The sequence below is a fragment of the Stenotrophomonas veracruzanensis genome (genome assembly GCF_032911525.1).
Classification (GTDB): domain Bacteria; phylum Pseudomonadota; class Gammaproteobacteria; order Xanthomonadales; family Xanthomonadaceae; genus Stenotrophomonas; species Stenotrophomonas africana.
The window spans coordinates 1-57,671 of sequence record NZ_JAWJTI010000018.1; the positions used below are offsets into that span (position 1 = coordinate 1).

Annotated in this window: 44 protein-coding genes (1 of these 44 running past the window's edge); 10 read left to right on the forward strand and 34 right to left on the reverse strand. The window is 66.4% G+C overall.

The features are described from left to right. Positions 1 to 158: 158 nt before the first annotated feature. Positions 159 to 1,142 (reverse strand): LysR family transcriptional regulator, encoded by a 984-nt coding sequence (locus tag R1H25_RS12490; RefSeq protein WP_049447748.1) that lies wholly within the window; start codon positions 1,140 to 1,142, stop codon positions 159 to 161. 207 nt (positions 1,143 to 1,349) lie between these two features. Here R1H25_RS12490 and cysK point away from each other — a divergent pair, with 207 nt between their 5' ends. Both cysK and R1H25_RS12500 read left to right on the forward strand, forming a co-directional pair. Further along, a complete protein-coding gene (gene cysK, locus R1H25_RS12495; RefSeq protein WP_317223728.1) occupies positions 1,350 to 2,309 on the forward strand; it encodes a cysteine synthase A in 960 nt (319 codons plus the stop codon). 210 nt (positions 2,310 to 2,519) lie between these two features. Continuing rightward, complete coding sequence (locus tag R1H25_RS12500; protein ID WP_317223729.1) at positions 2,520 to 3,119, forward strand: O-acetyl-ADP-ribose deacetylase; 600 nt, start codon at positions 2,520 to 2,522, stop codon at positions 3,117 to 3,119. A gap of 91 nt (positions 3,120 to 3,210) precedes the next feature. Here R1H25_RS12500 and R1H25_RS12505 read toward each other — a convergent pair whose 3' ends face one another. The 8 genes from R1H25_RS12505 to gap form a co-directional block, all read right to left on the reverse strand. After that, positions 3,211 to 4,353 (reverse strand): hypothetical protein, encoded by a 1,143-nt coding sequence (locus tag R1H25_RS12505; protein WP_057499336.1) that lies wholly within the window; start codon positions 4,351 to 4,353, stop codon positions 3,211 to 3,213. A 129-nt stretch (positions 4,354 to 4,482) separates the two neighbouring features. Continuing rightward, on the reverse strand, positions 4,483 to 5,487 hold the full coding sequence (locus tag R1H25_RS12510; protein WP_049447752.1) for a class I fructose-bisphosphate aldolase: 1,005 nt from the start codon (positions 5,485 to 5,487) through the stop codon (positions 4,483 to 4,485). Between the two features lie 279 nt (positions 5,488 to 5,766). Beyond that, positions 5,767 to 7,233, reverse strand: a complete 1,467-nt coding sequence (pyk, locus tag R1H25_RS12515) for a pyruvate kinase (RefSeq protein ID WP_057499335.1) — start codon at positions 7,231 to 7,233, stop codon at positions 5,767 to 5,769. 210 nt (positions 7,234 to 7,443) lie between these two features. Then, positions 7,444 to 8,097, reverse strand: a complete 654-nt coding sequence (locus tag R1H25_RS12520) for an HAD hydrolase-like protein (RefSeq protein WP_317223730.1) — start codon at positions 8,095 to 8,097, stop codon at positions 7,444 to 7,446. Then, positions 8,094 to 9,269: a phosphoglycerate kinase gene (locus R1H25_RS12525; protein ID WP_317223731.1), complete on the reverse strand. Its 1,176-nt coding sequence runs from the start codon at positions 9,267 to 9,269 to the stop codon at positions 8,094 to 8,096. The genes R1H25_RS12520 and R1H25_RS12525 overlap by 4 nt, the downstream gene beginning before the upstream one ends. A gap of 643 nt (positions 9,270 to 9,912) precedes the next feature. Next, positions 9,913 to 11,289 carry a DUF3999 domain-containing protein gene (locus tag R1H25_RS12530; protein ID WP_049447747.1) on the reverse strand — a complete coding sequence of 459 codons (1,377 nt, stop codon included), beginning with the start codon at positions 11,287 to 11,289 and terminating at the stop codon, positions 9,913 to 9,915. Beyond that, on the reverse strand, positions 11,286 to 13,955 hold the full coding sequence (locus R1H25_RS12535; RefSeq protein WP_317223732.1) for a DUF2339 domain-containing protein: 2,670 nt from the start codon (positions 13,953 to 13,955) through the stop codon (positions 11,286 to 11,288). The genes R1H25_RS12530 and R1H25_RS12535 overlap by 4 nt, the downstream gene beginning before the upstream one ends. Before the next feature lie 125 nt (positions 13,956 to 14,080). Continuing rightward, positions 14,081 to 15,085, reverse strand: coding sequence for a type I glyceraldehyde-3-phosphate dehydrogenase (gene gap, locus R1H25_RS12540; RefSeq protein WP_005414333.1), 1,005 nt, complete (start codon positions 15,083 to 15,085; stop codon positions 14,081 to 14,083). Between the two features lie 192 nt (positions 15,086 to 15,277). Here gap and R1H25_RS12545 point away from each other — a divergent pair, with 192 nt between their 5' ends. From R1H25_RS12545 to R1H25_RS12555, 3 genes are all read left to right on the forward strand, one after another. After that, positions 15,278 to 15,907 carry an OmpW family protein gene (locus R1H25_RS12545; protein ID WP_057499646.1) on the forward strand — a complete coding sequence of 210 codons (630 nt, stop codon included), beginning with the start codon at positions 15,278 to 15,280 and terminating at the stop codon, positions 15,905 to 15,907. Positions 15,908 to 16,462: 555 nt separating this feature from the next. After that, positions 16,463 to 17,281 (forward strand): S1/P1 nuclease, encoded by an 819-nt coding sequence (locus R1H25_RS12550; RefSeq protein ID WP_154349567.1) that lies wholly within the window; start codon positions 16,463 to 16,465, stop codon positions 17,279 to 17,281. An 11-nt stretch (positions 17,282 to 17,292) separates the two neighbouring features. Next, a complete protein-coding gene (locus R1H25_RS12555) occupies positions 17,293 to 18,093 on the forward strand; it encodes an MBL fold metallo-hydrolase (RefSeq protein ID WP_049446327.1) in 801 nt (266 codons plus the stop codon). Between the two features lie 63 nt (positions 18,094 to 18,156). Here R1H25_RS12555 and R1H25_RS12560 read toward each other — a convergent pair whose 3' ends face one another. From R1H25_RS12560 to R1H25_RS12570, 3 genes are read right to left on the reverse strand one after another with little or no spacing between them, the layout of a single operon-like run. Continuing rightward, positions 18,157 to 18,720 (reverse strand): hypothetical protein, encoded by a 564-nt coding sequence (locus R1H25_RS12560; RefSeq protein ID WP_317223733.1) that lies wholly within the window; start codon positions 18,718 to 18,720, stop codon positions 18,157 to 18,159. Further along, a complete protein-coding gene (locus R1H25_RS12565) occupies positions 18,717 to 19,916 on the reverse strand; it encodes a TonB family protein (protein WP_317223734.1) in 1,200 nt (399 codons plus the stop codon). Before R1H25_RS12565 ends, R1H25_RS12560 begins: the two co-directional genes overlap by 4 nt. Continuing rightward, complete coding sequence (locus R1H25_RS12570) at positions 19,909 to 20,274, reverse strand: BlaI/MecI/CopY family transcriptional regulator (RefSeq protein ID WP_317223735.1); 366 nt, start codon at positions 20,272 to 20,274, stop codon at positions 19,909 to 19,911. Before R1H25_RS12570 ends, R1H25_RS12565 begins: the two co-directional genes overlap by 8 nt. Positions 20,275 to 20,392: 118 nt before the next feature. On the opposite strand from R1H25_RS12570, the gene R1H25_RS12575 reads away from it, so the two are divergent. Together R1H25_RS12575 and R1H25_RS12580 are read left to right on the forward strand one after the other, a co-directional pair. After that, a complete protein-coding gene (locus tag R1H25_RS12575; RefSeq protein ID WP_317223736.1) occupies positions 20,393 to 20,950 on the forward strand; it encodes a flavin reductase family protein in 558 nt (185 codons plus the stop codon). 34 nt (positions 20,951 to 20,984) lie between these two features. After that, entirely contained in the window at positions 20,985 to 22,937 is a 1,953-nt protein-coding gene (locus R1H25_RS12580) for an acetyl-CoA hydrolase/transferase C-terminal domain-containing protein (protein ID WP_317223737.1), read from the forward strand. A 125-nt stretch (positions 22,938 to 23,062) separates the two neighbouring features. Here R1H25_RS12580 and tkt read toward each other — a convergent pair whose 3' ends face one another. The 13 genes from tkt to R1H25_RS12645 form a co-directional block, all read right to left on the reverse strand. Then, complete coding sequence (gene tkt, locus R1H25_RS12585; protein ID WP_317223738.1) at positions 23,063 to 25,060, reverse strand: transketolase; 1,998 nt, start codon at positions 25,058 to 25,060, stop codon at positions 23,063 to 23,065. 214 nt (positions 25,061 to 25,274) lie between these two features. Continuing rightward, a complete protein-coding gene (locus R1H25_RS12590) occupies positions 25,275 to 26,594 on the reverse strand; it encodes a dicarboxylate/amino acid:cation symporter (protein ID WP_088480094.1) in 1,320 nt (439 codons plus the stop codon). A 57-nt stretch (positions 26,595 to 26,651) separates the two neighbouring features. Beyond that, positions 26,652 to 28,367: a BatD family protein gene (locus R1H25_RS12595; RefSeq protein ID WP_317223739.1), complete on the reverse strand. Its 1,716-nt coding sequence runs from the start codon at positions 28,365 to 28,367 to the stop codon at positions 26,652 to 26,654. After that, on the reverse strand, positions 28,364 to 30,202 hold the full coding sequence (locus tag R1H25_RS12600) for a tetratricopeptide repeat protein (RefSeq protein ID WP_317223740.1): 1,839 nt from the start codon (positions 30,200 to 30,202) through the stop codon (positions 28,364 to 28,366). Before R1H25_RS12600 ends, R1H25_RS12595 begins: the two co-directional genes overlap by 4 nt. Next, positions 30,199 to 31,203, reverse strand: a complete 1,005-nt coding sequence (locus R1H25_RS12605) for a VWA domain-containing protein (RefSeq protein WP_317223741.1) — start codon at positions 31,201 to 31,203, stop codon at positions 30,199 to 30,201. The genes R1H25_RS12600 and R1H25_RS12605 overlap by 4 nt, the downstream gene beginning before the upstream one ends. Beyond that, a complete protein-coding gene (locus R1H25_RS12610; protein WP_317223742.1) occupies positions 31,200 to 31,649 on the reverse strand; it encodes a DUF4381 family protein in 450 nt (149 codons plus the stop codon). Before R1H25_RS12610 ends, R1H25_RS12605 begins: the two co-directional genes overlap by 4 nt. Beyond that, entirely contained in the window at positions 31,646 to 32,575 is a 930-nt protein-coding gene (locus tag R1H25_RS12615) for a DUF58 domain-containing protein (RefSeq protein ID WP_154349572.1), read from the reverse strand. The genes R1H25_RS12610 and R1H25_RS12615 overlap by 4 nt, the downstream gene beginning before the upstream one ends. An 8-nt stretch (positions 32,576 to 32,583) precedes the next feature. Further along, a complete protein-coding gene (locus tag R1H25_RS12620; RefSeq protein WP_317223743.1) occupies positions 32,584 to 33,609 on the reverse strand; it encodes a MoxR family ATPase in 1,026 nt (341 codons plus the stop codon). 173 nt (positions 33,610 to 33,782) lie between these two features. Next, positions 33,783 to 35,756, reverse strand: a complete 1,974-nt coding sequence (locus tag R1H25_RS12625; RefSeq protein WP_049444603.1) for a type IV pilus secretin PilQ — start codon at positions 35,754 to 35,756, stop codon at positions 33,783 to 33,785. Positions 35,757 to 35,777: 21 nt separating this feature from the next. Then, the gene (locus R1H25_RS12630) at positions 35,778 to 36,284 is read right to left on the reverse strand and encodes a pilus assembly protein PilP (RefSeq protein ID WP_049444620.1); all 507 of its coding nucleotides are present in this window, start codon (positions 36,282 to 36,284) and stop codon (positions 35,778 to 35,780) included. A gap of 26 nt (positions 36,285 to 36,310) precedes the next feature. Then, positions 36,311 to 36,967, reverse strand: coding sequence for a type 4a pilus biogenesis protein PilO (locus R1H25_RS12635; RefSeq protein WP_049444605.1), 657 nt, complete (start codon positions 36,965 to 36,967; stop codon positions 36,311 to 36,313). After that, positions 36,964 to 37,848: a PilN domain-containing protein gene (locus R1H25_RS12640; protein ID WP_317223744.1), complete on the reverse strand. Its 885-nt coding sequence runs from the start codon at positions 37,846 to 37,848 to the stop codon at positions 36,964 to 36,966. The genes R1H25_RS12635 and R1H25_RS12640 overlap by 4 nt, the downstream gene beginning before the upstream one ends. Next, the gene (locus R1H25_RS12645) at positions 37,848 to 38,906 is read right to left on the reverse strand and encodes a pilus assembly protein PilM (RefSeq protein ID WP_010484061.1); all 1,059 of its coding nucleotides are present in this window, start codon (positions 38,904 to 38,906) and stop codon (positions 37,848 to 37,850) included. Before R1H25_RS12645 ends, R1H25_RS12640 begins: the two co-directional genes overlap by 1 nt. Before the next feature lie 219 nt (positions 38,907 to 39,125). On the opposite strand from R1H25_RS12645, the gene R1H25_RS12650 reads away from it, so the two are divergent. Both R1H25_RS12650 and R1H25_RS12655 read left to right on the forward strand, forming a co-directional pair. Further along, positions 39,126 to 41,549 (forward strand): penicillin-binding protein 1A, encoded by a 2,424-nt coding sequence (locus R1H25_RS12650; RefSeq protein ID WP_057501399.1) that lies wholly within the window; start codon positions 39,126 to 39,128, stop codon positions 41,547 to 41,549. Between the two features lie 333 nt (positions 41,550 to 41,882). Then, positions 41,883 to 42,527: a hypothetical protein gene (locus R1H25_RS12655; RefSeq protein WP_075676367.1), complete on the forward strand. Its 645-nt coding sequence runs from the start codon at positions 41,883 to 41,885 to the stop codon at positions 42,525 to 42,527. Between the two features lie 142 nt (positions 42,528 to 42,669). Here R1H25_RS12655 and R1H25_RS12660 read toward each other — a convergent pair whose 3' ends face one another. From R1H25_RS12660 to R1H25_RS12690, 7 genes are all read right to left on the reverse strand, one after another. Further along, on the reverse strand, positions 42,670 to 43,425 hold the full coding sequence (locus R1H25_RS12660) for a hypothetical protein (protein WP_317223745.1): 756 nt from the start codon (positions 43,423 to 43,425) through the stop codon (positions 42,670 to 42,672). Positions 43,426 to 43,488: 63 nt separating this feature from the next. Next, positions 43,489 to 48,660, reverse strand: a complete 5,172-nt coding sequence (locus tag R1H25_RS12665; protein ID WP_317223746.1) for an ESPR-type extended signal peptide-containing protein — start codon at positions 48,658 to 48,660, stop codon at positions 43,489 to 43,491. A 69-nt stretch (positions 48,661 to 48,729) separates the two neighbouring features. Beyond that, positions 48,730 to 49,431, reverse strand: coding sequence for a pilus assembly protein (locus tag R1H25_RS12670; RefSeq protein WP_317223747.1), 702 nt, complete (start codon positions 49,429 to 49,431; stop codon positions 48,730 to 48,732). Between the two features lie 16 nt (positions 49,432 to 49,447). Next, entirely contained in the window at positions 49,448 to 50,587 is a 1,140-nt protein-coding gene (locus tag R1H25_RS12675) for a CfaE/CblD family pilus tip adhesin (protein ID WP_317223748.1), read from the reverse strand. Further along, complete coding sequence (locus tag R1H25_RS12680) at positions 50,584 to 53,313, reverse strand: TcfC E-set like domain-containing protein (protein WP_317223749.1); 2,730 nt, start codon at positions 53,311 to 53,313, stop codon at positions 50,584 to 50,586. The genes R1H25_RS12675 and R1H25_RS12680 overlap by 4 nt, the downstream gene beginning before the upstream one ends. Positions 53,314 to 53,370: 57 nt before the next feature. Beyond that, positions 53,371 to 53,877: a CS1 type fimbrial major subunit gene (locus R1H25_RS12685; protein WP_317223750.1), complete on the reverse strand. Its 507-nt coding sequence runs from the start codon at positions 53,875 to 53,877 to the stop codon at positions 53,371 to 53,373. 309 nt (positions 53,878 to 54,186) lie between these two features. Beyond that, a complete protein-coding gene (locus R1H25_RS12690) occupies positions 54,187 to 54,951 on the reverse strand; it encodes an alpha/beta hydrolase (RefSeq protein ID WP_317223751.1) in 765 nt (254 codons plus the stop codon). 93 nt (positions 54,952 to 55,044) lie between these two features. Between R1H25_RS12690 and R1H25_RS12695 the strand changes: the two genes are divergently transcribed. Next, a complete protein-coding gene (locus R1H25_RS12695; RefSeq protein WP_317223752.1) occupies positions 55,045 to 55,818 on the forward strand; it encodes a helix-turn-helix transcriptional regulator in 774 nt (257 codons plus the stop codon). A 245-nt stretch (positions 55,819 to 56,063) separates the two neighbouring features. Here the strand turns inward: R1H25_RS12695 and R1H25_RS12700 are convergent, their stop codons facing one another. Together R1H25_RS12700 and R1H25_RS12705 are read right to left on the reverse strand one after the other, a co-directional pair. Beyond that, the gene (locus R1H25_RS12700; RefSeq protein ID WP_317223753.1) at positions 56,064 to 57,119 is read right to left on the reverse strand and encodes a hypothetical protein; all 1,056 of its coding nucleotides are present in this window, start codon (positions 57,117 to 57,119) and stop codon (positions 56,064 to 56,066) included. 288 nt (positions 57,120 to 57,407) lie between these two features. Next, positions 57,408 to 57,671, reverse strand: the 3' portion of a protein-coding gene (locus R1H25_RS12705) for a citrate synthase (RefSeq protein WP_317223754.1). 1,014 nt of this gene lie beyond the right edge of the window; 264 of the gene's 1,278 nt are visible here — the last part of the coding sequence; its start codon lies off the right edge, out of view; it ends in the stop codon at positions 57,408 to 57,410.

The following is a 57,671-nucleotide window of genomic DNA, read 5'->3' on the forward strand; positions in this document are numbered from 1 at the left end:
GCGCCATGGATGGCGCCATCGAGCCCCCAGGGATGGGTTTACGGCGTGTCCTGCCTGCCCACACCGCCCCGCCCCCCACGGAAGCCAGCTGTTGCAGTTGCTTCGGCTTTTGCCATTGATTCGGCAGGTGCAGGGCTGCAAGCCCTGCTCGACCCACCTCACACCGTGATGGTCTGGGTCAGTGATTCCCACGTCGGTGGCACCGGCCACGCCGCCGCCTGGTTGCCATCCAGCACCCTGCGCAGGTCGCGCGGATCAATCTGCGGTGCCAGCACATGCACCAGCTCCAGCGCGTAATCACGCAGCACACGGTCGCGCGGCAGCACCGCCCAGGCAATGCACTCAGTGATCGGCTCCGGGGCCGGCCACGAGCGCAGGTCTTCATCGTTGGAACTGACCGCCATCTCCGCCAGCAGGCCTACACCCAGACCGGTACGCACGTAGGTCTTGATCAGATCCGCATCGAGCGCGGTCAGTGCCAGGTCGGGCGCCAGCCCATTGGCGGCGAAGGCGCGCTGCAGCGACGAGTTCGGACGGGTCGAGGATTCGTAGCTGATCAATGGCTGACGGGCCAGCGCGGCCAGGTCCGGGGCGCGGCCGGCGCGGTCCAGCGGGTGGCCCTTCGGCACCACCACCAGCCGCCGCCAGCGGAACAGCGGCACCGCGATGCCATCGGTGGGCTCACCGCCAGCGGTGCTGATGATGGCGATATCGGCATCACCCTGGTTCAGGCGATCCAGCGCATCGGCTTCGCCGGCCTGCTGCAGGTGCACGCTCACCTGCGGGTAGGCCTGCTTGATCGCCGCCACCGCCGGCGGCAGCACGAAGCGCGCCTGGGTGTGGGTGGTGGTCAGGATCAGCTGGCCCTGGCTCTCGCGGCGCTGGTTGGCCGCATAGGTGCGGATGTTGTTGGCCTCGGCCAGTACCGCACGGGCGCGGGCGATGACCTCGGTGCCAGCCGGGGTAACCGACTCCAGGCTGCGGCCCTTGCGTACGAACAACAGGAAGCCAAGCTCGTCCTCCAGCTGCTTGAGCTGCTTGGACAGGCCGGGCTGGGTGGCATGCACGCGCGAGGCAGCCAGCGTGATGTTCAGCTCGGCGTCGGCGATGGCAACCAGATAGCGCAGCTGGGTCAGCGTCATGGGAGGCAGGCGGCGTGGGGCGGAGGTCCACTCTAGGGTCATTTGCCGTCACCAGCTTATAACCAAAGGTTGTTTAAGAAAGGTATCTGGTCATTTCCGGGCGTCATATGCCGGCGCTACGGTCAGCCGGCAGCCGCTGGCCTGAACAGCCAGCCCTCCCCCTTCGCCCGCCGAAGCCCGGCGCGGCCCCGTTTCCGGAGCGCTTCCATGGCCCTGTACGACTCCATCCTCGATACCGTCGGCAACACCCCCATCGTCAAGCTGCAGCGCCTGGCGCCACCGCAGGTCAGCGTCTACGCCAAGGTCGAGTCGTTCAACCCGGGCGGCTCGGTGAAAGACCGCCTGGCGCTGGCGATCATCCTCGACGCAGAAGCGCGCGGGGTGCTCAAGCCGGGCGACACGATCGTGGAGGCCACCTCGGGCAACACCGGCGTGGCACTGGCGATGGTCGCCGCCGCGCGCGGCTACAAGTTCGTGGCCACCATGGTCGAGACCTTCTCGGTGGAGCGCCGCAAGCTGATGCGCGCCTATGGCGCCAAGGTGATCCTGACCCCGGCCGCCGAACGCGGCAGCGGCATGGTGCGCAAGGCTGCTGAACTGGCAGAGCAGCATGGCTGGTTCCTGGCCAGCCAGTTCGCCAACCCGGCCAACCCGGCGTATCACCGCAACACCACCGCCACCGAGATCCTGCGCGACTTCGCCGGCAAGCGGCTGGACTACTTCGTCAGTGGCTGGGGCACCGGCGGTACGCTCACCGGCGTGGGTGAAGTACTGAAGGTCGCGCGCCCGCAGACCCGCATCATCGCCACCGAACCGGCCGGTGCTGCATTGCTGAAGGGCGATGACTGGAAGCCGCACAAGATCCAGGGCTGGACCCCGGACTTCGTGCCGGATGTGCTCAACCGCGATGTGGTGGATGAACTGGTGACGGTGGAAGATGACCGCGCCATCGCCACCGCACGCCGACTGGCTGCGGAGGAAGGCATCTTCGTCGGCATCTCCGCCGGCGCTACCGTGGCCAGCGCACTGGACGTGGCCGCACGTGCCGAACCGGGCTCAGTGATTCTGGCCATGCTGCCGGACACCGGTGAACGCTATTTCTCCACACCGCTGTTCGCCGATGTGAATGAGGGGTCCGACGACGCCTGGCTGGCCGGCCTGCCGTAAGAGCCGGGGTCGGCTCCCTTTTCCGCAGGGGAAGGGAGCCGCCCTCCTCCGCTTCAGCCTGCGTGAAGGCGTCGCCCGCCATCGTGCGTGAAGACCGTCGGATCGCAGCGCGTGAGACGGTCATGACGCAGTATCGATGCCCTGTCCCCTACCGTGGGAACAGCCGGCGCAGATGCTGCGCGGATCACCTCACAGGCAGGAGACGGACGCATGAAGATCGAAGTTTGGCAGGGCGACATCACGACCCTGGCGGTAGATGCGATCGTCAACGCGGCCAACGAAACACTGCTCGGTGGCGGCGGGGTGGACGGCGCGATCCATCGTGCAGCGGGCCCCGCATTGCTGGCCGAATGCGAGCAGCTGCCGGAGCTGCGCCCGGGCGTGCGTTGCCCGATCGGCGAAGTACGCGCCACCAGCGCTTACGCTTTGCCTGCACGCTATGTACTGCACACGGTGGGCCCGGTCTGGCACGACGGCCAACGCGATGAACCGGCGTTGCTCGCCAACTGCTACTGGAAGTCGCTGCAACTGGCCGAATCGCTGGGTGTGCAGTCGATCGCGTTCCCGGCCATCAGCTGCGGCGTATACGGCTATCCGCTGTACCAGGCCGCACAGATTGCAGTGACCGAAACACTGGCCTGGCAGCGCAGCCACGCGCAACCGATGCGCATCGTGCTGGTGGCGTTCAATACCGCTACGGCCAAGGCCTACCAGCAGGCGTTGAGTGCCGCCGGGCAAAGCGCCGACAGCGAACCGCGCGCGTCGATGCTCCCGCCCCTGGGTGACGCGGGCTTCGCCGCTGCGCACTGAACCGCAGCGCGGCAGGTAGAAGAAAAGGCCGGGCATTGCCCGGCCTTTTCCGTTGCAGCCTTGATGTCATCCACGCTGCGCGTGGACCACCTCAACGGCTGGCAGCTTCCACCGCTGCAGCGTCATCGGCCACGGCGGCGGCATCGGCCGCAGCGCGGGCCGCAGAGGCCGCAGCACCGTCAGCACTGGCCCCATCCACCTGCACGCGCACTTCCACCATGCCTGCGCCATTGTTCAGGCTGGAAACGTCGACAGTGTAGTGACCGGCCGGCAGGGTCTCTTCCAGGCGCGAGTTGGTACCGTTGCCACCGTCGTCGTCGGTCAACTCGACATCGCCACCGACCACGCGCAGCACGGTATCGACCTGGCTGGAAATCGCATCCAGGCGCACGTCGGCCGGGCGGTCCAGGGTCAGCAGGAAGCGGCGGCGGCCATCGTTGTCGAGCATCGTGTACACGCTGCCCGACTTCGGCAGTGCAGTGCCATCGCGCTCGACCAGATTGCCGGGCAGCTCGATGCGGTTGGCCGACAGGGTGAACATGCCATTGACGCCGTCGCCCAGGCCACGTGCGGTCAGGGTGTACTTGCCCGGCTTCAGTGACAGGGTCAGGCGCGAGTTGGTGCTGTCCCCGCCATCGTCATTCTCGGCATCCACGCCCTGGCCCGACAGCTTCAGCACCGGATCGAAGACCTCCGACACCAGGCGGATCTCGTACAGGCCGGCCTTGTCGACCTGCAGGGTGTAGTCCTGGGAACCACCGGCCAGCATGTCGACGATCTCGCCACTGCCCGCGAGCGGCTTGCCGTCGTACGGCACCAGCTTCTCGGCGCGCAGGCGGTACGGACCGTAATCGGTCGAGCCGTTGGCGTTGACCGCCACCTGGTAGGTGCCGCCACCGTTGGCACGGAAGGCAAGCGAAACGTCGCCTTCGCGCTCGTAGCCGGTGTTGCTGCTGGCCACCAGGCTGCCGTTGTTGAACACGGCGATCGAGCCGCTCAGCGAACCGGTCAGCTTCAGCCCGACCAGCTGCTTGTCTTCCAGCTTGATCTGGTAGAGCTGGTGGTGGCTGCCGTCGTTGTAGTTGATGCCGCTGCGCGAGGTGATCTCGCCGGACACCGGCTTGTCGAAATCGAGCGACGCGGCCTTGCCTGCGTCACCACCGCCACCGAGACGGTTGCAACCGCCGGCGACCAGGACCGTGGCGACGGCCAGTGTGAGTGCTGCCAAACGCATGTTGTTTCTCCTTGGCCTTCCATGTGGTTCCCGCGTACCGGCCGGGCACGCGGGGGCGGAAAAGATACCCGCAAAAGCAAACGCCGGCGTAAAGCCGGCGTTGCCCTGTTCATCCTGCAAGGGGACGGATCAACCGTTCCACTTGCCCAGCGCAGCCAGGCCGTTGTCCTTGGCGCGCTCGTACACGGTCTTCTGGGCAGCGGCGTAGTTGCCCTTCATGTCCTTGGCCCACAGCTTCAGCGCGGCCTGCTGCATGGCGCGGCCGTAGGAGAAGCTCAGCGGCCACGGCAGGTTGCCCAGCTGGTTCATCGCGTTCAGGTGCTCGGTGGACTGCTCGTCGCTCTGGCCGCCGGACAGGAACACCACGCCCGGCAGGATCGCCGGCACGGTGCTCTTCAGGCACATCACGGTCGACTCGGCCACTTCCTCGACGTCGGCCTGCTCATCGCAGTTCTTGCCGGAGATGACCATCGAGGCCTTCAGGATGGTGCCTTCCAGCAGCACGTTCTGCTGGTACAGCGCGTCGAACAGCGAACGCAGGGTGGCTTCGGTGACTTCATAGCAGGTCTCGATGTCATGGTCGCCGTCCATGATCACTTCCGGCTCGACCATCGGCACCAGGCCGCATTCCTGGCACAGGGCGGCATAACGGGCCAGCGCGTGTGCGTTGGACTCGATGCAGGTGCCCGACGGAATGCTCTCGCCGATGTTGATGACCGCACGCCACTTGGCGAAGCGCGCACCCAGCTTGTAGTACTCCTGCAGGCGCTCGCGCAGGCCGTCCAGGCCTTCGGTGACCAGCTCGCCCGGGCAGCCGGCCAGCGGGTGCGCACCCTTGTCCACCTTGATGCCCGGAATCATGCCGTGGTCAGCCATGTACTTGGCGAACGGCACGCCGTCCTTGGTCGACTGACGGATGGTTTCGTCAAACAGGATGGCGCCGGAAATGTGCTCGTTGAGCTTCGGCGTGGTCAGCAGCAGTTCGCGGTAGGCACGACGGTTCTCCTCGGTGTTCTCGATACCGACGCCAGCGAAACGCTTGGCGATGGTAGCGGTGGATTCGTCGATCGCGATGATGCCCTTGCCCGGGGCAACCATGGCCTGGGCGGTTTCAGCCAGCTGTTCGATGCTCATGTACTTCCTGTGGCGGGTGCGGGAAAAACGTAAGTATAGCCCCGCTACCCGTTGCCCCGACGTGGAGGCCAGGCTGGAAACGATTCCAATGCCCGCGCAGGACAATCATTGACCCATGCGGACTGAGCGTGGGTACCGCGCAAACCCGGATCCCGGGACGAGTGCCCCCTGAGTCAGGGGGCGGCCGTGCAGCGGCGGGGGTCTGGATGCTGGTAAGAAGGGGCCCACGATCTGCACAGCAGATCGTGGGGCGGCAGCGCGCATGCGATGGCGCGTACCTTACAGGTCGCCCAGCCCAATGGCGCGGCCGTCTTCGCCCACTTCCAGCAGGCGCAGGGTATTGGTGGCACCGTGGGTTTCCATGTGCTCACCGCTGGTGAACACGACGCGGTCGCCGGCCTGCAGCAGTTCGGCTTCCACCAGCAGGCGGATGCTGCCACGCGCCGCTTCGCGCGGGGTCAGGCCACGGCTGTCGAAATTGATCGGATAGACGTCGCGCATCAGCGCCATCTGCCGGCGTGCGCCGTCATGGCGGGTGACCGCGAACACCGGCGCCTTGGCGCGGAAACGCGACAGGTAACGCGCAGTGCCGCCGGATTCGGTCATCGCCACGATCGCGCGCACGCCCACGTGCTGCGACAGGAACATGGTGGCCATGGCGATGGCCTGGTCGGCACGTTCCAGGTTGCGCGGCGAAGCGTTGAAGTCGGTCTCGGTCTGGAACTGGCGCTCGGCACCCAGGCAGATGCGTGCCATCGCTTCCACGGCCTTGACCGGGTAGGCACCGGCAGCGGTTTCGGCCGACAGCATCACCGCGTCGGTGCCGTCGATGACCGAGTTGGCCACGTCCAGCACTTCGGCGCGGGTCGGGATCGGGCTTTCGACCATCGACTGCAGCATCTGCGTGGCAGTGATCACCACCTTGTTCTGCGCCAGCGAGGCCTTGATGATCTTCTTCTGCAGACCCGGCAGTTCGGCGTCGCCGATTTCCACGCCCAGGTCGCCACGGGCCACCATCACCACGTCGCTGGCCTCGACGATCTCTTCCAGGTTCTCGATCGCCTCGGTACGCTCGATCTTCGATACCAGCGCAGCATCGCAGCCATGCGAGCGGGCGATGTCACGCGCATCGTTCATGTCCTGCGCGTTGCGGCAGAACGACACGGCGATGAAGTCGACACCGATCTTGGCGACGATGCCGATCAGCTCCTTGTCACGCTCGGTCAGCGCGCCCAGCGAGAGGCCGCCGCCCTGCTTGTTCAGGCCCTTGCGGTCGGACAGCACACCGTCGTTGAGCACGGTGTTGATGATGCGCTCGCCCTGCACCTCCACCACCTGCAGCTGCATCAGGCCATCGTCGAGCAGCAGCACATCGCCCGGGCCCACGTCCTGCGGCAGGCCGAGGTAGCTCACGCCCACCTGGGTCGTATCGCCGGGACCGGCGTTGGAGCTGGCGATCAGGTCGAAGCGGTCACCCGCCTTGAGCTGCACCTTGCCTTCGGCGAAGCGTTCGATGCGGATCTTCGGGCCCGGCAGGTCGGCCAGGATGCCGACCTCCACCCCCACGCGCGCAGCAGCGGCACGCACTTCGGCCGCACGCTTGGCCTGGCCGGACGGATCGCCATGGCTGAAGTTCAGGCGCACCACGTTGACGCCGGCGCGGAACAGATCCTCCAGCACGCCCGGCGGATCGGTGGCCGGACCGAGGGTGGCAAGGATCTTGGTGCGACGCTGACGCTCGAACATGGTGAAGGGGCCTCTCCCGTTAAAGAACGGAAATTAGCACATCCTTCACGCCCCATGTATACGGTTACAGCCTTGCGCCGCCTGACTTCGCGGGTCATCGAACGGACATCGTCCGGACATACGGTGGCGCAGGGCGTTCTGTGGAGCCGAGCCCATGCCCGGCTGGGTATGCGCCGCAGCAGCCGAGCATGGGCTCGGCTCCACAGGAGGCTAGGCCAGCAGCGTTTCCAGCTGCACCGGCTCACGGGCCAGCTGGCCGGCACCGGCTTCAGTGAGTTCCGCCTCGCCGCCAAAGCCCCACAGCACACCGACACTGCGCAGGCCGTGGTGGCGCGCGCCTTCGATGTCCATGCGACGATCGCCGATCATCCAGCACTGCGCGGGCTGCACCTGCAGCCGACGCAGCGCCTCACCCACCAGTTCCGGCTTGTGGCTGCGGGAGCCGTCCAGGGTGGAACCGACGATCTCCTCGAACAGCCCGCCGAACGGCAGGTGGGCGAGAATGCGGCGCGCGTGCGGCTCGTTCTTGGCCGTGACCACCGCCAGGCGGTGGCCACGACCATGCAGCGCGCGCAGGGTGTCTTCCACCTGCGGGTACACCGTGTGCTCGCGCCAGCCTTCGACGTCGAAGCGCTCACGGTAGTAGCCCACCGCCTGTTCCACCCGCGCCGGTTCACCGAACAGCGGCGCGAAGGTAGTCCGCAGCGACGGACCGATCCAGCCCAGCAGCGTCTCCTGCGACGGCACCGGATGGTCCATCTTCTGCAGCGCATAGGCGATGCAGGCGGTGATGCCCACCTGCGAATCGATCAGCGTGCCGTCCAGGTCGAAGAACAGGACATCCTTGCTGCGGTCGGCACTCATGCGCCGCGCGCGTCGAGTGCAGCCACTGCGGGCAGGGTCTTGCCTTCCAGGAACTCTAGGAACGCACCGCCACCGGTGGAGATGTAGCTGACGTCCTTGGCGATATCGAACTTGTCGACCGCCGCCAGGGTGTCGCCGCCACCGGCGATGGAGAATGCCGGCGAGCTGGCGATGGCGCGGGCCAGCGCTTCGGTGCCCTTGCTGAAGGCTTCGAACTCGAACACGCCGACCGGGCCGTTCCAGACCACGGTGCCGGCCTTCCCGATCAGCTGCGCGTACTGCGCCGCGGTCTGCGGGCCGATGTCCAGGATCAGGTCGTCCTCGGCAACGGCGTCGACCGCCTTCACTTCGGCAACAGCATCCGGCATGAACTGCTTGGCGGTGACCACGTCGACCGGCAGCGGAATGTCGGCGCCACGCGCCTTGGCATCGGCCACGATCTTCTTCGCGGTGTCCAGCAGGTCCGGCTCGTACAGCGACTTGCCGACGTTGTAGCCAGCGGCAGCAATGAAGGTATTGGCGATGCCGCCACCGACGATCAGCTGGTCGACCTTGCCGACCAGGTTGGCCAGCAGTTCCAGCTTGGTGCTGACCTTGCTGCCGGCGACGATGGCCAGCAGCGGCTTGGCCGGCGCATCCAGAGCCTGCGCCAGCGCGTCCAGTTCGGCCATCAGCAGCGGGCCACCGGCAGCAACCGGGGCGAAGCGGATGACACCGTGGGTGGAGGCCTGCGCACGGTGCGCGGTGCCGAAGGCATCCATCACGAACACATCGCACAGCGCCGCGTACTTCTTCGACAGGGCTTCATCGTCCTTGCCCTCGCCGACGTTCATGCGGCAGTTTTCCAGCAGCACCAGCTGGCCGGGCTGCACGTCGACACCGTCGACCCAGTTACGCACCAGCGGGACCTCGCGGCCGAGCAGCTCGGACAGACGCTGGGCGACCGGCGCCAGCGAGTCGGCTTCGCTCCACACGCCTTCCTTCGGGCGCCCCAGGTGCGAGGTGACCATCACCGCCGCACCCTGCTCCAGCGCGCGCTTGAGCGTCGGCAGCGAAGCGGTGATGCGCTGTTCGGAGGTGATGCGGCCATTCTCGATCGGCACGTTCAGATCCTGGCGGATCAGCACGCGCTTGCCGGAGAGGTCGAGGTCGGTCATGCGGACGATGGACATGGGCAACTCTTTGGCTCAGGGACGGGATGCCGGGCTACGGCAGACGGCCATTGTATCGGGTGGCGATGCCTGCGGCAGGCAGAGGCGTACGGCAACAGCGAACTGCAACAGCCAAAGCGCTGGCGCTTCCTGGTGCTGGGGGTGAGCCGGGGTGCTGTGGGATGGCAGGGGACGCCATAAACCCGTCCATGGGCGCTTGGTCGCCGCATCCATTGCGGCTCACACCCCTGCCACCCCACACCGCCCCGGCCTCGACAGGTTCATGAGGCGGAGCGGATGGCAAAGGCAGGAGCAAGAGCGGTTTCTGGTGTCGGAGAAACTAATGTAGAGCCGAGCCCATGCTCGGCTGGGTCGACCGCGAACAGCAGCCGAGCGTGGGCTCGGCTCTACAAGAAGCGCCCAGCGAAGCTGCTTTGCTTTTGCTCTTCTTTCTTCTCTTCCGTGGGTGGACGCACCCGGAAACTGTCAGAGGCCGGGCGGGGTGGGTTCGCGGGGGTGTCAGCCGCATGGATGCGGCTGCCAAGCCTACAAGGACGTACTTGCGGCGTCCCCCACGAACCCACCCCGCCCGGCCAAGCGCGGCTTTTGCTTTTGCTTTGCACGACCAACCCCACCCACGAGGGGCTGCGCCGTTCGCCGGAACCTACGCCGAAGGCGCCGGCTTCTGCCGCAGCAGGCTGACCGCCAGGCCGCCAACGACCAACACACCCAGCCCCAGCAACGCCCACAGCAACCACGACTTCCAATCGTGCTGCGGTTTCAGCGCCGCATCGCCGGCCAGCGGCTCCGGGCTGCCTTCCAGGCGGGCCAGCGTCGGCTGCCACGACGGATCATTGCGCTGTCGCAGTTCCTCGATCAGCACACCAATCGGCGCTTCCATGCGGCGCGCGGTCGCGCTGCCCACCGCCAGTGCATACGGCGCTGCACCCTGGCTCAGGAACACCAGTACTTCCGGCTGATAGCCCAGGCGCAGGGTCGGTGCGGTCGCAGTTTCGGCCGGGTTTGCCACCAGCTTCCAGTAGCGGTCGCGATGCACGCCGCCCAGCGGCTGGGCCGCTGATTGCTGGCGCTGGCCCTGCGCGCCCTGCTGCAGCTGGTAGGCAATCCACGGCGCACTGCGGCGCTGCCATTCTGCACTCTCGTCATCGCGACTGAACAATGTCCACTGCACCAGGCTGTTGTCGGTGCTGGCCACGTCGGCACGCGCCGCCGGGAACCGCCCATCCATCTCGAAGGTGTACTCGCCCTTGCCCTTCGAGGTCGGTTCCAGCGACAACCACTCCCATGGCAGTGTGGCCGGTGCCGGCGGCAGCTCGGCCAGCACACTGCGCAGCGTCGGCAGGCGCGCATCGCCCTGTGCCAGTACGCGCAGGTAGCGTGCTTCGCCATTCACCTGCAGCCGGCGCTGCAGCAGGCGCTTGCCGGCGCGCTGCAGGTCCACCAGCGGAATGTCACGCCCGACCGCGCGCCAGTGCTGCAGATCGTCGCTGGCATCCAGCTGCACCTGCGCCTGCAACGGCTGTCCGCTGTCAGCCCAATCCAGCACCAGTGCCGCCAACGGTTGCTCGCCGAGCACGCTGGCATCGATCAGCCAACCACCCTGCCCGTTCGTTGCCGCACCGCCGCTCACGCGTGCTTCGACGCGACGGACACGGCCATCGGTATCGCGCTCGGTCAGCAATTGCAGATCGTTGCGCTGTGCTTCGGCCAGCGGCGGCAACGCGAACCACGGCAGCTCACGCTGCACGGGCGGCTGGGCCAGCGGCTGGTCCGGCGCCAGCAATGCCGATGGCAACGATTGGCCGGCGGCGTTGAACACCTGCAGGTCACCCAGGTCTGCGGCACCTGCACGGCGATAGATGGCCGGCTCCAGAACCACCCTGTATGCACCGGACTGCGCGCTGGACAGCGTCAGCGGCCACTGCTCGGCGTACTGCGTGCGGTAGTCGGCAGCCTGCACCGCCACGGCGGCCAGCATGCCGAACATCGTCGGCAGCAGCGCCCTGCTCCACTTCCTCATTGTTTTTCCTCCACGGACGGCGCCGCGCTGGGCGGTGCCGGTGCCAGATAACCCACGACCGTGCACAGCAGGCCGTAGGCAATGAACGATGCGATGCCCAGCAGATTGCCCAGGTGCTGGCGATCGACAATGACCAGTTTGGCCAGTACCACGCCCATCAGCACGGCACCGACCATCCACAGCACGCGCTGGCCACGGCGCGATCCCCACACCCAGGCAATCACGCCGAGCACGCTCCACAGCACGGTCAGGCTGGTCTGCGCCAGGCTGAAGCGCATCATCGACACATTCCACGACAGCCCGCCCCACTGGTGCACGCCATGCAGCACAACGCTGGTCAGCGCGACGAAGGTTGCCAGGGACAGCAGCGGCATGCGGATGTTCAGCAATGCCTGAGGTGCCTGATCGCTGTACAACCAGCGCGCCAGAAGCAACAGGCTCAACCATTGTCCGACCTCGGCCGGATTCAGCACCGGCAGCCACAACAGCGGCGCGGCGTCGCCCGGCAGCAGCTGGCCGAACAGCCACCCCGTCGACAGCAGCCCGAACAGCACGCACTGCAGCGGCTGGCGCACGCTGTCGAACGCTGCACCCAGCGGCCAACGCAGTGCATTCCAGCGCCACAGCGACAGCGCCGCCATCAGCAACCACGGCAGGGTCACCAGCAGCGTCGTCCAGCCCTGTGCCAGATCGGCCTCGCCACCGCCCCACAGGGCCAGCAGCGAAAGCAGCGACGGCCACAGCAGCCACCACAGGAACTGCGCGATGCGCGCCACCGTGTCGCCCCCCTGGCGCAGGCACAGCAGCGTGCGCACACCCAGCACCGCGAACACCGCCCAGGCCAGCGCACCGTAGCCGGCGAACGGCTGATGGTGCGCATCGCTCTGCAAAAGCGCCAGCGGGAAGCCCAGCGCCAGCATCGCCAGCGCGGTCACACCCAGTGCGCGCGCCGGCTGGCGGCGCTGTACTTCGGCGGCCAGCCATGCGGTGATGGCAGCCAGCACCAGCAATGCATCCCCTTCGGTGCGGTACGGGAAGAAACGGGTGATCTCATGCACCAGGCCACCCAGCCACCACAGCAGGCCCCACAGGTAGTAGATCAGGGCGATCTCGTGGCGTGACCTGCGCTGGTAGCTCCAGGCCGACGCGAAGCCTGCCAGGGCCAGCAGCAGCGCGCCGATGGCAGTCGGGTTGATCAGGAAGCGCAGGTCCTCATGCCAGTGATCGCCGCCGGCCACGAAGGCGAACGCAGCCCCGATCTGCAGCAGCGCACCGGACACCTGCGGCAGCCAGCGCTTCTGGCGCAGGCCCAACCAGGCCAGGCCGGCGCCTTCCAGCGCAAAGACCGCGCCGGTGGCGCGCGCCGACAAGGCCAGCGGGACCGCCAGCGTGACGAAGCCCACCGCCAGCACCGCATGCGACTGCGCCAGCACGGTGTACGACGCACGCGCGATCAGCGCACGCGCCAGCACCGTATAGATCGCCGCCAGGCCCAGCGCGCATAGCGCCAGCGTCATCGGCTGCTCGTGCAGCATGCCGGCCTGCAGCGAGAACGCGACCAGCGGCGTGCCGAATACCAGACTGCCGTCGACCAGGTCGCGTCGCCCGGCGGGCTGCCGGCGTGCGTACAGCAGCGGGATCAACAGGTAGAAGGCAAAGAACAGCAGCAGGAACGGCTCGGTGCTGCTGAACTTGTCCGGCGCGTACTGCAGCACGCCCCAGAACGTACCGATGCCGAAGGTAAAGGCGAAGCCAAGCAGGTTCAGCGCTCGCCATGGACGGAACCATGCGATGGCGAAGATGCCCGCGTTGAGCACCGCGTAGTAGCTGAACAACCCCACATGGTTGCCACTGCCGGTGGACAGCCACAGCGGGGCCATGAAGCCTGCCAGGATGCCCAGTACCGCCAGCGTGCGCGAGTTCTGCACCACCGCCAGCACACACAGCCCGGCCACCAGTGCAATGGAGCTGACGAAAGCGAAGCCGGGCGGAATCAGGTCGAAGCGTTTGAACGCCGCGAAGATGGTCAGCAGCAGCACGCCGATGGCACCGCCCTGCAGGGCCAACGCAAACAGGCGCCGGCGCTCGCGCTGGTGCCAGCCGAACGCCAGCAGGCCCAGTGCGGCTACGGTGACGCCGGCCAGGCGCAGCTCGATCGGCAGCACCAGCCAGCCCTGGTCACTGACGTACTTCAACAATGCGGCGACACCGGCCAGCAGCACCAGCATGCCGATCTTGACCGGCACGTTGCCTTCGGTGAACCAGCGTTTGACCGCGCCAATGCCGCGCTCGATGAAGTTCGGCAGCGCCGGTTCGGAAGGCAACGGCGGCTGCATCGGCGCGGGTGGCACCGGCGGTGGTGCGATCGGGCGCGGCGCCTCCGCTGCCGCAGGCACCGCTTCGCGCACCGGCGGCGTTGGCTGAGGCGGTGCAGCAGCCGCCACCGGCCGCAGGAACGGTGGATCGGCACTGGCCGCAGGGGGGGCCGCAGGCCGTTCAGGCGCGGGCGTGGCGGCGGCCGACTTGGCAGCGACAGGCGCAGCGGCCATCGCGCTTTCCAGCGCGGCGACGCGACGGCGCAGGCCGGCGATCATCACCAGTGCCACCACCAGCAGCAGCGGGATGGCCAGCAGGACCAGTACGACCAGGGCTATCAATGCTTCCATTGCGTGCTTCCATTGCGTTCCCGCGCCCCAGCGGCGGCGGTCGACCGGCCCATGCTACGACAGGGCCGGCCCCATAAACGACGAACCCCGGCCAGGCCGGGGTCCGTCTGCGATCTACGCCCGCCTTACTTGGCGGCGATGACCTTGGCCATTTCCAGGCACTTGTTCGAGTAGCCCCACTCGTTGTCGTACCAGGTGACCAGCTTGACGAAGGTGCCGTCCAGGGCGATGCCGGCGTCGGCGTCGAACACCGAGGTGCAGGTCTCGCCACGGAAATCGGTGGCCACCACCTTGTCTTCGGTGTAGCCCAGGATGCCCTTCAGCGGGCCTTCGCTCTGTGCCTTCACTTCCGCGCAGATCTCGGCGTAGGTGGCTTCCTTTTCCAGCTCGACGGTCAGGTCGACCACCGACACGTCCGAGGTCGGGACGCGGAAGCTCATGCCGGTCAGCTTCTTGTTCAGTTCCGGGATGACCACGCCGACGGCCTTGGCCGCACCGGTGGACGACGGAATGATGTTCTCCAGGATGCCACGGCCACCGCGCCAGTCCTTGTTGGACGGGCCATCGACGGTCTTCTGGGTGGCGGTTGCCGCATGCACGGTGGTCATCAGGCCACGCTTGATGCCCCACTTGTCGTTGATGACCTTGGCCAGCGGGGCCAGGCAGTTGGTGGTGCACGAAGCGTTGGAAATGATCGCCTGGCCGGCGTAGGTCTTGTCGTTCACGCCGTACACGAACATCGGCGTGTCGTCCTTCGACGGCGCCGACATGATGACCTTCTTGGCGCCGGCATCGATGTGCTTCTGCGCGGTTTCCTTGGTCAGGAACAGGCCGGTGGCTTCCAGCACCACGTCGGCGCCGACTTCGTCCCACTTCAGGTTGGCCGGGTCGCGCTCCTGGGTCAGGCGGATCTTCTTGCCGTTGACCAGCAGGTCGTTGCCCTGCACCGCCACGTCGGCCTTGAAACGACCGTGCACGGAGTCGTACTTGAGCATGTAGGCCAGGTAATCCGGCTCCAGCAGATCGTTGATGGCCACGATTTCGATGTCGTCGCCGAAGTTCAGCACCGCCGAGCGCAGGACATTACGCCCGATGCGACCGAAACCGTTGATACCAACCTTGATTGCCATTTCTCAAGCTCCTGCAGCCGCGACGGGTGCGGCGGGATGGATAGGGCCCACAAGTCTAGCAAACCGTCGCTGGCCACCGTGGGCCAGCCGGGCCCCGCGGCGGGCTGCCGGACAGGATTTGATCCGGATCAAAGCGTTAGCGCGGCGTGAGGCCGAGACTGTCGCCATCCACCCAGCAACGAGAACATCCCCATGCGCAAGACCTCCCCCCTGATCGTGGCCAGCCTGGCCGCCGCCCTGTCCCTTGCCGCTGCCCCGGCCATGGCCCAGTCCAAGGGCGACTGGACCGTTTCGGCCGGCATCCACCAGGTGGCGCCGAAGTCGAACAACGGCTGGCTGGCGGGCCACACCCTGAAGGTCGACGTCGACAACGACGTCAAGCCGACCATCACCGGCGAGTACTTCATTGCCGACAACCTGGGCATCGAAGTGCTGGCCGCGCTGCCGTTCAAGCACGACATCAACATCAACGGCCTGGGCCGCGTGGGCAGCACCAAGCAGCTGCCGCCGGTGGTGACCCTGCAGTACCACTTCAACAGCAAGGGCAAGGTATCGCCGTTCGTTGGCGCGGGCGTGAACTACACGACCTTCTTCAGCGAAGACACCACCGGCGCGCTGGCCGGCAGCAAGCTGAAGCTGCAGGATTCGTGGGGTCTGGCCGCGCATGCGGGCGTGGACTTCGCGATCGGCGAAAAGGGCGCCCTGCGCGTGGACATGCGCTGGATCGACATCGACAGCAAGGTGAAGTTGAACGGTGAGAAGATCGGCACGGTCAACATCGATCCGCTGGTCTACGGCGCTTCGTACGTCTTCAAGTTCTAAAGCGGTGTATTGGGCGCGGGGGCTTCGCCCCCGCTCCTCCGCTACACGCAAAACCCTCGCAGCATGTTGCCCCGGTAATTGCCGGGGCTTTTTTTGTTTGTGCGAGAAGCACCGGCTTCCGGAATCGCGCGGAGCGGGTGAGGTGATCGGGACACGCCGTAAATACGTCCCTGTAGGCTCGATCGCCGCATCCATGCGGCGAACGGTCCCGATCCCCCCCCCCTCTCCACCCTTCCCATCTGCGCGCGCGTGCCAGCTCAAGCAAAAGCAGAATCTGTACATTCGAGGCGTACTGGTGGCCTGCAAGTGCAGGATGCAGATTTTGATCCTGCATTTGTTCTTGATGTTGCCTTTGACGTTTGCATCCGCCTCCGCGGCAATGCTGGATGGGGACTGCAGGGGCAGGCGCTGCGGGACCGTCCGCGGCATGGATGCCGCGGCCGAGCTTACAGGGACGTACTTGCAGCGTGTCCCGCAGCGCCTGCCCCTGCAGCCAGCCCCCAGCAGACAGGAACGCGCCGCTCTTCAATCCACCTACCCCGCTAGAATGTGCGCATGAAAGCCCTGCACTCCCTGTTCCTCGCCGCCGCCCTCGCGCCGGCCCTGCTGTCCGTCTCCGCCCCCGCCCATGCCTGGGGGGCGCAAGGCCACCGCCTTGTCGCCGAAGTCGCCGACGCCCGCCTCACCCCCACCGCCCGCGCCGAAGTGGACCGCCTGTTGGCCACCGAACCGGACGCCACCCTGGCCAGCATCGCGCCGTGGGCCGACCAGCTGCGCGCCAAGGACCCGGGCCTGGGCCGTCGCTCGGCCGGCTGGCACTACGTCAACATCGCCGAAGACAACTGCCATTACGAAGCACCGAAGCACTGCAGAAACGGCAACTGCATCGTCGAGGCATTGAAGGCGCAGAGTGCCATCCTCGGCGACCGCAACCTGACCGACGGCGAGCGCTTGCAGGCGCTGAAGTTCGTCGTGCACCTGGTCGGCGACATCCATCAGCCGATGCACGCCGGCTACGCCCACGACAAGGGCGGCAACGATTTCCAGCTGCAGTTCGGCAACCGCGGCACCAACCTGCACTCGCTGTGGGACAGCGGCATGCTCAACACCCGCAAGCTGGACGATGCGGGCTATCTGCCGCTGCTGCAGAGCCAGCGCGCGCCGAAGCTGGCGCGCCAGTCCAACCCGCAGCGCGACCCGCAGACGTGGGCCGAGGCCAGCTGCCGCATCTCCATGCAAGCTGGCGTTTATCCGGCCACGCGTAAAATCGGTGACGAATACACCGAGCGCTACCGGCCACTGGCCGAAGCGCAGCTGCGACTGGCCGGTGAAAACCTGGCGCAGTTGCTGAACCGCGTGCTCGGCGCGCGCTGAGGAGAGCTCCGATGTCGGTCCAGGTGCAGTCGTTCTTCCACCGTGACAGCAACACCTTCAGCTACCTGGTCAGCGACCCGGCCAGTAGCGAGGCAGCGCTGATCGACCCGGTCCTGGACTACGACCCGGATACCGACGCCAGCAGTGAAGCGCCGCTGCATGGCGCGTTGCAGGCCATCGAGCAACAAGGCCTGCAGCTGCGCTGGCTGCTGGAAACCCATGCCCACGCTGACCATGTGTCGGCCGGGCGCCGCCTGAAGCGTCGCTTCCCGCAGGCCACGCTGGCCATCGGCGAAGGCATCCGCGCGGTACAGGCAACGTTTGCACCACGCTATGGCCTGCAGCTTCCTGCCGCAGATGAAATCTTCGATCACCTGTTCAGCGACGGCGAAACCTTCGCTCTGGGCGAACTACGCTGTCAGGTGATCGCCGTACCCGGCCATACCAGCGACAGCATTGCCTATCTGATCGACGATGCGTTGTTCACCGGTGACTCGCTGTTCATGCCCGACGGTGGCACTGCCCGCTGCGATTTCCCGGGCGGCGATGCCGCGCAGCTGTACCGCTCGATCCAGCGCCTGCTGGCCCTGCCCGATGCAACGCGCGTGTTTGTCTGCCACGACTATGGCCCGGGTGGCCGCGGCTTCGCCAACGAAACCACCGTCGGCGAACAGCGCGCGCACAACATCCACGTGCACGACGGTGTGGCCGAGGCGGAATTCGTCAGCGTGCGACAGGCCCGCGATGCCACGCTGGAAGAACCGAAACTGATGCAGCCGGCGGTGAAGGCCAACATCCAGGGCGGGGCCTGATAGGCGCTGCGGTACCCGCCGGGCAAGGCCCGGCGCTACCGTTCCGTCGGGAATCAGCCCTGTTCACTTCCCCTGCGTGCGCACCACATGCTGGCCCTTCACGACCTCGAAGGTGAAGGCGTACTGCAGGGTGACAGCCACCGGTTCGACCCGCTCGGCACTGCGGCAGTCGCCGCGATCAGCCGGCACCTTGCCCGGTGCGAAGTGGCAGACCGCGGCAGACGAGTACTTCCACATGGCAACCGCCTCCTGCGCTGCCTGCAGCAAGGGCGCATTCTCCGGTGCCTCACCCGCACTGCATTCGCTGCGGGCGGTCAGCGGGATGCTGCGCGCAACGCTGCCCTGCGCATCCACCACCACCTGCAGGCAGACCGTAGTCGGCGGCAGCGAGGTGCGTGGATCACGCTCGCCCACTACCGGATCCGGTGCCGTATGCAGCTGCGGCATGCGATAGCCTTCGCTGGCGGCCAGCGTGTAGCGCTGGATCTGGCCGGTCCCTCCCCCCGCATCGGGCCGCAGGCGCTGGTGACCGACATTCTCGCTGCGGGTATCGACCGTGGTCAGGCGATCCTGGGTTGCACACCCCACCAGCAGCGCCGCCATCATCAACAGCGGCGCGGACTTCACTTCGCGTCCTCGGTGTCATCCATGGCGAAGGTGATCGGAATCTTCACCGCCCCTGCAACCGGCTGGCCATGCTTCACCGCCGGCCGATAGGTCCAGCTGCGTGCGGCGGCGATCGACACCGCATCGAATACGCCCGGGTTGGTGGCACTGAGCACCTGGACATCAGTGGGATGCCCTTGGGCGTCCACTTCCACGCGCAGGTTCACTACGCCCACCTGGCGCTGCTCGACCGCGGACTTCGGGTAGGACGGTGGCGGCAACTTGTCGACCTGGATCTCCCGATCCATGACGGGCCCTGCCGGGCCTCCCGCCGTACCGCCCTGGCTGGCCCACGCCACCGCTCCCATTCCCAGGCACAACCCGACCACCAGTACCTGCCCCGACACCCACGGCAATGCCTTCCGCTTGGACTGCTTCAACATGGCGATACGCTCCTTCAACACGGGTTGGCCGCGCCAATGGCAGACCGCGGGCGCAACCGGGTGGACCAGCTGCGCCTTCAGCAGCGTGCTGGCGTAGAGGCCGCGCAGCGCAGGCTGCGGGGCCATGGTGCGGGCATCACAGGCCAGCTCCTGATCGCGCAGGAAGCGGCGTGCAGCCCACGGCACCAGCGGGTGGAACCAGAACGCCGCGCGCATCAGCAACAGCGCGCCGTTGGCCCAGTGATCGCCGTTGCGACGGTGGTTGCGCTCGTGTTGCAGGATCAGGCCCTGCTCCTGTGCACTGAACTGCTGATCGAATTCCGGGCCGACCACGATGCGCGGCCGCCACAGGCCCACCAGCGCGGGCAGGCCTGGATCGCCGCTGGCCTGCCAGCTTCCATCGGTGCGCAGCTTCAGTGGCCCCATGCGCCGTTCGAAACGACGCTGCGCGCGCAAGTCGCGCAGCAGGCAGATACCCGCGCCCAGTGCCCACAGCGTGAACAACAGCCCAGCCCATGAAAGCCAATGCCCGGCCACGCTATCAAGGGCACCGGGCATCACTTTCAGCGGCAGCGTGGGCACCTGCTGCAACAGCGCAGCCTGCGGCAATGGCAGCAGCAAGGCCACCAGCAGCATCGGCAACAACCACCAGCTGCGATAGGCCAGTCCCGCGCCGCCCAATCGCACCAGCAATGGCCGCATCACCGCCAGCAGGACCACGCCCACCGCCAGCCACAGGCTGGCCTGCCACAGTCCGTCGAGCAGCTCAGTCATGGTCCAGCTCCTGGATGAGCTTCTTCAGTTCGGCGATGTCCTGCGCGCTCAACTGGCCACGTTCGCTGAAGTGCGCGACCAGCGGCGCCACGCGCCCTTCAAAGACTCGCCCGATGAAATCCTGGCTCTGCGTCTCCACCCATGCCTGGCGCTGCAGCAGCGGCCGGTACAGGTAGCGCCGTCCATCACGTTCGGCGGCGATCGCGCCCTTGGTCAGCAGGCGGTTGAGCAGGGTCTTGATGGTCGGCTCGGCCCAGTCGCGGTGGGCCAGCGCGGCGACCACTTCGTCGGCGCTACGCGGTGCCTGCTGCCACAGCACCTCCATCACAACGGCTTCGGCTTCGCTGATCGGGCTCATTGTTTACATCCGTAATCGACCATCCGATTACGCGCGTAATCGAATCGCCTGTCAAGCCTCTCGACTCCAGGTTCATCGAATCTGCGCCAGCATCGGTTCCTCCCGCCCCAGGCCCCGGATGAAAGCGCTGCGCAAGAAGGATTTCCCGGTCGAGCAGGCCCGCCGCTTCCTCGAACCCGGCCCGATCGTGCTGGTCAGCACGGCCTGGCGCGGCCAGCGCAACCTGATGACGATGGGCTGGCACATGGTGATGGGCTTCTCGCCTTCGCTGGTCGCCACCTACCTGTGGAACGAAAACCACAGCCATGCGCTGGCCCGTGGCAGCGGCGAGTGCGTGATCAACGTGCCCGGCGTGGAGCTGCTCGATACCGTGGTGGACATCGGCAACTGCAGCGGCCGCGAGGTCGACAAGTTCGCCCGTTTCGGTCTCGACGCATTGCCCGCGCGCGAGGTCGGCGCGCCGCTGGTCGGCCAATGTCATTCGTGCTTCGAATGCCGCTTGTACGACGACAGCCAGGTGCAATCGAGCAACCTGTTCATCTGGGAAATCGTGCGCGCCCACGTCGCGCCCCGGCCGAAGCTGCCGCGCACGGTGCATTACCGGGGCGATGGGCAGTTCATGGTGTCCGGCGCGGAAGTCTCGCGTCGACGGCGGTTCAAGCCCGACATGCTGTAATGCCAGCACTCCCCCACACGCAGGACCGCCGCGCATGACCGAACACCTCACCGACCTGGACGCCGCCGTCGACTGGTTGTTTGCGCGCGTGGACGGGCCGCTGCGGATCGGGGCACCGCTGGCACTGGGCAAGCCACACCGGCTGCTCAATGCCCTCTACGCACGCGTCGAGCACGACCCTTCGCGGCCGCTGCAGCTGTATACCGCGCTGTCGCTGAATCCGCCGAAGGCGCGGGGCAACGGCCTGGAAGCGCGCTTCCTGGCGCCGTTCGCGCAGCGCCATTTCGGCGACGACTTCCCGCGCCTGGCTTATGCCGATGCGATCGCGCGCGACGCGTTGCCGGCACATGTGCAGGTGGAAGAGTTCTACATGCAATCCGGCGCCCTGCTCGGGTCGCGGCAGGCGCAATCCAGCTATACCAGCCTGAACTACACCCACGCCGCCGATGCGGTGGCGCAGCGCGCGCCGCAGGTGATCGTGCAGAAGGTGGCGATGCGGCCCGATGACCGCCGGCTCTCGCTGTCTTGCAACAACGACATCACCCAGGACACGCTGGATGCGATGACCGCGCGCGGGCTGCCGCGCCCGTTGCTGATCGCCGAGATCGATCCCCAGCTGCCCTATCTGGGCGGCTCGGCGACGGTCGATGTGTCGTTCTTCGATCTGGTGATCACCCCGCCACCGCCGTACCCGGCGTTGTTCGGCCTGCCGCGGCAGCCAGTTGGCGATGCTGACTACGCCATTGGCCTGTACGCCAGCACGCTGGTGCGCGATGGCGGCACCCTGCAGATTGGCATCGGCACGCTGGCCGATGCGCTCAGCCATGCGCTGGTGCTGCGCCACACCGACAACGCCCGCTACCGCCGCGTACTGCACGCGCTGGACCCGCAGCTGGCCAGCCACCCGCTGGTGCAGGAAATCGGCGGACTGGATCCGTTCGAGGTGGGCCTGTACGGCTGCAGCGAGATGCTCAACGAGGGCTTCCGCCGGCTGGTGCAGACCGGGGTGATCAAGCGCAAGGTGCACGACGACCTGGCGCTGATGCAGCGCATTGAAAATGGCAGCACGCTGTCCATCGATCACGCCACCCTGGCCGCCGAGGGCGAGTACCTGCATGGCGCGTTCTACCTGGGCTCGCCGGAATTCTACGAGTGGCTGCGCACATTGCCGGAAGACGAGTGCCGCGCGATCGGCATGCGCCGGATCAGCGAGATCAACCAGCTGTACGGCGGCAACGAAACGTTGGAACGCCTGCAGCGCCGGCACGCGCGCTTCTTCAACTCCTGCATGATGGCCACCGCGCTGGGTGCGGCGGTGTCGGATGCGCTGGACGACGGACGCGTAGTGTCCGGCGTAGGCGGCCAGTACAACTTCGTGGCGATGGCACATGCGCTGCCGGAAGCGCGCAGCGTGCTGATGTTCCGCGCCGCGCGCGATGACAAGGGCCAGCGCGAATCCAACGTTCGCTGGAACTACGGGCATACCACCATCCCGCGCCACCTGCGCGACATCTACCTCAACGAATACGGCATCGCCGATCTGCGTGGGCTGACCGACGAGGACTGCGTGCATGCGATGACCGCGATCACCGAAGCCCCGTTCCAGGGCGGCCTGCTGCAGCAGGCACATGCCTCGCGCAAGCTGCTGGCGGCCGCGCAACCAGATCCGGAACAGCAGCAGCGCAACACGCCACAGGCGTTGGCGGCGGCGCTGGCACCGTTCCGCGCCGACGGCAGCCTGCCCGATTATCCGCTGGGCAGCGACTTCAACGAGATCGAGCAGGTGCTGGTGAAGGCGCTGGGTTGGCTGAAGGCCAACACGCAGACCCGCGGCGACAAGCTGCGTACCGTCTGGGCAGCGCTGCGCCAACCGGCCGGCGATGGCGATGCGGTGTACCTGCAGCGCATGGGCCTGCAGGCACCGAAGGATTTCGCCGAACGCCTGGACGCGCGCCTCCTGCGGCTGGCACTGGCGCGCACCGCCTGAGACAAGGGGACGGAGGGGATTAAGTCGTTTGTGCACAAACGACTTAATCCCTCCGTCCCCTTTTTCCTGCGGCAAAGAAAAGGCCGGCGTGCGCCGGCCTTTCCTTCATCACGCTGCGATGCTGCTTACAGCGCCTTGGCCGCTTCCACCACGTGGGCGGTGGTGATGCCGAAGTGCTTGTACAGCTGGTCGGCCGGGGCCGAGGCACCGAAGGTGTCGATACCGATCACGGCACCGTCCAGGCCGACGAACTGGCGCCAGAAACCGGTGACGCCGGCTTCCACGGCCACGCGCTTGCGCACGGCATTCGGCAGCACCGATTCACGGTAGGCCGCATCCTGGCGCAGGAACACGTCGGTGGACGGCATCGAGACCACGCGGGTCTTGAGGCCGGCCGCGTCCAGCTGGGCCTTGGCTTCGGTGGCCAGCGAGACTTCCGAACCGGTGGCGATCAGGATCACGTCCGGGGTGCCGGCAGCATCGGCCAGCACGTAACCACCGCGTTCGATCTGGGCGATCTGCTCGGCGCTGCGCGGCTGGTGCGGCAGGTTCTGGCGGCTGAACACCAGGCAGCTCGGGCCATCCTGGCGGGTGATCGCGGCCTTCCAGCTCACTGCCGACTCGACCGCATCGCACGGACGCCACACGTCGTTGTTCGGGATGTAGCGCAGCGAGGCCAGGTGCTCCACCGGCTGGTGGGTCGGGCCGTCTTCGCCCAGGCCGATCGAGTCGTGGGTGTAGACGTGGATGGCGTGGGCCGGGATCAGCGCGCTCATGCGCACGCCGTTGCGGGCGTAGTCGCTGAACACCAGGAAGGTGGCGTCGAACGGAATGAAACCACCGTGCAGGGCCAGGCCATTGGCAATGGCGGTCATGCCGAACTCGCGCACGCCGTAGTACACGTAGTTGGCGTTGGCGTCGTCGCTGGCAACCGATTTGCTGCCCTTCCACAGGGTCAGGTTGGAGTGCGCCAGGTCGGCCGAGCCGCCGACGATTTCCGGCAGCAGCGGGGCGAAGGCTTCAATGGCCAGCTGCGAGGCCTTGCGCGAAGCGATCGTCGGGCCTTCAGCGGCCACCTGGGCGATGTAGGCATCGGCCTTGGCAACGAAGTCGGCCGGCAGCTCGCCGTGCGAGCGACGGGTCAGTTCGGCGGCTTCGCCCGGGTACTGGCTGGCATACTTGTCGAACAGCTGTTCCCACTCGGCCTGGCGCAGGGTGCCGGCGCCATTCGCGCGCCAGCCGTCGTAGATCGCCTGCGGGATCTCGAACGGACCGTACTCCCAGCCCAGCTGCTTGCGGGTGGCTTCCAGTTCATCCTTGCCCAGCGGGGCGCCGTGGCTGGATTCCTTGCCCGCCTTGTTCGGCGAACCAAAACCAATGGTGGTGCGGCAGCAGATCAGGGTCGGCTTGTCGCTCTGCGACAGCGCGGCCTCGATGCCGGCCTTGATGCTCTCCGGGTCGTGGCCATCAACATCGCGCACCACGTTCCAGCCATAGGCCTCGAAACGCTCCGGGGTGTTGTCGGTGAACCAGCCCTCGACGTTGCCGTCGATGGAGATGTGGTTGTTGTCCCAGAAGCAGACCAGCTTGTGCAGGCCCCAGGTGCCAGCCAGCGACGCCGCTTCATGCGACACGCCTTCCATCAGGCAGCCATCGCCCATGAACACCCAGGTGCGGTGGTCGACCACTTCCAGCTCCGGGCGGTTGAAGCGCTGAGCCAGCAGCTTCTCGGCCAGGGCGAAGCCCACGGCGTTGGCAAAACCCTGACCCAGCGGGCCGGTGGTGGTTTCCACGCCCGGAGTTTCGTGGCGTTCCGGGTGACCGGCGGTGTGGCTGCCCAGCTGGCGGAACAGCTTCAGCTGCTCGATCGGCAGGTCGTAACCGCTCAGGTGCAGCAGCGCGTACTGCAGCATGGAACCGTGGCCGTTGGACAGCACGAAACGGTCGCGGTTGAACCAGTGCGGATTGCTCGGGTTATGGCGGAGGTAGTCGTTCCAGAGGACTTCGGCGATGTCGGCCATGCCCATGGGCATGCCGGGGTGGCCGGACTTTGCGGTTTCAACCGCATCGGCGGCAAGGAAGCGGATGGCGTTGGCCAACTGGCGACGGGTAGGCTGCGTCATGGTTCTGTCGGAATCGGGAGGCGGCCGCGGACGTGCGGGCGGCCTATTGTCCCATAGTCGTCGGGCCGGGGGTCGGTTCACCGTGCCCGGTCGTGAAGGCCGCTGGCCGGCACTTCATGATCTCCGCCGGATTCCGCATGTGAAAAGGGGTCGGATTCCTTTCTTTGCGGAAAGGAATCCCACCCCGATCAGGTCGCCAGCAGTGGCTCCGGACTCAGTCCTGCTGCGGGCCCAGCGCCGGGCCATCGTGGCCTTCGCCCTTGGCCACCAGCGTGGTCAGGGCCAGGTCGCCAGTCACGTTCAGCGCGGTACGGCACATGTCCAGGAAGTGGTTCACGCCCAGGATCAGGCCGATGCCGAGCGGGTTCACGCCCACCATCGCGCAGATCATCGCCACCACCGGCAGCGAGCCCGACGGCACGCCGGCAGTGCCGATGCCACCGAGGATGCAGACCGCCATCACCATGATCTGCTGGCCGATGCTCAGGTCCACGCCGAAGAACTGGGCCAGGAAGATCACCGTCACGCCCTCGAACAGCGCGGTGCCGTTCTGGTTGGCGGTGGCGCCCACGGTCAGCACGAAGCGCGACACGCGCTGCGGCAGGCCCATCTGGTCGGCCACGCGCAGTGCGGTCGGCAGGGTGGCGTTGCTGGAGGCGGTGGAGAACGCCATCACCGTCGCTTCCTGGGTATCGCGGAAGAACGACAGCGGCGAGCGACCGGACAGCCATACGGCGGTACCGTAGGTCACCACCATGTGCAGGCCGAGGGCCAGCACCACCACGCCCACGTAGGCGCCCAGGCGGATGATCAGCTCGAAGCCGAACAGCGCGGCCAGGTTGAACATGAAGCAGGCCACCGCATACGGGGCCAGGCGGATGACCAGGTTGATCAGGGTCATCGAGATTTCGAACACGCCTTCGATGGCGCGGCGCAGCGGGGCGACCTTCTCGTTGTCGGTCAGCACCATGCCGATGCCGAACATCAGCGCGAAGAACATCAGCGACAGGATCGCACCGTTGTCGGACGCAGCCTGCAGCACATTGCTCGGCACGATCGACAGCAGCATGTCCATGCCCTTCGGCGTGCCATGGATGCCAGCAACGATTTCCTTGCTGCGCTCGGCGTTCTCCGACAGCATCATCGCGGCGACCTGCGGATCCACACCGGCGCCCGGCTTGAGCAGGTTGACCAGCACCAGGCCGATGCCCACGGCAATGCCGGACAGCAGCACGGTGTAGGCCAGCGTTTTCCAGCCGATGCGGCCGAGGGCGCGGATGTCGCCCATCTCCGACACACCCATGATCAGCGCCGAGAAGATCAGCGGCACGATCAGCATGAAGATCAGGTTGAGGAACAGGCCCGACGCCGGGGTGGTGACGTAGTCCATTACCCACTTGGCACCGGCCTGCAGACCATCGACGCTGCCGCCCAGGGCGTGCACGATCAGTCCCAGGACCAGGCCGATCGCAAAGCCGATGCCCATCTTCCAATGCAGGGGCAACTTCTTCTTGTCGGCAGCAGCTGCTGTCATACGCGGGTTTCCTCGAAAAATGAATGCACTCTAACAAAGCGCGCAAGCGGCGCCGGTTCAGGTTCGCCGTGGCGGATACAGCGGCGCCAGCCCAGTGTCGACGGCACCCGCGGCCGTCGACCAGTGCGGTCCGTCACGGAAGACTTCGCGCAGGCGCGCACGCAGCGGCGCCAGATCACCCTGTCCGCCCCAGCGCGCCTGCTGCAGGTCCTGCAGTACCTGGCGCTGGGCTGCATCCTCAAGCCGCGCGATGACCTGTTCGATGCGTTCAACGCCGGCCATCGCACACAGCTGTGCTTCAACCTGGTCGAACCCCTCGCCATCGAGCGCGCGGCGCAGTTCGGCCAGGCCGGCACGTCCGCTCGCCACAGTCGGCACAGAGGGCTTGCCAGCGACAGGCGTCACTGCACGCGGGCGCCGGCCTCGCTGCCAGCCCCACAACAGGGTCAACAACCACAGCAGCGCCAGACCGATGGCCGCCGCCATCCACGGCCACGGACGCTCGGCCAGGCCGCTGGCGCGCGGATCGGTGGCCGCGATACGGCTGTTCTGGCCATCGGGGCCCGGCAATGCGGCGTCGGTGTCGATCGGCGGCAACGGTGCCGGTGAGGCAGTGCCCGTGCCGGTGCCGGTCGCAACCGTCAGTGCCAGGTCCGGCAGCTTCGCCTCCTGCGCCTTGCCGTTGCGCACGTCCCACCAGGGCAGGCGCGGCCCTGGCACCACCAGCGCGCCCGGCTGGCGCGGCACGATCGAATAACGGCGGGTGATCTTCAGCCGCGGCGTACTGCCGTTGAAGGTCTCTTCGTACTGCGCGGGTTCGGCAAACACCTGCGCAGTGGCGCCGACATCCGGCACCGGCAGGTCGGTGAACTGCGCGCGTGTCGCGCCTTCAGCAATCGCCTCGACCACCACGTTGGCCGCTTCGCCGGTACGGGCACTGGTCGGCGCACTGGTGTAGCGCAGCTGCAGACTCTGCAGTGGCAGCCATGGCTGCGGCGCCTGTGCCGGCTGTGCCTGCACCTGCAACGTGCGGTCGGCGCCGGTGGCATTCATGCGCCCGTCGCCACCACCGAAGAAGTCATCGAAGAAGCCGCCCGCGCTGCGCCCGCTGAAACGGGCACCGGCGAGGCGCAACGCGCCGCTGCGCTCCGGAATCAGCAGGAAGCGCCGCTCGACCACGTTGTAGCGGCGGCCATTGACCTGTCGCACATCGGTGCGATCATCGCCCACCCGCTGCAATGACGCGCCTGCCGGGGTATCCAGCACCAGTTCGCCGGAGGCCAGCTGCGAAGCGAAATACAGCCGCACCACCACGCCTACGCTCTGCTGCACATACGGTGTCTGGTCATCGACAACGGTTTCGATGAACGCCACCGCATTGCTGTCAGGGCCGGCCACGGCAGCGGCATCCACCTGCAGGGTCAGCGGCGCGGTACGTACGCTGCCCACCTGCAGGCCCGGCACCACCAGCGCACCGCTGCGCCGTGGCGTCAACGCCACGCCGTACAGGTTGCGCTGCTGCATGCTGCCGTTGCTCCACTCCACCTGGCGGCTGCTGGTCTGCCCGCTGAGATCGAAGTCGGTACGCAATGGCGTGAAGTCTGGCGCGCCCTGGTCGCTCTCGACATTGAGCGTGACCGTGTCGCCCATCGCGATGCGGTCGCGGTCCAGCCACGCGCGCGGCTGCGCCCACGCCAGCAGCGGCAGCCACAGCAGCAGTGCCGCCAGTACCTGCAGTGGCCAGCGCCCGTGCATGTTGATCGCCCGCGTCATCGCCCTTCCCTCTTCCTGCGTTCGTTTTCCAGCTGGAACTTGGCCCGCAGCAGTGCCCCCGGATCATCCGGTACGCGCCGCATCCAAGCCTCCACCGCTTGTTGCTCCTCGCGTTGGCGCGGTGTGCTGCCGTCACTGCCTGGCACGGGCTTGCCATCCTGTTCGCCCTTGCCCTCACGTGCCTGCTGCATTGCCTGCTGCATGCGCTGGCGCTGCTGCTCATCAGCCTGGGCCTGCGCCTTGGCATCCTCCACCTGTGGTGGCGCCTGTTGGCCATCGCGGCCACGCTCGCCGGGCTGCGGGCTCGACTGGCTCTGGTCGTCACCGGTCTTGGGCTGGCCCTGCTGGCCCGACTGCGGCTGGCCCTGGCCGGGATTCTGCTGGCCCTGCTGCGGCTGCTGGCCCTGCGGATTCTGCTGGCCCTGGCCGTTCTGCGGTTGCTTCTGCTGCCCGTTCTGCGGTGGCTTCTGCTGATCCTGGCCTTTGCCACCCGGCGGCTTGCGCTTGCGCGCGGCATCGACCACGGCACGGTTGGCGACCGCATCGGCCATGCCGGGATGCAGCGCCAACGCGCGGTCGTAGGCGGCGATGGCGTCATCGTAGTTGCCCTGGCGCGCCAGCGTGTTGGCCAGGTTGTACCAGCCCGCATCGCTGTCGATACCTTCGAATTGCTTGCGTGCGTTGGCAAAGTCGCCACTGCGGTAAGCCTGTACGCCTTCCGCCAGGCGCTGGTGCTGCAGTTGATCAGCACGCTTCCACAGCGTGCCCTGCATGGGCTGCGAAGCGGCCGCAGGAGGTGTCTGTGCCTGCACATTCCCCATCCACGGCAGCAGGCCCACTGCCAGCACGGCCGCCAGCACCGCGCGGCGACGGAAGGCGAGCAGGGCCAGCAGCATCACCGGCGGCACCAGCCAGAATCCTTCATCACGCCATTGCTTGCCCTCGCCGGGCCGCTGCGCCGCAGTGCCTTCGCGCGCATCAAGTACACCGAGTGCGCGCAGGTCACTGTCATCGGCGGCGATGCGGGCATAGCGGCCACCGCCTGCAGTGGCCACTGCACGCAGGCTGCCTTCGTCCAGCGCAGCCTGGCGGATCTGCCCACTGCCATCCCGGTACGCCGCACCAGCGGGCGTACCCAGGCCCAGTACCGACACCTGCAGGCCGAGGCTGCGCGCCTGCGCTGCGGCCAGTGCCGCTTCATCATCCGCCTGATCGCTGACCAGCAGGATCTGCCCCCGCAATGCCCCGATCTGGCGCATCAACCGCGTCGCCCAGTCGATGCCGCGGTCGGCACGTTGGCCATCACGTGGCATCACATCGGGCGACAACGCGTCCAGATACAGCGCAACGTTGCTGCCGTCGTCGGTCAGCGGCGCCACGGTGTAGGCATCTTCGGCATAGACCACCAGGCCCACCTGGCCGCCCTGGCGAGCGCGCAGCAGCTCGCCCACCTTCGCCCGCGCCTGCAGCAGGCGCGAGGGCGGCAGATCGGTGGCGGTAATCCGGCTGGACAGATCCAGCACCACCAGCAGCGGTGCGCTGGCCTGGAACATCGGCTGCGCCTGCTGCCGCCAGCTCGGTCCGGCCATGGCCAGCGAGGCCAGCGTCCAGCCCAGCAGCACGGCCCAGGGCAGGCGTGCACGCCGGCGCTTGCCCGCAGCCAGCAGATGCGGCAACAGGTGGGCATCCACCGCGGTTCGCCACACATCGCTGCGGCGCTGCCGGTACAACGCCAGCGCAAGAATGACCGGCAACGCCAGCAGGGCCCACAGCCATTCCGGGCGCAGGAAGTGCAGCGCATTCCAGTCGGGAAGTTGGGAAGCCAACGCGATCATCGACGGCGCTCCGGCCACACCCATGCCAATGCCCCCAGCAACAACGCCAGACCCAACGGCCAGGCATAGCGCTCTTCGCGCGGGCGCAGGCTCGGCCCCTTCGCTGCGATCGGCTCCAGCCGATCCAGTTCGGCATAGATGCCGGCCAGCTGCGCGGTATCGCGGGCGCGGAAGAACTGGCCGCCGGTCATGCTCGCGATCTTCTTCAACGTAGCCTCGTCGACCGGATCCTGGTCGGCGGAAATGGGAATGCCGAACAGGCGCATGCTGCCATCACCACCAAATGCCACGGTGTGGATACGCACACCTTCGGCGCGGGCCACTTCTGCCGCGCGCAGCGGTTCCAGCACGCCGGCGTTGCTGACGCCGTCGGTCAGCAGGATCAGCACGCGCTGTCCCTCGGGTTGGCTGCGCAGGCGTTTCACTGCCAGGCCGATGGCATCACCGATGGCCGTCTCGCGCCCGGCCAGGCCGACCACGCTGTCGCGCAGCTGGTCGCGTACGCTGGCCAGGTCGGCAGTAAGCGGTGTAAGCGTATAGGCACGGTCGCCGAAGATCAGCAGGCCGATGCGATCGCCGGCACGACGATCAAGGAAATCGGCCAGCACGGCCTTGGCTGCGGTCAGGCGATCCACCGCCTGCCCACCCAGCACCATGTCGCCCTCGCCCATGCTGCCGGACACGTCCATCGCCAGCATCATCTGCCGGCCCTGCTGCGGTGGCGTGATCGCTTCGCCCAGCTGTTGCGGGCGAGCCAGTGCGACGCACAGCGCGCACCAGCCCAGCCACAACAGCAGCGTACGCAGCCACGAAACATCAACGCGGCCGCCTCCGGCCAGCGCTTCCAGTTCCGTCGCCGCATAGGGCACGCGCAGCGCAGCGCCGGGATCGGCACGACGCTTCCACCAGCACATCAGCAACGGCAACGGCAGCGCCAGCAGGGCCAGCGGCCACGCCAGCTGCAGGTCCGGCCATGGCCAGTAACTTGCCAGCAGGTTCATCGGCGCCGCTCCAGCAGCATGGCCAGATAGCGCTCGCGCGCCCAACTGCGCAGCGCCGCCACATCGCTGGCGTCCACCCGTGGGCGATAGGCGCCTTCCGCCAGCAGACTGCGACGTGCCGCGGGCAGCGTGCCTTTCGGATCCACACGCTGCCACCACGCATCATCGCGCAGGGATTCACTGCCGGGCTGTGCCTGGCGCGCGGCGCGACGCAGCAGTCCGGCGATTGCCGCCAGTTCTGCAGCAGCATCGGCGGTGATCGCCAGCTCCTGATCGAACAGCTGCAACCAGCGTTGGCGACGTCGGCGACGCTGCCACCACAGCAAGGCCAACGCCACCAGCAACAGCAGCACTCCACCGCCGATCATCAGATAGCCTGGCGCCGGTGGCCACCACGATGGGGCCGGCGGCAGCTGCACATCGCGCAGCGGCAGGTTGGCGCTCATGCCGGCACCTCGGTGGGGGAGGGTGCCAGCCACGCATCGCTGGGCGCATCGGTGGACAGCACCTGCACATCAACACGGCGCGCGCCAAGCTGGCGTCGCAGTTCCTGCAGCGGTTCGACGAAGTGGGCCTGCCAATGGGCCTGCACCTCGCTGCGTCGCAGGTCGAGGCCGATGCGCTGCTGCGCGGTCTGGAACTGCAGCGCGGCCGAGGGCGGCTGCATCTCCAACGGATCGACCAGCAGCACCAGGCTGAGGTCATGGTGCTGGGCCAGCGCGCTCCAGCGCGCAGGCGGAATACGGATGGCCTGCTGCGGATCGGCCAGCACCAGCATGCGCGCGCCCGGGCGCAGCACGCGGGCCGCATGGTCCAGCGCGCGCTCCAGGCCGAGGTCATCGGCCGGGGGCTGCGCGTACCAGCGGGTGAGCGCGTCCAGCACGCGCAGTACGCCACGGGGGCCTCCTGCCGGTGCAATCGGTGGTTCACGGTCGCTGCCACGCAGGGCGCCGACGCGATCACCACGACGCTGCGCCGACCACGCGGCAACGGCGCCCGCACGTGCAGCCTGCACCGACTTGAAGCGCACGCGGGTGCCGAAGTACAGGGCCGGCGAGGTATCGGCCACGATCAGGCTGACCCGCTCGCGCTCGGCCTGGAACAATTTGGTGTGGGCACGGCCGGTACGCGCGGTCACCCGCCAGTCGATATGGCGTGCATCGTCACCGGCCACGTACTCGCGCGACTCGGCGTATTCCATGCCGCGGCCGCGCAGCGGGGAAGGTGCCTGGCCCGCGTTGCCGGCACGGCCACGGCGTGGCGGCGGCGGTCGCTGTGCAAGGCGGCGCAGCGCCACCAGCTCGGACAGCTGCGGGCGCAGCCCGTCACCGTCGCTGACGGAAGAGACGTCGTGCAGGGATGGATCGGTCATGCGCAGGCTCAGGGTGCCGGCACCCGGGCCAGCAGCTCCTGCACCAGGCGTTCGCCATCCCAGCCTTCAGCGGTAGCTTCGTAGCTGGGCAGCACGCGATGGCGCAGCACGTCGGCGGCAACCGCTCGCACATCATCGGGGGTGACGAAATCGCGGCCAGCCAGCCAGGCACGCGCACGCGCACAGCGTTCCAGCGCGATGGAACCACGCGGGCTTGCCCCCCAGGCAATGCGACGGCCAAGGCCAGCGTCATAACGCGACGGCTCACGCGAGGCCAGCACCAGCTCGATCAGGTAGCGTTCCAGCGCTGGCGCCATGTGCAGGTCCAGCACTTCGCGGCGGGCATCGAACACATCCTGCATCGGCAGCTTCTCCGGTGCCGGTGCCGCCTCGCCCAGCGCGCCGCGGGCACGCTCGCGGGCCAGGCGCAGGATCTCCGATTCGGCGGCCTGATCGGGGTAGCTGATGCGCACGTGCATCAGGAAGCGGTCCAGCTGTGCTTCCGGCAGCGGGAAGGTGCCTTCCTGCTCGATCGGGTTCTGCGTGGCCATCACCAGGAACAGCGGCGGCAGCGCGTAGGTGTGGCGGCCAACGGTGACCTGGCGCTCGCCCATCGCTTCCAGCAGTGCCGACTGCACCTTGGCCGGCGCGCGGTTGATTTCATCGGCCAGCAGGATCGGGTGGAAGATCGGGCCAGGTACGAATTCGAAGCGGCCTTCCTGCGGGCGCCAGATCTCGGTACCGGTCAGATCGGCCGGCAGCAGGTCCGGGGTGAACTGCACGCGGGCGAAGTCAGCTTCCAGGCGCGAGGCCAGCGCACGGATCGCCGTGGTCTTGGCCAGGCCCGGAGCGCCTTCCACCAGCAGGTGACCATCGGCCAGCAGCGCGATCAGCAGGCGTTCGACCAGCGCCGCCTGGCCGACGATCTCGGCCGACAGGGCGTCCCGCAGCTGGGTGAAGGCGCCATGCAGGCGGGAGGCGGCCGGCGCGGGCGGCGGCGCGGCGGATTCGGGCATCGGCGGTGGCAGGTTCATGGGGGCCTTTGACCGGCGCGGGACGGCACGGGTTCCCGACATCATCGCAGGGTGCTCTGCGATTGGCATCAAGAACGGCTGAACGGCCCATCCACGCATGGCGGGGATCTACTTGTGGAAACGAGGAAGGGCCGCGCATGGCGGCCCTTCTTCGTTTCGCCGGTGGCGCGGGCTCAGTTCTGCTTGGCCACGCGCAGCACCTTCGGGGTGACGAACACCAGCAGCTCGGCCTTGTCCTTGTTGCGGCCACGCTTCTTGAACAGATTGCCCAGGAACGGCACGTCGCCCAGGAACGGTACCTTGCTGATGCTGCTGCGGTCGGTGAACTCGTACACACCACCGATGACCACGGTCTGCCCGTCCTCGACCAGCACCGCAGTATTGACCTCGCGGCGGTTGATCGACGGCACCGTGCCGTAGCCCTGCAGTTCGATCAGGCGGTCGACTTCGTCCTTCTTCACCTGCATGTTGAGGAACACGCGGTTGTCGTTGGTGATGGTGGGGGTCACCCGCAGCTCCAGCACCACTTCCTTGAACTGCACGTTCGGGGTGGAACCGGCGCCACCGGCAGCACCGGCGCCGCTGATGGTGACGTAACCGATTTCCTTGCCCTGCTTGATCATCGCCTCGCGCTGGTTGGTGGTAACCACGCGCGGGTTGGAGATCACTTCACCACGTGACTCTTCCTGCATGGCCGACAGCTCCACGTCCAGCAGGTAGCCTGCGTTGAGGATCGACAGCGCCAGCGAGCCCGGGTTGTTGGCCGCGGCCACCGGCAGGTTCCAGTTCAGCCCGCGCTTGATGGTCGGGCCACTGGGAATCGGCGCCGGGCCGACGCTGCCACCGGCCTGCCACTCACGGACTGCCTTGGCGTTGGCCTGCGCGGTATCCACCTGCGACTTGCGGGTTTCGGCATTGGCATCCAGGCTGCCGCTGAAGTACACGTTGTCGCGGCTGCCGCTGATACCGAACTTCGCACCCAGCTCGCGGGCGAAGGTATCGGTGGCGATGACGATGCGGCTTTCGATCAGCACCTGGTCCACAGGGCGGTCGATCACCCCGATCAGCTCACGCATGCGCGCGATCTTTTTCGGGATGTCGCTGATCATCAGCGTGTTGGTGCGCTCGTCGGCGACGATGCGGCCGCGCGAGGACAGGAAACCACTGTCCTCCTGCGACGAACCGCCACCACCACCATTGCCGCCACCACCGCCGCCACCGATGCCCTTGGCCTCGGTCAGCGCTTTGAAGATCTGGGTGGCGCTGTGGTAGTTGATCTGGACGTAATCGGTGACCAGGTCTTCGCGGTTTTCGATGGCGATGCGCGCGTCTTCCTTCTCCTGCTCGAACTTGGCCAGTTCGGCCTGCGGCGCCACCCAGATCACGCTGCCGTCGCGGCGCTTGTCCAGGCCCTTGGCACGCAGCACGATGTCCAGCGCCTGGTCCCACGGCACGTTGACCAGACGCAGGGTCACATTGCCCTGTACCGAATCGGACGCCACCACGTTGAGATTGGATTCCTCGGCGATCAACTGCAGCACCGTGCGCACCGGCACGTCCTGGAAGTTGAAGGTCACCGGCTTGCCGGTGAAACCGCGCTGGCCGACAGCCTTGGCAGCCTGGGTGACGCTGCCGGCAGTGACGGCACCGACAGCGGCCGGAGCCTGCCGCGGGCTGATCTCCACCACGTACTCGTTGCCGCTCTGGTAAGCCAGCGACTCCACTGCGCCACCGGTGCTGAGCACCAGCTGGGTACCGGCACCGGACGGCTTGGCGTCGATGCGCTGCACCGGCGTGGCGAAGTCGGTGACGTTCATCGGCTTCTGCAGGTTGGCCGGCAGTCGGGCGTTGCCGACGTCGACCACCACGCTGTTGCCCTGCGTGCGCAGGTCCGGGACCGCGCCCTGGCCGTCGAACTGGACGATCAGGCGCCCGGCGCCGTCATCGCCACGCTTGAAATCAATCTTTGCCACCGACAGGCCCGCCGGCGCTGTCGCCGGGGCCACGGTGGCGCCCACCGGCTTTTCCGCCGGTGCGGCGGCCAGCGCCGGAGCGCAGGCCAGCATCAGCGCGACTCCCAACGCGCTGACACGGTTCAAGGTAGAGCGCCGGATGGGACGCAGCCCCTTGGCTTGGTGAAAGGTCATCGTGCTATCCCCAGTAAACGATCATTGATCTTCAAGCGAGAGCGTTGCCGGCCGTTCCAGCCAGCCGCCCGCGCCATCCGGCACCAGTTCGATCAGCTCCACGCGGTCTTCGAAGACCGCCGTGACCCGCCCGTCGCTCTGCCCGAGGTAACCGCCCGGGCGCACCCGGTAGGTCACCTTGTCCGGCCCCATCACCAGCGCGACGGTGCCTGCACCGGTGCCGATGGTACCGACCATGTCCAGTGCATCCAGCGGGAAGCCTTCCAACGGCTCCTTGCGCCGGTTCGGATCCGGACGCAATCCGCCATTCCCCTGCTGCGGATTGGTCCAGGCATCGGTGAACGGATCGCGCATGCCCTGCGCGGAGTATTCGAAGGTCTCGAACTGCTGCATCACCGGCAGCGGCTCCAGTGGCTGTGCCGGTCGCGCACGCTCACCCTCCACCCACTTTTCAAGATTCGGCGCATCACCCGGCGTGCTGGTCACGCCGCGGCCGCAGGCGGCCAGCAGCAGCACGGCGGCCACCATTCCACAACGTGCGAAGAAGGAACGGATCACTTCTTGTCCTCCTTGCCGGCTTCAGCCTTCTGCTGTTCCTGCACCTCGGTCTCGTCCAGGTAGCGATAGGTCTTGACCGTGCCGGACAGTTCCAGCGCGCCACTGCGGACGTTGCCGCTGGTCTTGTCCTTGGGCTTGAGGTTGATGTCGTGCATGGTCAGGATCACCACCCGCGGCAGCGAGGCCACGCCGCTGACGAACGCACCGAACTGGTGGTAGCTGCCCACCATCCGCAGCTTGATCGGCTTCTCGGCGTAGAACTCCTTGACCTGCTCCTGCTCCGGCTCGAACAGCTCGTTGGTCAGGCCGCTGGACAGCGCGGTCTGCGAGATGTCGATGATCAGGTCGGGCATTTCGGTCTTGCTGGGCAGCTGCCGCAACATCTGCTGCAGCACCTGCTCCATCTGCGCCAGCTGCTGCTTCAGCGGCGCCAGGTTCACCGCGCGCTCCTGCTGCTTGGTGAACTCCGAACGCAGCTCGGTTTCCTTCGATTCCAGGCCGGCCAGTTCCTCACGCTTGCCGCTGATCAGCAGCATCCACGCAACGAACATGATCACCACCGCCAGCAGCGAGCAGAAGACGATCTTGGCCTTCTGCGGCCAGTTGCCGATGTCGTTGAAATCCAGGTTCTTGAGATCGATCTTCTGGCTCATGCGCGGTCCCCCTGCAGCGGGGCATGGAAGGCCTGCGGCGGCTGCGCCAGGCGGCTGCCCTCAGGCTTCGGGGCGGGCTGGGCAGCCGGTGCGGCCGGTTGGTTCGGCTTGGCCGGTGCGCTGGCCGGGGCAGCAGCAGGTGCCGCCGGCGCCGGTGCACCCGGGCTCGCTGCCGGGCCTGCCGCCGGAGCCGCAGGGGTGGCCGCATCCGGGCCTGCGGCAAGCGGTGCCACTGGCGCCGGCGCTTCCGTTGCCACCGAGCCGTCTGCGTTCAGACCGGGCGTCGCCGCCACTTCTTCGCTCTGCGCCGGCAGCTTCACCTTGACCACGAACACATAAGGCAGCGCCTTGATGTCCGCAACCGGGCCGGTCTTGCCGTCCTTGTCCTTTTCGGGGTCACGCGCTTCGATGATCGACAGTTCCGGGTTGGTCATCCAGCCGGAGGTCTCCAGGTTGCGCATGTACGCCGAAACACGGGCGTTGGACTGGGTGCGGCCTTCCAGGGTCAGCACGTCGCCTTCCTGCTTCAGCGCGGTCAACACCAGGCCATCGGGAATCGTGCGCACCAGCGCATCGAACAGGTGCACCATCTGCGAGCGCTTGGCCTGCAGTTCCTCGATCACCTTCTTGCGGGCCAGCAGGCGCTCCTTCTGCGCGTCAAGGCGGTCGATCTCCTTGTTCTGTTCCTTGACCTTCTCGATCTCGGCTTCCAGATAGGCATTGCGGTCCATCTGGCCGCTCACCTGGCGGTCGTAATAGAACCAGATCAGCAGCGACAGCAGCAGGCCACCGATCGCGGCCATGCCCAGCATTGCGTAGAACTCGCGCTGGCGTTGCTTGCGCCGTTCGGCGCGCCAGGGCAATAGATTGATGCGTGCCATCAGTCGAAGCTCCTCAGCGCCAGACCGGTGGCGATCATCAGCGCGGGGGCATCCTGGGCGAGCGCATGCGCGTTCACCTTCGGCCCCAGGGTCATCTGCGCCAGCGGGTTGGCGACCACGGTCGGCACGCCCAGCTGTTCCTCGACCATCTCCGGCAGCCCGCCCAGCACAGCGCAGCCGCCGGCCAGTACGATGTGGTCAACGCGGTTGAACTCACTGCCTGCATAGAAGAACTGCAGCAGGCGGCTGATCTGCTGGACCGTGGCTTCCTTGAACGGTTCCAGCACTTCCATCTCGTAGCTTTCCGGCAGCCCGCCCTGGCGCTTGGCCAGGCCGGCTTCCTCGTAGCTCAGGCCGTAGCGGCGCATGATCTCGTCGGTCAGCTGCTTGCCACCGAACACCTGTTCGCGGCTGTACAGGCTGCGACCGCCACGCAGGACGTTGAGGGTGGTCATGGTGGCGCCGATATCGACCAGCGCGACCACGCCCTCGATGGACACCGGCAGCTCGCTGGCGACCAGGGCGTAGGCGTTCTCGACCGCGAAGGCCTCCACGTCCATCACCTTGGCCTGCAGGCCACCCAGTTCCAGGGCCGACTGGCGCAGTTCCACGTTTTCCGAACGCGACGCGGCCAGCAGCACCTGGACCATCTCCGGATTGTTCGGGATCGCCCCGATCACCTCGAAGTCCAGGTTCACTTCCTCGATCGGGTACGGAATGTAGTTGACCGCTTCCAGCTCGATCTGGGCTTCCATGTCGTTTTCGTCGAGCTCGGCCGGCATCGGGATCACCTTGGTGATCACCGCCGAACCGGCGACGGCAGCAGCAGCCAGCTTGGCCTTGCTCCCCGAGCGGTTCATCGCCCGGCGGATGGCCTCACCCACGGCCTCCACTTCCACGATGTTCTTCTCCACCACCGCATTCGGCGGAAGAGGTTCCACAGCGTAATGTTCCACACGAAAACGGTTGCCACTGCGGGACAGCTGCAAAAGCTTTACCGCAGTCGAACTGATGTCGACGCCTACAAGCGGCGACTGACTTTTTGGGATGAGCCCCACGGTTTCTCCCCTGCCGACGGGCACTTGGACGCAAGACCTGCGCCCGAGCATTAATAACGTATTCTTAGCAAATGGCAACGGCCCTGCTGTGAAGTCCCTCACGGATTCACCATGCAGCCCCTGACTGTTCCCCTTGCGCTCCCCGGCGACGACCCCAGCCGCCACCTTGCGTAATCTATACTCTGCGACCACGAAATTCGCAATCGGAATCTGAACCCGATGACTCGACTCCGCCGCTGGCTGCGCTGGATCTTCCTGATTGTCCTGGTCCTGGCGCTGATCGGCGCGGCCGCCGTGGGCGGTCTGTACTACGCCGTGTCCTCCAAGCTTCCCGACGTGCAGACCCTGCGCGACGTGGAAATGCAGGAGCCGATGTACGTCTATGCTGCCGACGGCAAGCTGATGGCGGTGTTCGGCGAGACCCGGCGTACCCCGATCACCATGAAGGACGTGCCCGAGCGCCTGAAGCAGGCCTTCCTGGCCACCGAGGACGCCCGTTTCTACGAGCATGGCGGCGTGGACTACATGGGCATAGGCCGTGCGGTGTGGCTGCTCGCCACCACCAACGACAAGCGCGTGCCGGGTGGTTCCACCATCACCCAGCAGGTCGCCCGCCAGTTCTTCCTCAGCTCCGAGTACAGCTACACCCGCAAGCTGGCCGAGATCCTGCTGGCGCGGAAGATCGAGTCCGAGCTGAGCAAGGACGAGATCTTCGAGCTGTACCTGAACAAGAGTTTCTTCGGCAACCGCGCCTACGGCGTGGCCGCCGCGGCCGAGTTCTACTACGGCAAGAAGCTGAACGAGCTGGACCTGGACGAAATGGCCTCGCTGGCCGGCATCCCCAAGTTCCCGTCCTCGGGCAACCCGATCTCCAACCCGGAGCGTGCCCGCCAGCGCCGTGACAACTATGTACTGCAGCGCATGGCCGACCTGAAGTTCGTCAGCCAGGCCGAGGCCGACGCGGCCAAGGCCGTGCCGATGCACGCCACCGCGCATGAGCCGCCGGTGCAGGTCGATGCCCCTTACGTGGCCGAGCTGGTGCGCCAGGAAATGATCGCCCGCTTCGGCGGCGATGTGGTCAACAAGGGTTACCACGTCACCACCACGATCGACTCCACCCTGCAGACCGCCGCCAACCAGTCGGTGCGCGACGGCCTGCTGCTGTACGACCACCGCCACGGCTGGCACGGCGTGGAGAAGCAGGTAGCGGTCGGTGCCGGTGAAGACGCCGCTGCCCTGGCCGAGCACCTGCGCGGCATGTTCGGCCAGGCCGGCCTGCTGCCGGCCATCGTCGCCAGCACCGGCGCCGATGGCAGCGCCACCGTGGTGCTGGCCAACCGCAGCGAGATCGTGCTGCCGGCCGGCGCTGCCAAGTGGACCAACAAGACCCCGGGCAAGCTGGTGCAGCGCGGCGACATCGTGCGCGTGCGGGCCGGTGCCAAGGAAGGTGAATGGCTGCTGGACCAGATCCCGCGCGGCCAGTCCGCGCTGGTCTCGCTGGATGCCCACAATGGCGCACTGAAAGCGCTGGTCGGTGGCTTCAGCTTCTCCGGCAACAAGTTCAACCGCGCCACCCAGGCCCGTCGCCAGCCGGGTTCGAGCTTCAAGCCGTTCGTCTACGCGGCCGCCTTCGACAAGGGCTACAACCCGGCCTCGATCGTGCTCGACGCCCCGGTCGTGTTCCGCGACCGCCGCGGCAAGACCTGGGCCCCGCAGAACGACGGCGGCGGCTTCCGCGGCCCGATGCGCCTGCGTGAAGCGCTGGTGCAGTCGCGCAACCTGGTCTCGGTGCGCCTGCTCGATGGCATGGGCGTGGACTACGCGCGCAAGTACATCAGCGAGTTTGGTTTCGCCGAATCCGAACTGCCGCCGAACCTGTCGATGTCGTTGGGTACCGCTTCGCTGACCCCACTGTCGGTGGCCCGTGGCTACGCCGTGTTCGCCAATGGCGGCTCGCGCGTGGACACCTGGCTGATCGACCAGGTCAATGACCGCGACGGCAACCTGGTATTCAAGGAAAACCCGGCACTGGCCTGCCGCGACTGCGCAGGCAGCAGCGACCAGCCGGTCAACCAGGTGGTGGACGGCTTCAACTTCGGCGCCCCGGCCCCGAAGGTGGACCCGGCCGCTGCGGCCAAGACCGAAGCCAAGACCGAAACCCCGGCCGCGCCGGTCAACCCCGATGCCCGCACCGCCCCGCGCGCGATCGACGCCCGCACCGCCTACCAGCTGGTGTCGATGATGCGCGACGTGGTCCAGCGCGGTACCGGCGTGCAGGCCAAGGTGCTCGGCCGCGAGGACGTGGGCGGCAAGACCGGCTCCACCAACGACCACCGCGACGCCTGGTTCTCCGGCTTCGGTGGCCCGTACGTGACCACCGTGTGGGTGGGCCGCGACGACTTCCGCTCGCTGGGCTACCGCGAATACGGTGGCAAGGCCGCCCTGCCGATCTGGATCGACTACATGCGCACCGCGCTGAAGGACACCCCGATCGCGCAGAACGAGCCGCCCAGCGGCATGGTCCAGGCCACCCTCAACGGCGCGACCGAGTGGGTGAAGGTGGAAGACATGGACCGCCTGACCGACTACGACCTGAACCTCAATACGCCGCAGGCCGACGCCGCCGCGTTCGATATCTTCTGAGGAAGGGTTCGGCGGGTGCCGCTCTGGTAGATGCCAACCTTGACTGGCGCCGATGCCGCTCTGGTAGATGCCAATCTTGGTTGGCGCCGATGCCGCCCCGGTAGTTGCCAACCTTGGTTGGCGCCCCGTGCCGACCAAGGTCGGCACCTACCGAAGCGTTGGTGGGTGCCAACCGTTGGTTGGCACCGATGCTGCCCCGGTAGTTGCCAACATCGGTTGGCGCCCCGTGCCGACCAAGGTCGGCACCCACCAAAGCGGTTGCATCCGCCATACCCACGCAGATGTCACATCCGTGCGCTAGTCTGTAGCCAGGTCGCAACAGGGAGTCATCGCATGCATCGCGCCCGTCAGCATGCTGCCAGCCAGACCCGCGAGCGGCGCCACCGCCTCGCCCACGAAGCCGCCCGCCTGATGGCCGAAGGCGGCATCCGCGACTACCACCAGGCCAAGTTGAAGGCCGCCAGCCGGCTCGGCATCCACGACGATGCCTCCCTGCCCCGCAACACCGAGATCGAAGACGCCCTGCGCGAGTACCAGCGGCTGTTCTCCGGCCCCCAGCATGGCAACGAACTGCAGCGCCGCCGCGAGGCTGCCATGCGTGCGTTGGAGTTCCTGCACGGCTTCGCCCCTCGCCTGGCTGGCCCGGTGCTGGAGGGCACCGCCGACGCCAACAGCCCCGTGCAGCTGCACCTGCACAGTGACGACCCGGAAGCCGTGCACCGCTTCCTGGACGAACACGGCATTCCCGCCGAATCGCGGACGCGCCGGTTGCGGATGGACCGCGAACGCTGCCTGGACGTGCCGGTGTGGGTGTTCAGTGCCGAAGAACTGACCTTCGACCTGGCCGTGCTGCCCTACGACGCCCTGCGCCAGGCCCCGCTGTCGCCGGTGGATGAGAAGCCGATGCGGCGCGCGTCCGTGGCGCAGCTGCGGCAGGTGCTGGCCGAGGCGGAAATTACTGCCTACATCGGCGGGTGACGGTAGCGCCAGTCTTGGTGGGTGCGGACCGTTGGTCCGCACTGTGCTTCAGGCATCTCGATGGCTGGCCGAAGAGCAGTCGAGCAAGCTCGACTCTACAAATGCGTGGCACCCGCGGGCGCCACCCAGCATGGCCAATGCTTTACAGCGGCATGCCATTACCGGTTGTCGGCTCCGTGCCAATCAACCACTCCGGCAACCACGGTGCAGGCGCACGCTTGGGGTACTCCGCCATCATCCGCGCGTGCATGGTCTGCAGATCGTTCAACAGCCATACCTGGTGAAAGATGTCACTGAACGAATCCGACCAGCCGCTCTTCACCCGTTGGCGATCGACGCTCGTGAGACCGGGCACCAGATCACGCGGGCCCTCCAGAATGGGTTGCAACGCCCTGTTGATGCCCGCGTTCTCCGTCGCGGCCCCACGCAGCTGGCTGATGTGCGCCTGCACCCATGTACATTGATACGGCACGCAGCCCGCGGTCGCCTCGATGTAATCGGCGATATCCGCCAGCAGGTTCGCCTTCAGCCGCCATGCCACCTCGCCATCCAGCACTTGCCGCACCCGCATCGTACGCACCGTGCTGGCCCGGATCTCCTCCGGCGTGGAGAACGGCTTGCCGGGGGGAGTACCACCATGGCGCACCAGAACAATCCTGTGGATCGCCTCGTTGGTGATGCCCTCCACCCGTAGCGCAGCTACCTGCGGATGCACGCGCGGAGGCGGCACACTGGTGAACCGCCAGTAGTACCAGAGCAACGCCACTACCCCCAGGAAGCACAGCACGCTGGCCAGCATCCAGACGTCCAGATACCGGGTGTGGTAGTAAAACCGTGCCCGCCAAACGTAGAACGTGCGGTAGCTGATGAACCGGCTTACCCAACCATACGTTGCCATCTCCTCAGCAAGGACCCCGGCGCGACGGGGTGGATTACGCGCGTCGTGCCGGGGCTCCATGCCTTACCAGCCGATGCCTACGCCGACGCCCATGCTGCGTTCACCGCTGTTGGTGAAGGCACCATTGAGGCTGAAGGTGGCCGAGCCCTTGTCGTTCAACACGCGCTGGTAGCCCACCGCCATGGCCGACTCGCCTTCGGCATAGCCCACGCCCGCGCCCAGGCGGTTGTAGGTATTCAGGCCGGCGGTGTTCATCGCCATCGCGCTCTGCGCACTGCTCATCGCCGCCATGCGGTTGAAGCGCTTGTCCATCTTCTCCAGGCGGCGCTCGATGCCGGCGGTGGCCTGGTCGGTGTACTGGTTGGCGCGCTCCAGCATCTGCTCCAGGTCGCGGGTGCTGACCTGCGGCGTGGGCGACTCGTCCGCTGCGGGCTTGCCGCCATCGGCACTGGCAATCTTGCCGGTGGGGCTATCGCCCGCGGATGCCGGAGTGGGTGTGCCGGAAGCCTTGCTGCCCTGCTCATCCGGTGTGACCGGCGCGGTGGATTCGGTCGGTGCATCGGCGCTGGCCATCCTCCGGCCCTGTGCCTGCGGCTGGTCATCGATGCGCTGCTCGATGCCGTCGATGCGGCCATCCAGGCGCTGCTGCATGGCGTGCAGCTGGCCACCGTTGACGGCATCGCGGCTACCGGCGGCGATCATGCCGTTAGCCACGTTGCCCAGGACCATGCCGTTGGCACCGGCGAGGTTGAGCTGGGGGAGACCGTCGCTGCGGATGCTGGGGGTGTTCTGGAATACGGAACGGAGTTGGTGTTCGACGGTGTTTACGCGGGAGGCGTTGATAGTTACCGCGCCGTCGAGTGACTGCAGGGCAGCGTCGAGCGTGGACTGCGTGCCGCCTTGCACGTTGAAACGGGGGCCGATGATGTTGCCGTTGGTGTCAACATCGCCGCCCAGTGCTGCAAAGGCGCCACGTAGCTGTCCGACGGTGGCGGCATCGGTGGCCGACCTGCCATTAGCCACGTTGACGAGACGACGCTTTATGTTGTCGTAACCGAATGAAACTACGTAGTCCTCCGTTGCGACAGAGTAAGTGCCAATCGCTACGGAATAGGAAGCGCCAGCCAGAACTTTGCTATACGCACCGATGGCGATGCCATCCGCTTCTGATACGCGCGCGCCAACCCCCTGAGCGAAGCCACGATCAGCCCACGCCTCGACGAAGGCTGCCCGTCCAAGTGCGACTGAATTGACTGCCCCTGCGTTAGCGAATGCTCCGACAGCAGTACCGCCCTCGGCAGTTGGACTAGCTACGGAAGAATCGCCGATAGCTACACCAAAGAGACTCGATTGTGCGGCAGTGCTCTGGCCGTCTCGTCCAATGCTGATGAACCGTCCCGTGTCCTCGATTTTCGCAACCCGGGCGTTTGTGGCAAACAGCTGACCACCGTTAACCGCATCTGAGCTTTCAATCGAACTGATGTCGCCGGCACTCAAACCTGTCAAACGCGCGCCACCGAAGTCAATTGCGCCGGATTGATTCGGTGCAGATGCGGAAGCCGCTGGCCCCCGCTCATCCCGCAGTAAATCCAGATCGGACCGATTGCGGTCGATCTGCTCCTGCGCCGCATGAAGCTGGTCACCATTGACCGCATCACGACTGCCAGCCGCGATACGGCCGTTTGCAACGTTTGTCAGCACCATGCCATTCGCACCAGCGAACGCCAACTGATTCGATCCATTGGCCAGCGAACCAGAACTCTCCTGGAACAACGCGCGGTACTTGTCTTCCACGTTCTCAATGCGCGCATCGCTTCTGATCACGGCGCCATCCAGAGCAGTGAGCGCGTCACCGACCGTACTGTGGACAGTGCCTTGTATCTGGTAAGCAGGCGAAATCACATCGCCACTTGAATCGATGCCTGCACCTCCACCAAGCGCAGCGAGCGCCTGTTCGAACTGAGAGACCACAACGACATCAGTGGAACTCGTCCCCTGTGCAACATTGACCAACCTGCGCTTGTAACTAGCATGGCCAAAAGATACAGAGTCTGCCTCGGTCGCTATCGAAGCATTGCCAATGGCTACGCCGTTCACCGCGCCCTGCCGTACAGAGCTCGTTGACCCTAGTGCCACCCCTCCTACCTCTTCCACAAGAGAGCGAACTCCCAATGCAAACCCCCCTTCTGCGTCAGAGGTGACTTGTGAAGCTCGTCCAAGTGCTACCGAGTTTTTCCCCATTGCTAGCGAGAAACTACCCAGTGCCACTGCGCCCTCAGTATCAGGGGAAGCGATAGCAGAATCGCCGAGTGCGACCGCTCCCAATCCAACTTCGACCGCCTTCCCCGGCCCGCCGGCTCCAACAGCAAGATACTTAGCTTGGTCCTCGATACGAGCTACACGCTCGTTCGTAGCAAACAACTGCCCACCATTCACCGCATCCGTACTGGCAGCCGAACTGATATCCCCGGCCGCAACACCTTCCAACCTCGCGCCTTCCAGGTCCACATAACTCCGGTCATCACTGAACTTCACCACCCCTTCCAGATCGGGATCGAAGTTGTCCATCTCCTCGCGGAGCTTGTCCAAGTCGCTGCGGTTGTCGCCGATGCGACCATCCTGTGCGAGCAACTGCTGTGCGTGCCCCTTCAACTGGCTGGCGTTTCCCTCTACCAACGTATTTGTGGCAAACAACTGCTGGCCGGTCACGGCGTCGGTGCTGCCAGCGCTGAGTACACCGTTGGCAATATTGTAGATGCGTCGCTTCACTCCGGTCTTGTTGGCCACATCCAACACGGTGCCGGTGTTCTGCGCACCCAAGCGAACATTGCCGTTTGCCGAGGTCTGGCCGACCAACCCCTCCAACGCTGTTGCCTTGCCCAACGCGCCATCGGCGACGGTACGTGCCGCCGTTGCTGTCGTCTGCGCAGCGGTAGCGGCGTTCTGCGCGGCAGTGACGTTGCTGTTGGTGGCCGTCAACTGGCGACCGCTGACAGCATCCGTGCTCGTGCCGCTGAGCGTGCCGTCTGCTACACCGGTGATCTTGCGGCTGGCGTTGCTCTTGTTGCGCACGTCCAGCACGGTGCCGGTGTTCTCGGCGCCGAGGCGCACGCTACCGGCGGCAGCGGTCTGGCCCACCAGCCCCTCCAACGCAGTCGCCTTGCCCAGCGCACTGTCGGCGACGGTGCGTGCACTCGTCGCCGTCGTCTGCGCTGCGGTGGCTGCGTTCTGGGCGGCAGTGACATTGCTGTTGGTGGCCGTCAGCTGGCGACCACTGACCGCATCCGTGCTCGTGCTGCTGAGCGTGGCGTCAGCCACACCGGTGATCTTGCGGCTGGCGTTGTTCTTGTTGCGCACGTCCAGCACGGTGCCGGTGTTCTCGGCGCCGAGGCGCACGTTGCCGGCGGCAGCCGTCTGACCGACCAGGCCGGAGACTGTGTTGGCCTTGGCCAGTGCCGAATCCGCAGTGGTACGGGCTGTGGTAACGGCTTGATTGGTGGCGTGCAGCTGATTGCCGGTCACGGCCTGATTGCTGCCGGCGCCCACCGCGCCATCGGCAACGTTCACGATCTGGCGCTTTACCGATGCGCTGCCTACAGAGACCTGATTGGCTGCACTCGTCTGCGAACCGCTACCCAACGCCACACTGCCTGCATGCTGGGACAGTGCGCGGTCGCCCAGAGCTACGCTGCTTTCCGCGTTCGCTTTGGCCATGTTGCCCAGAGCCGAAGCGAAGACGCCATAAGCCTGTGCGCCGCGACCGAGTGCTGTCGCCTGGTTGCCGCCCGCCTTTGACTGGAAGCCCACCGCTGTGGCGTGGGTCGCATTGGCTACTGCATCATTGCCTACGGCGATACCACGATCCCCCACTGCAGAACTGCGCTGACCCAGCGCCACGGCACCGTTGCCGCTGCGACTCAGCGCACCCACCGCGACGCTTCCATTGATGCCGGCGGCCTTGTTGCCCTCGCGGTCGACACCGGCACGCGCGTCAGCGCCCAATGCCAGTGACTGCCCGTTATAAGCCTTGGCCTGCGCGCCCAATGCCGTGCTGATGCCGTAGCTCGGCGACTCCGCCACGGCACCGGCCCCTAGGGCAACAGCGTTGGCGTCCAGACGACTGTTGGTGGCATGCAGCTGCTGCCCGGTCACTGCATCGGTACTGATGGCGCTGACTGCACCATTTTCGATGTTCTGGATGCGACGCTTGATGCCGTTCTTGTTCTTCACATCCAACACTGTGCCGGTGTTGCCGGCGCCCAGCAGTACGCTGCCGTTGGCGGCGGTCTGGCCGATCAGATCGCTGGAGAGATTCGCCTTTGCAAGCGCCGCATCAGCCGTGGTCTTGGCGGTGTTGGCGGTGGTTCGCGCAGCATTGGCGGTGGTGGTCGCGGCAGTGACATTCAGGTTGGTGGCATGCAGCTGCTTGCCCGTGACCGCGTCGGTACTGCTGGCGGACAGGCGCGCGTCACCCACGTTGACGATGCGGCGCTTGCTGCTCGCGCTGCCCACCGACACGGAGTTGGATTCAGTCGCCTGTGAATTGCGGCCCAGAGCGACGGCGCCAATAGCCGTGGCCTTTGCACCGTGACCCAACGCCAGTGCATCGTACTCGGCGCGGGCGTTTCCGCCCAATGCGATTGCACCGGTGTAGCCCGCAGACCCGGCATAGGCATTCCCACCGATAGCGATCCTCGATACGCCTGCAGAACTATCGCTGGTCCGTGCGCCACTTCCGACCGAAATCGAATTCTCCGAGTACGCCCGGGAGTCATTGCCCAAGGCAATGGTTCCTACCCCTTCCGCGCGCGAGTACGCGCCTACTGCGGTGGAGTAGCCCTTCGAGGCAAGTGCGTTGTAACCGAACACCGCGTTCATATCGCCGAATGTCCTGGAGCGGTGACCGAACAACGTGGAGTACGCACCATCGATTTCTGTGCCGTTGCCTGTCACCAGTGAGTTTCTGGCATTCCGGCCAACCACAGTGTAGATGCGCGCGTCGTCATGCCCCCAGGAGGGTGTGCACTGGTAGTAATCCGCGATGAATGGGTCGCAACTCTCATTGAATATTGCACCACTCGCGTTGAATACAGCGCCACCTGAGGCAAGCAGCACACACGCAGTGATAGAAGCCGCCGCCGTGGACGACGGCTTGCCACGCGGCGAGGTGAGTTCACTGGCCACCACCCAGCAGCGCCGGGCAGTGGACCATATGCGTCGATAGATGCGATTCATGCGGAATCTCCTTAACAGTAGAGGGAAAGAACACCCGCCGGCGCCCAGCACGCGGCGGGGGGGTAGGAGTCACAGGGAAATGCTGTGCACGTGTTCGCGGTAGCCGCCCTGAGTCAGGCGGTAGCGCAGCTGCAGGGTGTGTCCAGGCGTTGGCTGGAACGGCAATTCGACCGTGGTGCCGGGGTACAGGCTGCGGTGCAGCTCGTGCGCGGTGCAGGCGCCGCTGGCGTTGCAGTCGGCCACGCTGGTGAGACCCACGCGCAGCGTGCCGGTGTTGTGCAGGGTGCCGTTGCGTAGATCCAGGTTCACCACGCCATCAGCGGGCACCACGTTCACCAACGCGCCCCATACCAGGCTCACACCGACGTTGGCACGCGCGCCGTCTACTGCCGTTTCCATCGGGCGATCATCTGGCCCGCGCACGCCTTCGAAGTACACGCGGTAGGCTTGTTCTTCCTGCACGGGCTGCAGCGGAATGACCCGGATCAAGCGGTTGCCACCGCCGCTGAGCGCGAACTTTCCCGGCGTGATCGCGATAGCGGCTTCACTCGGGTCCAGCTCCACCTCGCGTTCGTCCGTGGCGGCCGGGTTGACGATGCGGCGCATCGCCACCTGGACATACTGGGCGCGGGTGGATTGCGAGTACACGCGGATCTGCGTGCCTTTTTCCGGGCCGACAGCCGAGCGCATGGGATGTACGGTCAGGTTGGCCGAGGCCGGGGCGGCCAGCAGCAGCGACAGTGAAATGAGATAGCGGATACGGAGATTCATCATGTTGCCTCGCAACTCAAGGGCGGGAGGTTGGCAGGCGCAGCTCGACCTGGAGCTCGCCTTCGTAAGTGCCATTGCGCTTGCTGGACGCATCGAACGACGGTGTCTCAAGCGTCAGCGGGGTGGGCACGCAGAAGACCGGCTGGGTCATGCCAGGCAGCACCACCAGCCGCAGCTTGGCGGTGTCGATGCCGCGTAGTTCCTGTTCAACGCCGTTGGCCATGCGCACCTTGCGGCCATCGTGGTCGAGGCTGATATTGAGGTCGACGCGATCCCGGTCTGTGTTGGCGCCGTCCTGGTGCCAGACCGAGAATCCACTGGGCCCCGGCGGGCGTGGGTCGCGGTTGCGTACCGTCACGCCGAGGAACTCACTCTGCGAGCCCAGGCCGTCATACAGGCACATGTCCAGCACGGTGCTGCCGCCGATGCTTGGGGGGCGACTGATCGGGTTGTACTGCAGGTTCAGATCGACCAGCGGGGCTGAGAAGTCGAACAGCGGGAAGTAGATCGCAACGTTGTTGTGATCGGTGATGGTGAGGTCGAAGGTGAAGGTATAGCTCAGAAGGTGTTGCGCTGGCGGCAGACGCAGATCAAGGTGAAGCGTAGCGTCCCAATGCCCCGCAGTAAGAAGAGCAAGCTCGCTCGCAGGCACAGTAATTCCAGCCCCCGTTCCAGCTGGGGCATCCGAGGTGCAGAATTCACCGAAAGATGAAGAGATCGGTCTTATATAGCTTTCCCAATAGTCAAAGCTGCATGCAGGTGTCGCGTCGGCACGACGAATGAACGCTTCGACGTTGATATCCCGCCTCATTCCAGACCGCCTCTCTACGAATCTCAGAGAGATATTCGTCTTACGATTCGGCGCGATCTCGTGCGAGTCTTCCGTCGGACAGCGTCCGCGCTCAGAGTCGGTGGAAGATATGCAGGTCAAGAAGAGACTTCCGTATCCGCGCGTCCCCGCAGCCTCATACGCCAGCATCGTTCGATCAGGCCACAGCGTGATGTCGCCCGGCGGAGAGGAACGATCAAAACTCATCACAATGGTCTGGTCGTCTCCCTGCGGATCCTTGTCCGGTGGCCGCTGCGCCGAAGCACGCGGCACAACCACCACCAACGCCCCCACCAACATCACCACCCAAACCCACGAACGCTTCACTTCGTCTCTCCCACAGCAGCGGTCTGCGGCGTGGCCGCGATCAAGGCGTTTTCCTGCAGCAGCCGCTGCACCCGCGCCTGTTGGCGGATGGTCGGCGGCAACTGCGCCACGCCAAGCGGCTCGCACTGCACTGTTCCCACCAGCAGCACCACGCTGCGGCGTTCGCGCACCTGCAGTGGGCACTGCAGCAGCTGTTCGTTGCGCAGCAGATAGAGCGTGGTTTCGCGGCGCGGGAAGTCCGCAATGAACCCACCGCTGGGGCCGACGGCGGGCACCGGTGCGTTGAGAATGCGGGCGCCGCCGACGGGAAGGCCGGCGATGTCGCGTGCATTGCCGATGAAGGTGTAGGTCACTTCCAGCGGTACCGGCATACGCGCCACCTTGCCCGGTGCCAGGAACAACGGCTGCGCACCGCCACTGCTGCCCACGCGCACGGCGGCCTGGCCATCGTGTGCGGTGGCGTCCTGCACTTCGGCGCGATGCACCTGGTAGGCCGCCAGTGGCAGCAGGCGACGTTCGCCGATACGCAGACGTTGGCGGCGCAGGCCACCCACCTGCAGTTCGGCGGCCACGCCGGTCAGGTCAAGATCGTCGGTATCGGCCACCTGCACAGCCAGGCCGGCATCGGCGCCGGATTGCCCGCCCCAGAACAGACCATTGGCAGTCAGGGCCAGGCCGGAGGTGTGGCTGGCGCTGTAGGACAGCTGGGTGCCATTGCGCTGCTGGTACCAGCTGGCCGCGCCGCTGGTCTGCCCATGCGCGCCCTGCAGCTGGCCGCTGATGCCGGCGCTGTAACGGTCCTGGTTGTTGCCACGCAGATCCAGCGAAAGCTCGCGTGCGCCGCTGATCTCATCGCGGCGATAGGTCTGGCCGGCGTTGTACTGCACGTCCGGGCGCGCGTGTTGCGGCTGCCGCACATCCACTGCATACCGGTGCTGGTGGCTGTTGCCACTGCGCACATGCAGGCGCGACAGGGTGACGCTGAGGAACATACCGCGGTCGCGGGGACTCACGCTGCTGCCTTCGTTGCGCTGCTGCCAGACGCCTGCGCGCAGGCCCAGGTTGAAATCGCGCCAGCGCTGGCTGCGGCTGTAACTGGCCTGCAGCGCGCGGCTCTGATACGCCGGGCGCAGCTCGGGAATGAAACCGGGTGGCGGTAGTACGCCGGGCAGGCCCTGCCAGCGGTCGTCGTCACTCCCCGGCAGCACCCAGCTGGGGCGATAGGTCTGGCGACGCGTGTAGCCCAGATAGACGTTGCCGCCGGCCAGCGGCAGCGCCACCGACGCGCTCAGCGCGTCCATGCAGCCAATGCGCTCCAGGCTGGGCGTCGTGCGCTGGCAGGCGGCGCCGCGCAGGCGCTGGTGGTACACATTCCATGATGCCCAGCGCCGGTACGACAATTGGCTCTGCACGCCATGGCTGCCATCGCTGCCGCGCAGCACGCTGGCGCTGGCACGGTATTCCTGGGTGCGGAACTGGCGGCGCGCGTCCACGCGCAGCTCGCCGTAGCTGGCACTGCTCATGTCGGCCACGCCGACGGTCATCGCCAGGTCGCGCGCGAACGGTATGCGGATGCCGGCCTGCGCGGCCATCTCGCCGTTGAAACCATCGTCGCGGCGCTCATGGCGGCGGCCGGCCTGCAGGAACCACTGCACGCTGGTGTCGGTCCAATCGCCGCCCTTGTTGAAGGGTGCGTCCTCGCTGCGCACCAGCACGCCGTCTTCGTAGATGCGCAGGGTGACGGTGTAGCTGCCGAACGGGAAACGGCGGGTATCGAGCTGGTTCACGCCCGCGTCCAGGTAGAAGGTCTGCAGCAGGCGGTCGCCATCGAAGGCGTCCACCCGCGCACTGCGGGCCAGCAGCACGGTGACCGGCAGCGCATCGACGGCGCCGTCCGGGTCGAGGTAAGCCTGGGTGGTGCCCACGCGCAGGCCCTGGAAGCGATCCAGCGGCAGCATGCTGAAACCAAAGGTGCCGCCTTGCGGGCTGGCCAGGTTGCGGCGGTCCATGCGCCCGGCCTGCAGATAGTGCTGCTGGCCCAGGTCGTTGCGGTAGTAAGCGCTGTCGATCTGGAACTGGTCGCGCGTGCGCTGCTGCCGCTGCTGCTGGCGGCTGTAGTTCCATTCCACACCGACGTGGCCATCGCTTAGCACGCCCAGCGTGCCGGTGCCCTGTGCAGCCAACGCCTGGTAGCCGTCGCCGCCGCTGACGTTGAGCACCTGCTGGTGCAGGAATGCGTTCTGCGCGTTGGCGGTGACCGTGTGGAAGCGATGTGCTGCCGGATCATCCACCGGCAGCCATTGGCGTGCGAAGAACAGCACGATGGCGCCCTGCCCTTCGTCGTAGATCGCGCGCACGTCATTGGATTCTTCCGGCGGGGGCAGGTAACCACAGCCGGTGCTTTCCTGCCCGTGGCGGCAGGCAAGGTGACTGTTGCGCGGCAGCGGTTGCGACAGCGCGGGCAACAGCGCGGCCTGCGCCTCGGGAGTGAGATTCAGCGCCTGCAATGCCATTGCCGGCTCCTGCAGTTGCACGGTCTCCAGGGTGACCAGCACAGGCGACAGCCCCGCCGAGCGGCCCGGCAGGCGGATGTCGAGCTGTTCCAGCTGGCCTTCCACCAGGTCTTCAAAGCCTGGCGGAACATTGCTGGCGATAACGGCGGGCGCCGCCAACGCCAGGGCGAGCGCCACCGCCAGCCGGGTGACGGCGGGTGCGGAATTCTTCATAGGGGGACGTGCCTGAAACCGGCCGGCCCCGACAGGGCCGGCCGTGGGGGAGGTGCGTTACGGCTTCTGGTTCAGCACGATGTTGACCACGCCTTCGTAGTAGCCCTTGGCGGTGATGGGCGCCTGCGTGGTCTGCGCCACGCGCAGCGGCATTTCAATCGAGGCGCCCGGGATGTTGGAGCCCGGGAACAGATCGGTGGCCAGGAACTCGGCCGTGGTGGTGGTCAGCGCACGGTTGTTCAGGGTAACGCTGAGCGGAACGTTGGCCGTGCCGGGGGCACCGGCGGTGGCCACCAGTTCAGCGGCGTGGCCCAGGCGGACCTCTACGTCGGCATCGACGTCATTGCTGAAGATGCGCACGCTCTCGGTGAACGGGGTCAGGCCATTGATCGGGTTGTGGCTCATTTCTGCCGCGTCGGTCAGCGGCGTGCCATCGGACTTGAGCAGGGCCAGCGACGGATCAACGTTGGCGCGCAGGGTGATGTTGGCCTCGATGGCGTGCGCGGACAGCGATGCGGTGGCCAGCGCTGCAGCGAGCGCGGCCTTCTTGATGATGGCGTGCATGGGGTGTCTCTCTCGGACAAGGGGAATAAGAAAGCCTCCCTCCCTTAGGGAACAAGGGAGGGAGGCGCCGCCCGCAGAGGTGGTTGCGGGCGACGGAGAGAATGTTAGAAATCCATTGCCATGCAGGCCATGCAAACATTCCTAAAACGTTGAACGCTAAGAAGAATCTTTGAATTAGCTCAACCTTCCAGGGTTATGCAATTTCCCTCATTCGTTGAATACAACAAACCTCATTGCTTTGCTTTCTTGTAGAGTCGAGCCGCGCTCGACTGCTGTTCGCGTGGCGCGCGAGTCGCCTGACAGTCGACTCTACCTCCTGGGCAATGACAACAGAAAGGACTCCATGGCCGCCACCAGAGCCAACGGTGTTTCGTTCATCGGGTAGTGTCCTGCATCCTCCAGAACCTCCAGCGTGGCCTGCCGGTAGCGACGCAGATAGGTGCGCTCCATCAGTGATCGGTTGAAAGTGGGATCATTCCCACCAACCACCACCTTCAACCGGTGCTCGCCGACGATCTCGTCGCTGAAATCCGTATCTGCCCAGGCGGCTAGATAGGCAGCAAACGCGTCAGGCGTGGAGTGCTCCATTGAATAGCGGGCCTTCCAATCCAGCCAGGCTGCAGGCAGTCTGCCGCCAGTACTGCGATCGACGATGGCCCTTCGGCTGGCCACGCTGCCGGCAGCGCTCTCCAGAAGTCCTCGCGTGGATGCGTCATAGGCAATGCCGCCACAGGGAACGGGCGCGATGGCCAGCATGGATCGCACCCGCTGCGGGGCGAGCACGGCAATGCGCTCGATCGCCATGCCTCCCATGGAATGCCCCGCTACGCTGAACGTTTCCAGCTGAAGTGCATCGGCAAGCGAGAGTGCGTCACGGGCGATTTCGTCGATGCTGTACTGCCCCGCCACGTCGCGCATGCCGCCGTAGCCACGGCAGTCCATGAAGATGTAGCTGAAGTGGTCGCGCGACAGCCACGGCTCGATCGGTTCGAACGCGTGTGCGTCGCCGAACCAACCATGCAGGACCAGGACGGAGTGAGGCCCCTGCCCCACGCGATGAAAAGTGTTGGCCATGAAGAATCGCCACAGTCAGAAAGAGTATTGATGCTAGGCAGCACAGGCCCGGCCCACCGTCGATGGCAGGTCAACCGCTATAGAATCCGGGCCATGCGCAATTCGCTGCTCGATCCCTACGAAGACCTGCCGCGCGATGTCGTGGTCACCTCGAACGACTACGCGGCAGCGTCCACCTTTCCCCGCCATGCCCATCGACGTGGCCAGTTCGCGTTCGCCGTGCGCGGCACCATCAGCGTGACGACACCGCAGGGGCGCTGGCTGGTGCCGCCACGGCGCGCCTGCTGGGTACCGGCCGGGCTGGCCCACGAGATGACAATGCGCGGGCCGGTGACGATGCTCAACGCATTCCTTTCCATCGACGCGGCCGCCGCGGTGGCGATGCCGGCACAGTGCCACGTATATGCCGTTTCGCCGTTGCTGCGGCAGCTGCTGGAAGGCGCAGTGGACCTGCCCGCGCTGTACGACGAGGACGGGCATGCGGGCAAGCTGATGCAGTTGCTGGTAGCGGAGATCGCGTCGATGCCGATGCTTTCCCTGCATGCGCCGTTGCCTGACGATGCACGCCTGGCGCGTGTCTGCCGGGCGCTGTTTGATGCGCCCTCGCTCACCATCGGGCTTGATGAGGTGGCTGCGGATGCAGGCATGAGCCGGCGCACGTTCACGCGGACGTTCCGCGCGGATACCGGAGTGAGTTTCGCCGAGTGGCGGCAGCAGGTGTGCCTGCTGGCAGCCATCGAACGGCTGGGCCAGGGGCAGGCAGTGACACGCGTGGCATTGGACCTGGGGTATGCGAGTCCCAGCGCGTTTTCCGCCGCGTTCCGGCGCGAACTGGGGTGTTCGCCGAGCCAGTATTCAGAGGTGTAGTTCCGGATGGATGTCTGGTTGCCGTGTTTTGCTTTTTGTAGAGTCGAGCCGCGCTCGACTCGCACGTCCGCGCGAACAGCAGTCGAGCACGGCTCGACTCTACAAATACCCATCCACGCATGCGTGGACTTCGCGTTGGCGCGTGATCAGAAGAAGATCGCGTACAGGATCAGCAGCGGAATCGGCACGCCCAACAACCAGAGCAGAATCATTTTCATGACAGGTCTCCTTGCACGGAATACGGGTTAGAGGTCGCGGCGGCGGCCGCCCCAGGTAGCGCTGAGGCTGGCGAAGAACGCGCCGATCAGCAGGGTGATGAACAGCCACAGTGCGGCATAGGCAGTCGCCTTTCGGGCGTCGTCGGCGGCCTGCTTGGCGGTGTTCTTGGCCTTCTCCAGCGCAGCACGCATGCGCGTCTGCACATCGGTCACGCGGGCCTGCGCTTCGGCCTGACTCATGCCGGTCTCGCGCGCGATCAGCTGGGACAGGTACTGGGTGTCGGCCGGATCCAGGCCATCTCCCTGCAGACTGTTGACGATGATGCGATTCACCTCGGCACGCACTTCACGGCGATCACCCAGCGGACCATTGCCGGGCACCGGACGCGGTGGCGGGGCCATGCCAATCTCGCGCGGGCCCGCGTTCGGTGTCGGCGGCGGTGCCGCATTCGAATCCCTCGGCGCACCCGGCGGAGGCGGCGCTGCGGGATCAGACGGCCCTGCGCTGGTGGCGCTGCGGAACAGCGAGTCCACCCAGTAGTTGAGGTCGCCTTCCGGCGTAGCCGCCGCAACGCTACCGGCGCCCGCTGCGGCAACGCCGGCGGTGGATACTGCGGCACCAGCCGTGGCACCTGCCACCTTCGCGCCCGTGCCCAGCACCCCACCGATGGCCGACGTGAGCAGACCGGCGGTGAGCAGCGTGGCCACCGCCCACGACACGAAGCCATGTGCGGTATCGCGGAAGTAGGTTTCATCGCCGTGGATCTGCGTCCACTTGGTACGCAGGCGTCCGGCCAGATAGCCACCCAGACCCGAAGCCGCCAGCGCGGTGAAGGTGAGCCAGATGATGCTGGACCAACCGAAGGTTTCCTTGCTGACGCCTTCGAACGACCACGGCGACACCGAGGACAGCCCCAGGCCCACGCCGAGAATCAGCAGGATGAGGGAGAGTGCAGCGGCAGCGGCGGCGCCGGCGAAGATCGCGCCCCAGGACACGGCGCTTTCGCTTGGAGGGGCGACGATGGGGGTGGCGATAACAGGGTCGAGCGGGCCGCGCTCGGGGGGGTCGAATCGGGTACTCATGGGACGGACGCTCCGGATCAGATGCTGCGGATGCAGCTGGCGTCCTGAGGCTGCGCGAGCGCTTGTGAAGCTGGCGAGACCCTTGAATCACGCGGTCTTGGCGCGGTGAAGAGCGTGCCAACCAAGGTTGGCACCTACCAAAAAGCGGGAGCGCGGTAGATCCATGCCACGCGTGGATGATTTTTGCCGAGTGTCGAAAGCGTGCCAACCAAGGTTGGCAGCTACCGGAGCCAAAACAAAAAACGCCCCGCGGATGCGGGGCGTCTTCGGCACAACTTACGCGGGCGATCAGCCCTGGTAGTCGCGCACGTCGCTGCCGGTGTAGACCTGGCGCGGACGGCCGATCTTCATTTCCGGATCAACCTGCTGTTCCAGCCAATGCGACACCCAGCCGGAGGTACGGCCCAGGGCGAACATGACGGTGAACATCTCGGTCGGGATCTGCAGCGCCTTGTAGATGATGCCGCTGTAGAAATCGACGTTCGGGTACAGCTTGCGGGCGACGAAGTACTCGTCCTGCAGCGCGGCCTGTTCCAGCTTCACGGCCACGTC

Excerpts from the sequence above, each read along its gene's own strand:
- R1H25_RS12490 (WP_049447748.1), bottom strand. The coding sequence starts at position 1,142 with ATGACGCTGACCCAGCTGCGCTATCTGGTTGCCATCGCCGACGCCGAG.
- cysK (WP_317223728.1), top strand. The coding sequence starts at position 1,350 with ATGGCCCTGTACGACTCCATCCTCGATACCGTCGGCAACACCCCCATC.
- R1H25_RS12500 (WP_317223729.1), top strand. The coding sequence starts at position 2,520 with ATGAAGATCGAAGTTTGGCAGGGCGACATCACGACCCTGGCGGTAGAT.
- R1H25_RS12505 (WP_057499336.1), bottom strand. The coding sequence starts at position 4,353 with ATGCGTTTGGCAGCACTCACACTGGCCGTCGCCACGGTCCTGGTCGCC.
- R1H25_RS12510 (WP_049447752.1), bottom strand. The coding sequence starts at position 5,487 with ATGAGCATCGAACAGCTGGCTGAAACCGCCCAGGCCATGGTTGCCCCG.
- pyk (WP_057499335.1), bottom strand. The coding sequence starts at position 7,233 with ATGTTCGAGCGTCAGCGTCGCACCAAGATCCTTGCCACCCTCGGTCCG.
- R1H25_RS12520 (WP_317223730.1), bottom strand. The coding sequence starts at position 8,097 with ATGAGTGCCGACCGCAGCAAGGATGTCCTGTTCTTCGACCTGGACGGC.
- R1H25_RS12525 (WP_317223731.1), bottom strand. The coding sequence starts at position 9,269 with ATGTCCATCGTCCGCATGACCGACCTCGACCTCTCCGGCAAGCGCGTG.
- R1H25_RS12530 (WP_049447747.1), bottom strand. The coding sequence starts at position 11,289 with ATGAGGAAGTGGAGCAGGGCGCTGCTGCCGACGATGTTCGGCATGCTG.
- R1H25_RS12535 (WP_317223732.1), bottom strand. The coding sequence starts at position 13,955 with ATGGAAGCATTGATAGCCCTGGTCGTACTGGTCCTGCTGGCCATCCCG.
- gap (WP_005414333.1), bottom strand. The coding sequence starts at position 15,085 with ATGGCAATCAAGGTTGGTATCAACGGTTTCGGTCGCATCGGGCGTAAT.
- R1H25_RS12545 (WP_057499646.1), top strand. The coding sequence starts at position 15,278 with ATGCGCAAGACCTCCCCCCTGATCGTGGCCAGCCTGGCCGCCGCCCTG.
- R1H25_RS12550 (WP_154349567.1), top strand. The coding sequence starts at position 16,463 with ATGAAAGCCCTGCACTCCCTGTTCCTCGCCGCCGCCCTCGCGCCGGCC.
- R1H25_RS12555 (WP_049446327.1), top strand. The coding sequence starts at position 17,293 with ATGTCGGTCCAGGTGCAGTCGTTCTTCCACCGTGACAGCAACACCTTC.
- R1H25_RS12565 (WP_317223734.1), bottom strand. The coding sequence starts at position 19,916 with ATGACTGAGCTGCTCGACGGACTGTGGCAGGCCAGCCTGTGGCTGGCG.
- R1H25_RS12570 (WP_317223735.1), bottom strand. The coding sequence starts at position 20,274 with ATGAGCCCGATCAGCGAAGCCGAAGCCGTTGTGATGGAGGTGCTGTGG.
- R1H25_RS12575 (WP_317223736.1), top strand. The coding sequence starts at position 20,393 with ATGAAAGCGCTGCGCAAGAAGGATTTCCCGGTCGAGCAGGCCCGCCGC.
- R1H25_RS12580 (WP_317223737.1), top strand. The coding sequence starts at position 20,985 with ATGACCGAACACCTCACCGACCTGGACGCCGCCGTCGACTGGTTGTTT.
- tkt (WP_317223738.1), bottom strand. The coding sequence starts at position 25,060 with ATGACGCAGCCTACCCGTCGCCAGTTGGCCAACGCCATCCGCTTCCTT.
- R1H25_RS12590 (WP_088480094.1), bottom strand. The coding sequence starts at position 26,594 with ATGACAGCAGCTGCTGCCGACAAGAAGAAGTTGCCCCTGCATTGGAAG.
- R1H25_RS12595 (WP_317223739.1), bottom strand. The coding sequence starts at position 28,367 with ATGACGCGGGCGATCAACATGCACGGGCGCTGGCCACTGCAGGTACTG.
- R1H25_RS12600 (WP_317223740.1), bottom strand. The coding sequence starts at position 30,202 with ATGATCGCGTTGGCTTCCCAACTTCCCGACTGGAATGCGCTGCACTTC.
- R1H25_RS12605 (WP_317223741.1), bottom strand. The coding sequence starts at position 31,203 with ATGAACCTGCTGGCAAGTTACTGGCCATGGCCGGACCTGCAGCTGGCG.
- R1H25_RS12610 (WP_317223742.1), bottom strand. The coding sequence starts at position 31,649 with ATGAGCGCCAACCTGCCGCTGCGCGATGTGCAGCTGCCGCCGGCCCCA.
- R1H25_RS12615 (WP_154349572.1), bottom strand. The coding sequence starts at position 32,575 with ATGACCGATCCATCCCTGCACGACGTCTCTTCCGTCAGCGACGGTGAC.
- R1H25_RS12620 (WP_317223743.1), bottom strand. The coding sequence starts at position 33,609 with ATGAACCTGCCACCGCCGATGCCCGAATCCGCCGCGCCGCCGCCCGCG.
- R1H25_RS12625 (WP_049444603.1), bottom strand. The coding sequence starts at position 35,756 with ATGACCTTTCACCAAGCCAAGGGGCTGCGTCCCATCCGGCGCTCTACC.
- R1H25_RS12630 (WP_049444620.1), bottom strand. The coding sequence starts at position 36,284 with ATGGTGGCCGCCGTGCTGCTGCTGGCCGCCTGCGGCCGCGGCGTGACC.
- R1H25_RS12635 (WP_049444605.1), bottom strand. The coding sequence starts at position 36,967 with ATGAGCCAGAAGATCGATCTCAAGAACCTGGATTTCAACGACATCGGC.
- R1H25_RS12640 (WP_317223744.1), bottom strand. The coding sequence starts at position 37,848 with ATGGCACGCATCAATCTATTGCCCTGGCGCGCCGAACGGCGCAAGCAA.
- R1H25_RS12650 (WP_057501399.1), top strand. The coding sequence starts at position 39,126 with ATGACTCGACTCCGCCGCTGGCTGCGCTGGATCTTCCTGATTGTCCTG.
- R1H25_RS12655 (WP_075676367.1), top strand. The coding sequence starts at position 41,883 with ATGCATCGCGCCCGTCAGCATGCTGCCAGCCAGACCCGCGAGCGGCGC.
- R1H25_RS12660 (WP_317223745.1), bottom strand. The coding sequence starts at position 43,425 with ATGGCAACGTATGGTTGGGTAAGCCGGTTCATCAGCTACCGCACGTTC.
- R1H25_RS12665 (WP_317223746.1), bottom strand. The coding sequence starts at position 48,660 with ATGAATCGCATCTATCGACGCATATGGTCCACTGCCCGGCGCTGCTGG.
- R1H25_RS12670 (WP_317223747.1), bottom strand. The coding sequence starts at position 49,431 with ATGAATCTCCGTATCCGCTATCTCATTTCACTGTCGCTGCTGCTGGCC.
- R1H25_RS12680 (WP_317223749.1), bottom strand. The coding sequence starts at position 53,313 with ATGAAGAATTCCGCACCCGCCGTCACCCGGCTGGCGGTGGCGCTCGCC.
- R1H25_RS12685 (WP_317223750.1), bottom strand. The coding sequence starts at position 53,877 with ATGCACGCCATCATCAAGAAGGCCGCGCTCGCTGCAGCGCTGGCCACC.
- R1H25_RS12690 (WP_317223751.1), bottom strand. The coding sequence starts at position 54,951 with ATGGCCAACACTTTTCATCGCGTGGGGCAGGGGCCTCACTCCGTCCTG.
- R1H25_RS12695 (WP_317223752.1), top strand. The coding sequence starts at position 55,045 with ATGCGCAATTCGCTGCTCGATCCCTACGAAGACCTGCCGCGCGATGTC.
- R1H25_RS12700 (WP_317223753.1), bottom strand. The coding sequence starts at position 57,119 with ATGAGTACCCGATTCGACCCCCCCGAGCGCGGCCCGCTCGACCCTGTT.